Below are 55,027 nucleotides of genomic sequence, written 5' to 3'. Positions count from 1 at the left end.
TTAGCCAACCAGACCAGATGTCGGCGGCGATCACCTGGATCCTGTATCGGTCCAGATCTTTGGACCGCGACCCGAGTCCATTGCGCGTTTCAGGCTCAGAGCATGGATTCGATACAACCAATTTTAGATGATCATTCACGCCGCTTCCTCCTGCGGCGGGTTCGCCTCGATGTAGGCCTTCAACCGATCCACGCGGATCATGGTTGGGCTGGACTCACCCGCCCGCCACGACTCCCATTCCTTCCAGCCCGCGCCGATGGCCTCACGCAAAACCCACTGGGGCTTCCGGTTCACAGAAGCCGCGTAGGCTTCGACGTATGCGATCAAATCTTCCATGCGCAAAGTTATGGGGGATTTTTACCCCATAATACAAGGGTAAACTTACGCCATGCCACAACCCTATCGCACTAGGTATATTTTACCCATGTTCCGAACCTTCAAAGAGGCGCTGGCATCTGCCCTAAGCGTGACTGGCCGCTCCCTCCGCGAGGTTACGGCCAGCGCTGACGTGTCCTACGAGCAATTCAAGGGATTCCTTCAAGGTAAAAGCCGTAGCACGAATGTTGATGACGCTATTAAAGTCGCGCACGCGTTTGGCGTGAGCATGGAAGCCTTCATGGCCGGACAGATCAGCAAGCCAAACACCATTGCAATAGCAGGAAAAGTTGGCGCAGGCGCTCAGGTTCCCGTGTTCGACGCCTACGCCAAAGGCGACGGCCCCCAGGTCGAATGCCCGCCCGGCCTGCCCCCGCACGGCATCGTCGCAGTCGAGGTCGAGGGCGACAGTATGGAGCCAACGTACAGCGCAGGCGATCTCCTGTTCTACACCCGCGAAACCGATAACGGCATCCCCAGCGACGTAATCGGCCACCGCTGCGTCGTCGAGGATGAGGACGGCATGGGCTGGGTGAAGCAGGTCAAGGCAGGCGACGAGCCGGGCCTGTTCCACCTGATTTCACTGAACCCCGGCGCACAGACAATGTGGAACAAGCGGTTAAAATGGGCGGCGCGCGTGCGACTGGCATGGCCCTCTGACCTGGCAAGGAAGGTGTAACCTTATGCCGGGACAGGAAAATGACTGACAAACCCCGAAAGCCAACATCGATGACTGATGGCGCATCGCCCAAGCCGATCACCCAAAGCGCAAGCCCAAGAGGCACAACCCCGCCTGGCGCCAGCGCCTCCCCGAACAGGATGACCAGCACCTTAAAGCCGCCACCGAAGAAGTAACCTATTTCATTCGGATGTTGACCCGCGCAACGTGGCTTGCTGGGATGTATGTCATTCTCGCCCCCATGAGCTCGTCATTGATGCCGGTGCGCTCCTCCTCTCTTCCGTCGCTCAACTCTTCTTCCTCTACGACCATAACGACCGATCCATCTCCGCCGAGATACAGCCCACCCCATGGCGCGTCGTGGTACTTCGAGCGATCGTTCATGTAGAGCACCCGCCCACCGACGGTATGGACCGACACTTGGCCCACGCGTCGGTCAGTCTGGACAATACCAGACCATGCGCCATGCGCACCGTCATCGCGATGTACGCCAACGCTTCCCACGCACCAAAGCCAACCCTTCCGCCCCCACTTTCGCCATAGCCCCGCACTTAGCAGGCTCGTCACGAAAGCAGCGATGAAGCTGGCGACCGGACCGAACCGCTCAAGAAGTACGAACGCGAGCATCGCGAGCGAAGCGAACGCAAGAGAGATGAATACAACATCTGTCGCCGCATGATCACGCCGGAACCCCGCGTACGCAGTGACATAGCCCAAGTACCCTGCAGCGAGAGCTGCCTGCAAAGACAGCGAAAGATCGAAAAACTCTGTGGCCAGCATCTGACACCTCCTGAATTGGATCTAGCACGGAATTCGAGGAATTTCTCGGTGCTCACCCCGCCCACCCCGAGCCAGGCTTTTTGCTGTGCGCCATACCATGCAGCGCACCCCACTCTAGCCATGCCAAACGCGACCAGCAACTTTTATGGGGGAATTTTACCCCTTTTTATTGACAGGGGTAAAATTCCCCTGCATCTTGCATAACCATCAACCCCGATGGAGGCAGCGATGCTCATTCCCAAGAAATTCACAGTACTTGCCAAGACGCTCTGCACCCCGGAACTTTCCCATGGCGGCCCGGCGGCGCTGCAATCCGCCTGGCTTGACGCCAAGGCCGCCCGCGGGCAGCCGCTCAGCGCCCGGCAGATCGCACGGCTGGATGCAATGCCCAGCCACCTTCCCGGCCACGCCGCCATCCCCGACGCCCCCTTCGTCGAGGTGATCGTCGAAGGCGACCCCGATCCGCTGCCCCCTGCCCCCAGTGCGAACCCAATTGATGCCGCACGGATCCGGGCCCTGCCCCGCACCCGCGCCGTCATCTCGCGCATGTTCGGCGGCGATGCAGCATGAACACCCCCGCGCAGCAGATCCCGGCCGGCGCGCTGATATCCGCGGAACAGCGCGCCACGTTTCGCAAATTTGCCGATCACATCGCCGCCGCCGAAGCGCAGATCGGCATACCCCTGCCCCAGAAGATTGCCTCCGACATCGCCGACATGGCACCGCGCCACGGTATCAGCATCACGATCACCGCCACCCACGTGCGCCTGCGCGCCGCAAACATCGGCGTCGGCGCGGGAACATTGCCCGACCTGCTGAGTGCGTGGCGCGCCAGATACCAGGAAACCCAGCCATGACCCACGGCCCCAGACACGGACCAATCGAGCACGAAGATCTCGCGCGCTGGTATGCCTGCGAGGTCATGGCAGACGCGGCACTGTACGACATCACCACCGTCACGTCGGCCTGCCGATTGGTCCTCGATCATCCGCAGGCAACCTTTTCCGACCACCAGACCGCGCGGCGACTGCTGGCCTCGATCAGAGACCGCGCCGCCTGACCCATCGGTCAGCGCCCCCACGCTGGGGGCGCCTTCCAATGAGCCAGACAGGAGAACCCGGCGATGACCAACCCCGACATCCGCACACCAGAGGCACTGACCTCCTACCAGAGCGGCGACAAGCTCGACGCATGGAGTGTCGAGCCCGCAAGCATCCTTTGCCCGCCGCACCGTTCACCCGATCCGGAGGACAACACCGTCGCGGCCGCCGCGTGGTACATCATCATCGCCCTTCTGACGATCATCGGGCTGGCGACGTGGCTGGCGTTTCGCATGTGGCCGGTGCTGGCATGAACCCGGTCATGTGGATCCTGCCCGGCGCCGGCATCACCGCGCTGCTGGCATACGGCGTGGCCGAAGGCATCAGCGCGCTTGCGGGGTGGCTCGGATGATCCGCCCTTTCAAAGTGCTAATCGGCTGCGCGACATCCTGCGTTGCCCTCGATGCGTTTCTTGCCCTCGGACACGATGCTTGGCAGCGTGAGATCCTGCCAGCCGACAAGCCGAGAGGTTAAGATCATGGCAAAAGCAGCAGCCCCTTCCATGCCGACCCCGCGGCAGATTGAGGACGCGTGGAAGGCAGTCAGAGCCCTCGAACCTCGCGCCCGCATCGTGTCGGTCGGCCCGGACGGCGTGAAATTCGGCTATGACGCTGACGAGAATCGCGGCAAGCAGGTAACATCGCTCAAGCGATACGGTGAAAAATGACGCCCCCGAACCCATTCCCCGGCTGGTACTCCGAGCAACTGCCTTCGGGCAACACTCGGCATATCGTCCGAATGAAAGGGCAAAAGGGTAAAAGAACCACCGTGCCAGTTGGCCCGGAACACCCGGATTTCCTTGAACACTACCGCGCCGCGCGCGTCGGCGAGAAATGGCAGGGAGAGCCAGCAGCGCCAGAGGTCCCGCGCGAAAGCCTTGACGGGCTGCGCCTGAGATACCTGGCGCATCTTGAGAAGATGGTAGAGGGCGGCAACGCCAGCCCGTCCACACTCAAGCAACGCCGCAGCTTGCTCAGTCGCCTCTGTGACCACCTCGACGATGATGGTGACCGCTACGGCGACCTGCATCTGAATCTTCCCCAGCACGCCCTCATCCGTGTCCGCAATGCGCGCGCCGCAACGCCGGCTGAAGCCGACAACATGATGAAGGCGGCGAAGGCGATGTATACCTTCGCAATCGAGACCGGCGCCATGGAGAACAACCCGGCGCAGGGCATCGCGAAGATCCACAAGAGCAAGGGCGGTACAACGCCGTGGACTGCCGCCGACATGCGACAATTCGCAAAGTCGCATCCTCCCGGCAGCATGGCGTTTCTGTGGCTCACGCTCGCGATGTTCACCGGCGCGCGCATCGGCGACCTATGCCACCTCGGGCGGCATCATGAGGTGACACGCAATGGCGCGGTATGGTTGGAGTGGCAGCCAGGAAAGAAGGGCAGCGCACCCGTCTCGATGCCAATCCTGCCACCACTGCTTCGGACGATCCGGGCGATGCCGGTCGTTGGCCCCGCCTACCTGCTTTCGGAGCGCGGAAAGCCGTTCAAGAATGTCGAGACACTGAGGACCCGCGTGCGCCGCTGGTGCGATGACGCCGGGCTTCAGAATCGCTCCTCGCACGGGGTGAGGAAAGGCATGGCGACCATGCTCGCGGAGGCCGGGGCCAACGAGCAACAGATTGGTGCGGTGCTGTCTCACACCCAGCCATCCACAACGAGAATTTACACACAGACAGCCCAGCGGAGCGTGCTTTCGCAGCAGGCCTTGTCGGGCATTTCAAACATCGTTTGGGGTTGAGGTGCCCCACGCCCAATTTTCCGTGTGGCACTTATCGTCAAAAACGAAGCAAAATCAGGGGTGTTTTTGTGATATGGTGCCCCCACACGGACTCGAACCGCGGACCTACTGATTACAAATCAGTTGCTCTACCAGCTGAGCTATAGGGGCACCTTTGGCGCGGTGCACCCCGATGGGGCGACCAAGGCGCTGACGAGCGTTTAGCAGAGCAAATTCCGGCGGGCAAGACCGGCTGGAGCGTCTGCGCGCAGAATTTCGCGCCCGGTGCGAGGCACCTGCGGGCAGCGCGCCTGTCCTGCGCAGGAGGCTCTGCGCAAGGGCCGATTGCATCACGGCCCGTCTCATGAAATGTAGGACAAAACAGAATTGTGTGGACGTCATGATCCTTTACCCAGCCATCGACCTCAAGGACGGCAAGGCCGTTCGCCTGCTTCGCGGCGACATGGACAAGGCCACGGTCTTCAATGACAACCCCGCCGCGCAGGCGCTGGAATTCGTCGCCGCCGGGTGCGAATGGCTGCATCTGGTCGATCTCAACGGAGCCTTCGCTGGCGAGCCGGTGAACGGGGCCGCGGTCGAAGAGATCCTGCGGCTGACCAACACCCCTGCCCAGCTTGGCGGCGGCATCCGCGATATGGCCACCATCGAGATGTGGCTCGAGCGGGGGCTGGCACGGGTGATCCTTGGCACCGTCGCGGTCGAGAACCCGGCGCTGGTGCGCGAGGCCGCCGCCGCCTTTCCCGGCAAGATCGCGGTGGGCATCGACGCAAAGGATGGCATGGTCGCCACCAAAGGCTGGGCCGAGATCACCGATGTCGACGCGGTCGAGCTGGCGAAAAGCTTTCAGGATGATGGGGTTGCGGCGATCATCTATACCGACATCAACCGCGATGGCGCGATGCAGGGGCCCAATGTCACCTACACCGCCGCCATGGCGCAGGCGGTGACCATTCCGGTCATTGCCTCGGGCGGGGTGTCCTCGATCAGGGATCTGAAGGCGTTGCGCGATTGCGGCGCGGCGCTGAACGGTGCGATTTCGGGTCGGGCGCTTTATGATGGCGCAATTGATCTCAAGGAGGCGCTCGAGGCGCTGCGCTGAGGAACGCGGCGGGGCACCCTGCCCCGCCATGCCCATGCTTCAGCCGATGTCGAAGGTCACGCCCTGCGCCAGCGGCAGCTCGCGGCTGTAGTTGATGGTGTTGGTCGCCCGCCGCATGTAGGCGCGCCATGCATCCGAGCCGGATTCGCGCCCACCGCCGGTTTCCTTTTCACCGCCAAACGCGCCGCCAATCTCGGCCCCCGAAGTGCCGATATTGACGTTGGCGATGCCGCAGTCAGAACCGCGCGCCGACAGGAAGGTTTCCATCTCGCGCAGGTCGGTGGTGAAGATCGACGACGACAACCCGCCCCCGACAGCGTTATGCGCCTCGAGCGCGGCATCGAAATCGCTGTATTTCATCACATACAGGATCGGCGCAAAGGTCTCGCGCAGGACCGGGCCGTCATGAACCGGCATCTCGACGATGGCGGGCTTGACGTAATAGGCCGCCTCGCCCTCGACCGCCTCGCGGCTGCCACCATGCACGGTGCCGCCCAGCTCGGCGGCCTCTTTCAGCGCGGCGGTCATGCTGTCGAACGCCGCGCGATCGATCAGCGGACCAACCAGCGCGCCAGAGGTCAGCGGATTGCCGACCGACACGCTGGCATAGGCCTTTTTCAGCGCCGGCACGATCTGGTCATAGACGCTTTCGTGTACGAACAGGCGGCGCATGGTGGTGCAGCGCTGCCCGGCGGTGCCCATAGCGCCAAAGGCGATGGCGCGCAGGGCCATATCCATGTCGGCGCTGGGGCAGACGATGCCCGCGTTATTGCCGCCGAGCTCTAGAATGCAGCGGCCAAAGCGCGCCGCGACCTTGGGGCCGACGATGCGGCCCATACGGGTCGATCCGGTGGCCGACACCAGCGCCACCTTGGAGCTGTCGGTCAGCGCTTCGCCCAGTTCCGGCCCGCCGACCAGCACCTGCGACAGCCCCTCGGGCGCATCGCCAAAGCGTTCGACCGCGCGCTCGAATACCGCCTGCACCGCCAGCGCCGTCAGCGGGGTCTTTTCCGAGGGCTTCCACAGCACCGGGTCACCGCAGACCAGCGCCAGCGCCGCGTTCCAGCACCACGGCGCGCAGGGGAAGTTGAACGCGGTGATGATGCCAACCACCCCCAGCGGGTGCCATGTTTCCATCATCCGGTGGCCGGGACGCTCGGTGGCGATGGTCAGACCGTAAAGCTGGCGCGACAGGCCGACGGCGAAATCGCAGATGTCGATCATCTCCTGCACTTCGCCCAGCCCTTCGGAGGGCGATTTTCCCGCCTCGATCGACACCATGCGGCCAAGGTCTTCCTTGGCGCGGCGCAGCTCTTCGCCGAACAGGCGCACCAGCTCGCCGCGGCGCGGCGCCGGCACCATGCGCCAGCTCTTGAAGGCGGCGCTTGCAAGATCCACCGCGGCCTGCGCATCGGCGGCAGAGTGCACCGCCAGCGTCGCCACGGTCTCGCCGGTAACGGGAGAAACCACGGCCATGCCGCCCGCCACGTCCAGCGCGGCAGGGCTGCCGCAGGCGTCCATGGTGCGGGCGGTCAGGGCGTTGAGAGGTTCGGTCAGCATCGAAAAGCTCCTTCGAATGGCATTTGGAGCAAAGCCTATCACCGAAGCGCCGCAGGGCGCCAGCAACTGCCCCACGCCCAGCGCGCATGGTTGCCCGCAAGCGCACAACACGCTACCTGCTGCTCACTTCGCGAGGAACAGGGCGCATGGTCAGAATTCTCATCGTCGACGACGACGCAGACATGCGCGATCTGCTGCGCTTCGAGTTGACCGCACAGGGCTGGCAAATCGGCGAGGCCGAGTGCGCCGCGCAGATCGGCCCGGCGATCAAGGCCGCGACGCCCGACCTGATTCTGCTCGATCTGCGGCTGCCCGATGGCGACGGGCTGGCCATCGCCCAGCGCCTGCGGGCCGGATCGCAGATTCCGATCATCATGCTGACCGGCCTTGGCGGCGATGTCGATCGCATTCTCGGGCTTGAGATGGGGGCCGACGATTATGTCGTCAAACCGTTCAATCCGCGCGAATTGGTGGCCCGGATCAAGGCAGTATTGCGCCGCTCGGGCGCTGCGCAGCCTCCGGCACTGGATCACGACCGGCGCGGCTTTGCCGGCTGGGTGATCGACTTTGATTCGCGGCAGCTGAAAAGCCCCGGCGGTGCGCAGACCGCGCTGACAAACGCCGAATTCCTGCTGCTCGAGGCCTTCGTGAAATCGCCGCGACAGGTGCTGTCGCGCGACCAGCTGCTTGAGCGCACCCGCAGCGATGGCGGCGAGGTGTTCGACCGCACCATCGACGTGCTGATCCTGCGCCTGCGCCGCAAGATCGAACCCAACCCAAAGGCGCCGACCCTGATCCGCACCGAACGCGGCGCGGGCTATGTGTTCGATACCGAGGTGACGCGGCTCTGATCCTCAAGCACGCGGCGGACCGAGCTGGCAAGCAGCTCTTCGGACACCGGCTTGCGCAACAGGGGCGAGAGCCCTGCGGCAGCCCCCCCCGAGGTATAGAGCACCGCAAGATCGGGCCGCATCCGCCGCGCCGCCTGCGCCAGTTCGCCGCCGCTCATGCCGCCGGGCATCGAGACATCGGAATACAGCAGGTCAATCTCGGGGATCTCTTCCAGCAACTCCAGCGCCTCGGGGCCGCCCCGCGCCGTCACCACCGCATAGCCCAGCCGGCGCAGCTGTTCGGCGGTCACCTCAAGCAGGTCGGCATCGTCGTCGACCGCAAGAATGCAGGCGTCATGCGGCAAGTCGGCAAACACGGGCGTCGGGGTGTCGCCCAGCTTCGACACCGGCAGATGCAGGGTGATGCATGCGCCCGCAGCCGATTCAATCTGCACGCTGCCGCCCGACTGGCGGGCAAAGCCATAGACCATCGACAGGCCCAGCCCGCTGCCCTTGCCCACCGGCTTGGTGGTGAAGAACGGCTCGAACACCTGCGCGGCCAGCGCCTCGGGGATGCCCGGCCCGGTGTCGGAGACGCTGAGCGCCACCATCTCGCCCGCCGGGCGGGTTGCAATGGTGATCTCGCCCTGCCCGCCCATCGCATCGCGCGCATTCACCGCAAGGTTCATCAACGCCGCCTCGAGCTGGCCCGGATCGACGCGCAGCTTTGCCAGCCCCTCGGCCAGATCCATGCGCAGGCGCACCCCGCTGCCAAGGCTGGTCTCGAGCAAATCGGCCATGCCGAGCGCCAGCGCGTTGACATCGACGTTTTCCGGCGCAAGGCGCTGGCGGCGGGCAAAGGTCAGCAGGCGGCTCACCAGCCCCGCCGCCCGTTCCGCCGCGCCCTGCGCCCGGCGCACCCGGCCCTTGAGCGGCTCAGGCACCGTCTCTTCGCGGGCGAGGATGTTGAGATTGCCAAGAATCACCGCAAGGATGTTGTTGAAATCATGCGCAATTTCTCCGGTCAGCAGGCCAACGCTTTCCATCTTCTGCGCCTGTAGCAGCTGGCTTTCGGTGTTCCGCTGTTCGCTCACATCCATATGGATGGTGGCAAAGCCGCCGCGCGGATTCGGGGTCGAGCGCAGTTCGATCACCCGCCCGCCGGGAAAGCGCAATTCGTGCCGGTATGCCTGTGTCATCCGCCGCTGCGACACCCGGTCAAGGGGCAGCTCCTCGCCGCCCGGCAAAAAGGCACGCACCCCTTGCACGCGCAGCTGCCGGTTGATCCTCTCCAGCGACGGGCGGTTGACCAGATCCGCCGCATCAAAGCCGTAAAGCGCGGCATATTGCGGGTTGAAGGCCCGCAGACGGCGGTGTTCGTCAAACACCGAAAAGCCATCCTTCATGGTCTCGAAGGTGGTCAGCAGCAGGTTTGAGCGTTCGGCCAGTTGCCGGTCGAGTTGCTCCATATGGACCGAGTTGTCCTTGAAAACGGTGAAGGCGCGGGCAAGGTCGCCGATCTCGTCGCGCCGCTCGGCGCCGGGCACCTGCGCGTCGCGCTCACCGGCGGCAAGGCGGGTCATGGCGGTGGTCACCCCGGCAAGGTTGCGCCCGAGCGGGCGGATCACCAACAGGTACGAGGCCAGCGCCGCAAGCAGGATCACCGTCAGCCCGACGGCGGCGAATTGCGAACTGCGCGCAAGGATGGTCTGGCGCAGGCCCTGCGTGACGCTCGCCATGCGCTGCCCCGCCTCGATGGCACCGGCATCGACCATCCGCTTGAGCGTCGCGGCCCGGTTGCCGACCCCGGTCAAGGCGGTCTGGGCACCGGCCTGCGCCGCCAGCTCGCGCGCGCGCAGATCGAACAGCCCGCCCGGTGAAAGCTGCTCTGCAAAGCTGCGCGCCGCCGCCTCGGCCCCGGCGCGCAGCCCTTGCGGCAGCGCCGCCACCTGCGTCTCCAGTTGCGCCACGCTGCGGGCATAACCGGCACGGATCTGTGCCAGCCCATAGGCATCGGCCCCGCCCGCCCGCAGGATCGCCGCCGTTGCAAGGTTGGTCAGCCGTTCGACCGCCAGCAGCGGCGCCTGCGAGCGCACCGCGGTGCGCCATGTCCCCGGCTCGGCCAGCGCGTTGCCCGAGGTGATCGCCTCGATCGCAAGGATCGACGGGCCGATGAGCTGGCGCAGCTGGTTGATGTCTTCGAACATCCTGCGCCGGGCGAGTTCTTGCCCAGCGCCAAGCGCCCGGCGGTTGTCAAGCTGCGCGCGAAGCCGGGCCAGTTCTGCCGCGAGATCCTGCGCCTCGGCGGGGATACGCTGAACATCGGGCCGTACCGCATGCAGGGCTTCGGCCTGCGCGGTAAAGGCCGCAAGATCGGCATCGATGGCCGCCTGCGCCGCCAGCGTCGCCCATTGCGATCCCGCCACCATCAGCGACGCCCCCCGGCTTTGCAGCCGCTCACCGATCCGCGCCAGTTCCAGCGCCGCCGTGACTTCGGGCAGGTCACGCTCTGTGACTTCTTCGGCGGCGCGACCGATGCGATTCAACGCGCCAAGCGCCGCAACGCTTGCCACCACCATCGCAAGGCTCGACAGCGCCACGATCAGCAGCATCCGCCCTTCGATGCCGCGCCATCTCATGGGGCGGTCTCCTTCAGGCCCATGGCTTCGCGGTAATTGCGCCCCTGCGCCGCGCGCCCCAGACGGTCGGTGATCTGATCCCATGCGGCAGCGGCCGTAGACAGCGCCTCTGACGGAGGCTTGCGCCCGTCCAGCACGGCGTCAAGCTCGGCATCGAGCACCGCCAGATAGGCCGGATATCCCGGAATACGCAGGTCGGGCACGGCATGGGGCGAGGCAAGGCTGTCGCCCAGTACATCCAGATAGCCCTGCGCCGCGCTGCCCATGACGCGGGTCCAGCCCGCAAGGTCTTCGAGTTGGGCCTTGCGGTAAGGGTTCAATCCCGACGCGCCGTCGCGTACATCCGCATCGGCGCGGGCCGGGTCCATCATCCAGCGGATGAAATCCCACGCGCCCTCCTGATCGACGGCATCGGCAGGGACAGCGGCGATCCAGCCACCAAAGGCAAGGAATGGCACCGGCTGCGGCTCTTGCCGCTGCCACGAAGCCCCGGTCCAGACCCGATCGCTGCCCGGCAGCACAAAGAACCCGGTGCGCCCCGCCACAGCCGACAGCCCCGGATCGGACGCATAGAGCCCGATGTCCGACCAGTCGACGGCCATCGCGGCCTCGCCAGCGGCAAAGCGTGTGCGCACCTCGTGGCTGCCAAGATCCCCCGGCCCCGTGGCAATGGCCACAAGATACTGAGTCAGCGCCTCGACCCAGGGCGGGCTGTCGATGGCCGGGCGCATGGTCTGCGGATCAAAGAACAACGCCCCGGGCGAGCGTACCAGCGCGGCGACATGACTGAACAGGTACCACAGCCGCTGCCCGCCCTGCGCCGATGCCTCGAGCGTGCCGTAGCGCACCTCGGGGCGGGCGGCGAAAAACTCGGCCAGCCGGGTGTATTCGACCCAGGTTCGCGGCGGAGCCAGCGCGCTGCCGGTCTGCGCGCGCCATGCGGCGGCGATGGCGGGGTCTTCGAATAAATCGCGCCGATAGGCCCCCATGTGCAGATCGCCGTCCAGCGTCACCGCCTTCCACGCCCCCTGCCAGCGCATCAGCGTGTCGCGAAAGGCCGGGGCGATGCCCTGCACCAGCGGGCCGCTCACCAGCGCCTCGGGCACCGGCGCCAGATAGGGTGCGAAATCCGGCAACCACGCGGCGGGAAAGATCAGCACATCCGCCCTGCTGCGCCCGGTGACAAAGCCCAGCATGATCTCGGCGTAAAGCCCATCGAAGGGGCGCCGCACCACCTGCACCGGCGTGCCCGTGGCGGCGGTAAAGCTTGCGCCATGCGTCTGCGCCGGCCCCGCGATCGGCTTGCCATCGCGCGTCAGTACGGTGATCGCCTGCGCAGACCCGCCAAGGCAGGCAAACGTGGCCCATATGACAAATATTACAATCCTGTCCATGCTGCGCGACATACTCTGTTCATCTGGCGGGTGCCTCTGACCGCGCGACCATACTGACACGCGCAGGCCGAGGAGAACACCGTGCTTACCCTGACAAACGATCTCGTCGCGATTGGCAAGAGTGCCACCGACAAGGCGGATGCCATTGCACAAGCCGTGGATCTCCTCACTGCCGCTGGCAAGATCGATCCGCGCTATGGCGCGTCGATGATGGGGCGCGAAAAGGTGGCGAACACCTTTCTTGGCAATGGCATCGCCATTCCGCATGGCCTGCCCAAGGATCGCGACCTGATCCATGACACCGCCATCGCGGTGGTGCAGCTGCCCGCCGGGGTCGACTGGGGCTCGGGCGAGCGCGCCCGGCTGGTGGTTGCCATCGCTGCGCGCTCTGATGAACACCTTGCCGTGCTGACCAACCTGACCGACGTGCTGGGCGATGAGGCCGAGGCTGAAAAGCTCGCCACCACGCTCGATCCTGCCGATATCGTGGCGCGCCTGACCGGGCAGGCCGCCTCGCCCGCCAACGATACCGTACCGGCGAGCGATCTGGACCAGTCCTTTACCGCGACCATCCGCGGGGCGCACGGGCTGCACGCCCGCCCCGCCACGGCGCTGGTCGATATCGCCAAACGCTTTGATGCCGAGATCCAGCTGCGCCATGGCGAGCGGTCCGGCAACGCCAAATCGCTGATCTCGCTGCTGCGCCTCGGGGCGGAAAAAGGCACCGAGATCACCGTGTCCGCCGAGGGACCTCAGGCCGCGGAGGCACTGGATGCCCTGCGCGCCGCCTTCGCTGCGGGGCTGGAAGACGAAGATGACAGCGTCGGGGATGCGGCGGCGGGCTCGGCCCCGTCCGCCGTGGCGCTCGAATGGGAGGGCCATGTGCTGCCGGGGATTTCTTCCTCGCCCGGCTATGCGCTGGCCCCCGTCTTCCAGTTCCTGCGCGAAGATGTCACGTTTGACGAAACCGCCGCCGATGCCGTGGCCGAGCGTGAAAAGCTCGACGCCGCGATCCAGACCGCCTGGCGCCAGCTTGAAGACCTCTACGAAGAGGTCTGGAAGAAAAGCGGCCCCGCCAAGGCGCAGATCTTTCGCGCCCATCAGGAATTCCTTGGCGACCCCGAAATGATCGAGGCCGCCGCCGCGCTGATCGCGCAAGGCCGCAGCGCCGCATCCGGCTGGAATGCCGCCTTTACCGAACGCGCCGATTTGCTGGCGGGCATGCATGACGCCACGCTGGCCGCCCGCGCCACCGATCTGCGCGATGTCGGGCTGCGGGTGCTCAAGCTGCTGGGCCGGGTGACGGGGGGCGCGCGCCTGCCCGACACGCCCTGCGTGCTGGTGGCCGACGATCTGACGCCTTCGGATACGGCGCAGCTGGACAAGGCGCTGGTCAAGGGGCTGTGCACCGCGTCTGGCGGGCCGACCTCGCACACCTCGATCATTGCACGTTCTCTGGATATTCCCGCCGTGGTGGGCGCCGGTCAGGCGGTGCTGGACGTGGCCAACGGCACCCCGGCGCTGCTCGATGGCATGGGCGGCGCGCTGGTGCTGCGCCCGACCGACACCGATCGCAACTGGGCCGAGGCCGCGATGAGCGATCTTGCCCGGCAGCGCGAGATTGAGGCGCGCGATCGCTACAAGCCCGCCATCACCACCGATGGCGCGCGCATCGAGGTTGTCGCCAACATCTCGGACGTGCCCGAGGCGACGGCGGCGATCGAGGCAGGCGGCGAAGGCGTCGGCCTGCTGCGCACCGAATTCCTGTTCGTGAACCGCGACCATGCGCCCAGCGAAGACGAGCAGGTGGCGATCTATTCGGCCATGCTCGACGCGATGAACGGCTTGCCGATCATCATCCGCACGCTCGATGTGGGCGGCGACAAGGAGATCCCGTATCTTCAGATGCCGGTCGAGGAAAACCCGTTTCTGGGCGAGCGCGGCATCCGCTTCTGCCTGACCCACGAGCCGATCTTCCGCACCCAGTTGCGGGCAATCTTCCGCGCCTCGGCGCGCGGCCCGGTGCGCATCATGTTCCCGATGGTCGCAATGACCGACGAGCTCGATGCCGCGCTGCGCATCGCCGAAGAGATCCGCGCCGAGGTCGGGGCCGAGCGCGCCGAGATGGGCATCATGATCGAGGTGCCCTCGGCCGTGCTGATGGCCCCCGAACTGGCGCAGCGCGTCGATTTCTTTTCCATCGGCACCAACGATCTGACCCAATACGCGCTGGCGATGGACCGGATGCACCCGACGTTGGCGCGCAAGGCCGACGGGCTGCACCCGGCCGTGCTGCGGCTGATCGACCAGACGGTGCAGGCCGCCAACGCGGCGGGCATCTGGGTCGGTGCCTGCGGCGGCGTCGCGGGCGATCCGCTGGGTGCGCGCATCCTCAGCGGGCTGGGGCTGGTGGAACTGTCGGTGTCGATCCCGTCGATCCCCTCGGTCAAGGCCGAGCTGCGCAGCCTGTCGATGGAGCAATGCCGAGACCTGGCGCAGCGGGCGCTGGCCTGCCCCGATGCGGCGTCGGTCCGGGCGCTGGGAGCATCGCGATGAGCCGTCCCCGCATTGCCGCCGTCTCGCTCAATTCGGCCATCGACCAGACCGTCACCTGCCCCGGCTTTGCGCTCGACAGCGTCAACCGGGCCGCATCGACCCGCACCGACGCTGGCGGCAAGGGCGTCAACGTGGCATCCTTTCTGGCCAGCTTCGGACATGACGTTGCTGTCACCGGCCTGCTTGGTCGCGACAATGCCGCGCTGTTCGAGGCGCATTTCAAGGCCTCTGGCCTGCATGACGATTGCCTGCGCATCGATGGCGCCACCCGCACCAACATCAAGATCGTCGATCCCGACGCGAACACCGTCACCGACCTGAACTTTCCCGGCGCGCCCGCCAGCGCCGCCGATCTGCGCGTCGTGGCCGAGCTGCTGACGGATCTGCTGCAAGGCGGGCTGTCATGGGTCGCGCTCTGCGGCTCGCTGCCGGGCGGGCTGAAGCTCGATGCCTATGCCGGGCTGGTCGCGCTGGCCAGACGCAGCGGCGCGAAGGTTGCGCTCGATACCTCGGGCGCGCCGCTGGAACAGGCGCTGCGCGCGGCGCCCGACCTGATCAAGCCCAACATCGACGAGCTTGGCGCGCTGCTTGGGCGCAGGCTGACCGGCCCCGATCAGGTGGTGGCCGCCGCGCGCGAGATCACCCGCAAGGGCGTCGCGCTTGTCGCCGTGTCGATGGGCGCCGATGGCGCCGTGCTGGTGACCCCGCACGAAGCGGTTCTGGCCGTGCCACCAAAAATGCAGGTGGTCAGCACCGTCGGTTGCGGCGATGCCATGGTCGCAGGGCTGATCCATGCCGACACGCTTGGCCTGTCACTGGCCGACAGCGCCCGGCTGGCCACCGCCTTTTCGCTCGGCGCTCTGGGCGAGATCGGTCCGCATCTGCCCGCCCCCGCACGCATCGAAGACCACGCCCGCGCGGTCACCGTGACCGTGCTCGAAGATCATACGAAAGGGAGGATCCACGCATGACCAGGATCGTTGCCGTGGCGGCTTGCTCGACCGGCATTGCTCATACCCACATGGCCGCCGAGGCGCTGGCGGAAACCGCCCACCGTATGGGCCACCAGATCCGCATCGAACGCCAAGGCGCAAACGGCACCGAAAACCCGCTGAGCGCGGCCGAGATCGCCGAGGCCGACGTGGTGCTTCTGGCCACCGATATCGGCATCGACGGCGCACGCTTCGCTGACAAGCCGCTGCACCGGGCCTCCACGTCGGACACCGTGCGGCACACCGGCGCGGTCCTGCGCGCCGCGCTTGCGCTGACGGGCGATCGCGTGCAGGCGCCAGTCGAAGTGCCTGCGCCTGCGGCTGCCCCCGCAGCTGTGACACGGCTTGTCGCCATCACCTCCTGCCCGACCGGCATCGCGCATACCTTCATGGCGGCCGACGCGCTGAAAAAGGCCGGGGCCGTGCGCGGCTGGGACGTCGCGGTGGAAACCCAAGGCTCGGTCGGCTCGCAAAACACTCTGAGCGATGAGCAGATCGCGCAGGCCGACCTCGTGGTGATCGCCGCCGACACCCATGTCGACGACAGCCGCTTTGCCGGCAAAAAGGTCTACAAGACCTCGGTCGGCGCCGCCGTCAAAGGCGCGCCCAAGCTGCTGGACGAGGCCGTCGCCAATGGCGCGGTGCTGGGCGGCAAAGCCGGGTCCGCGTCGCTGGCCGGGCAGGTCGCCGATGCCAAGGCCAAACGCTCTGCGGGCCGGTCCGGCCCCTACATGCACCTGCTCACCGGCGTGTCCTACATGCTGCCACTGGTGGTTGCGGGCGGCCTGCTGATCGCGCTGAGCTTTGTGTTCGGCATCAAGGCCTTTGAACAGGAAGGCACGCTGGCCGCCGCGCTCATGGCCATCGGTGGTGGCGGCGCCTTTGGGCTGATGGTGCCGGTTCTTGCGGGGTTCATCGCTTTTTCCATCGCCGACCGACCGGGCCTGACGCCGGGCCTGATCGGCGGGATGCTAGCGGTCAACCTGCAGGCGGGTTTCCTTGGCGGCATCGTCGCCGGTTTCCTTGCCGGTTACGTGGCGCGCTGGCTGCGCGACAATATCAAGCTGCCGCAGACGCTTGAAGGGCTCAAGCCGGTGCTGATCCTGCCGCTGCTATCGACCCTCGTGACCGGGCTTGTGATGGTCTATATCGTCGGCGAGCCGGTGGCCGCGATCCTTGCGGCGATGACCAGCTTCCTGCAAGGGCTTGGCACCACCAATGCCGTGCTTCTGGGCCTTGTGCTGGGCGGCATGATGGCGATCGACATGGGCGGGCCGATCAACAAGGCGGCCTATACCTTCTCGGTCGGGCTGCTGACGTCTGACACCTACGCGCCGATGGCCGCCACCATGGCCGCGGGCATGACCCCGCCGCTGGGCCTTGCCATCGCCGCATGGATCGCCAAGAACCGCTTTACCCGCGAAGAACGCGAAGCGTCGGGCGCCTCCGCCGTGCTGGGGCTGAGCTTCATCACCGAAGGCGCGATCCCCTTTGCCGCCAAGGACCCGGCCCGCGTCATCCCCGCGATCGTCGCCGGTTCTGCCGTCACCGGCGCGCTGTCGATGCTTTTGGGCTGCAAGCTGGTGGCCCCGCATGGCGGCATCTTCGTGCTGGCGATTCCCAACGCGGTGACCAACCTTGCCGGCTACGCCATGGCCATCGCCATCGGCACGGTGATCACCACCGCCCTGCTGATCGTGCTGAAAAAGCCGCTGAGCGCCGCTGAAGCCGGGCTTGACGGCGACAAGGCCGCCGTGCCCGCCCAATGAGACCCCAGCGCGCCCCTTCGGGGGCGCGTTTTGGTTAGGCCGTCGGATCGACCGTGACCAGATCCACCGTGACGGGAAAATGGTCAGAGGCATCCAGCAGCGCCGCGCACAGATCCGCATCGCGCCAGCAGACCGCATCGTCGAACGGGTGCCAGATGCGCCATTGCGCGCCCTCGGCCAGCCCCGACGACACCATCACGTAATCCAGCATGAACTGCATGTAGCGCCCGGTATCTTCCATGTAGAACCGCGCCGAGGTCGGCTGCGGCGCAAGCCCGGGGCGCAGCGCCTCGACCGCATTCGGATCGCGCAGCGCCCCCGCGCCCTGCCCCAGTACGATCTCGACCGAACTGCGGCCGAACAGATGCTCGTATTCGTCCAGCCCCGGCCCATCGTTGAGATCGCCCATCACCACGACCTCTTCGCCCGCAGCCAAAAGCGCATCGACGCGCCGCCGCAGCCAGATCGCCTGCGCCAGCTGCTTGCGCCGGTTCGAGATGGAAAGACGCATCACCTGATCATGCCCCTTGGCCCCATGCGGCGCCTTCGATTTCAGATGCGCCCCGATCAGCCGAAAGCGTTGCCCAGAGGCGGTGACCACCTCGACCTCAAGCGGCGGCTTGGAAAAGGTCACGTCTTCGGCCTTGGCGTCGATATCAAGGTCGATGCGCAGCACCCCGTCAAAGCGGGGGGCATCGGGGCTGTCCATCGGCGCGTGCCGCACGCTGAGCACCGCAGGATCATACAGCAGCGCGATTTCCTGCTGGGTGCTGTTGATGAAGCCGGTCAGAACGCCCGTAGTGCGCAGGTTGAATGCCTCGACAAAACTGCTGAGCGCGCGGGCGGTGTCCCGGCGCGTGTTAGTGTCGGGGGCTTCGATCACCATGATGGCATCGGCGTCCATCGCGGTAAAGACGATGCCCAGCGCTTCGGCCTGTCGGATGCGCGTCACACCGTAGCGGGCCGACCAGCCGTCTTCCAGCAGCGCCCCGGAATCGTCGAACAGCGCGTCGAACCATTCAACGTTATAGGACGCCAGCCGCATCAGGCGGCATGCCGTCTGGAGATCTCTTCCCAAGCGCGGTTGATGTCGATCAGACGTTTTTCGGACAGCTTCACCGCTTCCTGAGGCAGGCCGCGCGCCTGCATCACGTCAGGATGGCAGGCGCGCACCTGCGCGCGCCAACGCTGGCGCACCTCGTCGAGCGGCGCATCGGGCGAAACGCCCAGCACCGCATAGGGATCGGGCACCGCATCGGGCACGAAACGGGCGCGCAGGGTGCGAAAATCGGATTCGCGGATCTCAAAGATCGCGGCCACGCGTTCCAGAAACGCATCCTCGCCCGGATGGTAATGATCGTCCGCAATGGCGATATAGAACAGCCCTTCGAGCAGATCGCGCAGCGGCTCGGTGCGCGCGCCGAACATGCGGCGGATGCGGGTGGCGTATTCTTCAAAGCCTGCAACGTCTTGCCGGGCAAGGTTGAACACGCGGGCCGCCGCCGCCTCGTCTTCGGGCGCAATGGCGAACACCTCGCGAAAGGCGCTGACCTCGTTGCGGGTGACCTGCCCGTCGGCCTTGGCCATCTTGGCCGACAGCGCGATCACCGCGATGGTGAAGGCGACGGATTGCTCGGGCGGTGTGCGCAGACGCTCGAACACGGCGCCAAGGCTTTCACCGGCGCGCAGGGCAGCAATGGCTTCGGAGATGCGGGACCAGATCGACATGGCGGGATTCTATCCCAGACAGCGGGGGCTGTCAGGCGCAACCCGACGCGATCACAGAAATTTCTGCATGAGCACAAGATCCATCCAGCGCCCGAACTTATGCCCGACGCGCGGCAGGCGGGCCGCCTCGGTGAACCCAAGCGCGGCGTGAAAGGCCACGCCTTCGGGGTTTTCCCCCGACACCCCTGCAAACAGCGACTGAACGCCCTCGGCCCGCGCGGCGGTTTCCAGCGCCGCCATCAGCGCCCGGCCAGCGCCCTTGCCGCGCGCCTCGGGGGCAAGGATCACGCTGTGTTCCTTGGTAAAGCGATATCCCGGCCCGCTGCGGAACGGGAAATAGGTGGCAAGGCCAACCAGCTGCCCCGCGTCTTCGGCCACCTGAAACGCCGCGCCGCGGGCGGCGATGTCGGCACCAACGCCCTCAGCTGTCTTCAAATCGGTGCTGAAGGTGATGGCCGTGGTCTCAATCCATGGGTTCCACAAGGCAACAAGCGCTGCGGCATCTTCAGGCCGGGCCTGCCGGATGATCATTGCAGGATGCGCCTTTGCCCACCCGCGCCGACCAGTTCCGCCCGCAGTCCCGGCGCATCGCCGCTGCGAAACGCCACCTTCGGCGCATCGAGATGCGGTGCCAGCAGCGCTTGCAGCGCCTCGGCGTCCGGGTGGGTGACCTCAAGCCGCTCGAGCCGTGTTCCCGATGCCGACAGGATCGCCCCGGCGGGCACCGGGCTGAGCCACTGGATCAGCGCCGGGAACATGCCGCCATAGGGCAGCTCGCCGTTTTCGGGCACCGACATGATCCAGCGCAGCCGCCCGCGCGACAGCGCCACAGGCTGGCCCGCCATCGGCAGCGCCTCGATTGCCGCCGAGATGTCGGGCACGCGGCAGACCCAGTTGCCCAGCCGCGCCGGACCCTTCAGCCGGTCCAGCCCGAACCAGCGCGCACCAATGGGCGGCAGCGCGCCGGGATCGATTGCCAGCGCCTCAAGGTAAACGCCGCCCAGACCCAGCAACTGGTTGTGCGTGCCGTAGCGTTCATGCCTGCCGCCAGGCAGCAACGGCTGGCCAGTTGCCGCCTCGGCATGGGCCGCCGCCTCTTCCAGCGTTTCCCCAAGGACGACAATGTGATCGAGTTGCAGGGTCATGCGGCCAGTCATATCGGTTGCGGTCGAACCACGATAGGAAAAGCCCGACGCCGCGCAAGCCGCAAAACGCCAACGGAGGCCGGGTGTGGCCCGGCCCCAGCGATTTCACCCCCAAAAGGGGAAACTCAGCCGCGCGCTTCGCGGATAAGTTTCAGGATATCCTGCGCCGCCTTGGGAATATTGGTGCCCGGACCAAAGATCGCCTTCACACCTGCATTGTACAGGAACTCGTAATCCTGCTGCGGAATGACGCCACCGCAGATCACGATGATGTCGCCTGCGCCCTGATCCTTGAGCGCCCGCACCAGCTGCGGCGCCAGCGTCTTGTGCCCGGCGGCCTGACTCGAGATGCCGACGATATGCACATCGTTGTCGATGGCATCCTGCGCCGCCTCTTCGGGGGTCTGGAACAGCGGACCGACATCGACGTCAAAGCCGATATCGGCAAAGGCGGTGGCGATGACCTTGGCCCCCCGGTCGTGCCCGTCCTGACCCATCTTGACCACCAGCATCCGAGGGCGGCGCCCCTCGTCCTCGGCGAAATCCTCGACCGATTTCTGGATGGCGGCAAAGCCTTCGTCGCCCTCATAGGCGGCGCCGTAAACGCCCGCCAGAGTCTTGACCTCGGCCCGGTGGCGGCCGAACACCTTTTCCATTGCCATGCTGATCTCTCCGACAGAGGCCCGTGCGCGGGCTGCCTCGACCGCGGCTTCCAACAGGTTGCCGCCCTCTTTTGCGCGCCGCTCGACCTCGGCCAAAGCCGCATCGCAGGCGGCCTGATCGCGGTTTGCGCGCAGCCGTTCCAGCCCCGCGACCTGCCCAAGCCGTACCTTGGCGTTGTCGATATCAAGAATATCGATCGGGTCTTCCTTGGCGAGCCGGTACTTGTTGACCCCGACGATCACATCATCGCCGCGGTCGATGGCGGCCTGCCGCCGGGCCGCGGTTTCCTCGATCCGCAGCTTGGGCATCCCCGAGGCAACGGCCTTGGTCATGCCGCCCATCTCATCGACCTCTTCGATGATCTTCCACGCCTCTTCGGCCAGCTGCGCGGTCAGCGATTCCACGTAATAGCTGCCCGCCAGCGGATCGACGACCTTGGTGACGCCGGTTTCCTCCTGCAGGATCAGCTGGGTGTTGCGCGCGATGCGGGCGCTGAATTCGGTTGGCAGGGCGATCGCCTCGTCCAGCGCGTTGGTGTGCAGCGACTGCGTGCCGCCAAGCGCCGCCGACATCGCCTCGTAGGCGGTGCGGATGACGTTGTTGTAAGGGTCCTGTTCGGACAGGCTGACGCCAGAGGTCTGACAATGGGTGCGCAACATCTTGGAGCGGGTGTTCTGCGCGCCAAGATCGGTCATGATCCGCGCCCAGAGCATCCGTGCCGCGCGCAGCTTGGCGATTTCCATAAAGAAATTCTTGCCGATGGCAAAGAAGAACGACAGCCGCCCGGCGAACTTGTCGATATCCATGCCGGCATCCATCGCCGTCTTCACGTATTCCTTGCCGTCTGCCAGCGTAAAGGCCAGCTCTTGCACAAGGTTCGCGCCCGCTTCCTGCATGTGGTAGCCGGAAATCGAGATACTGTTGAACTTGGGCATCTCGTTGCTGGTGTATTCGATGATGTCCGAAATGATGCGGATCGAAGGTTCGGGCGGATAGATATAGGTGTTCCGCACCATGAATTCCTTGAGGATGTCGTTCTGAATGGTGCCGGACAGGATGGCGCGGCTGTGGCCTTGTTCCTCACCCGTGACGATGAAATTGGCGAGGATCGGGATCACCGCGCCGTTCATGGTCATCGACACCGATATCTTGTCGAGCGGGATGCCATCGAACAGCACCTTCATATCCTCGACGGAATCGATGGCGACACCGGCCTTGCCGACATCGCCCACCACGCGGGGGTGATCGCTGTCATAGCCGCGGTGGGTGGCCAGATCGAAGGCAACCGACACGCCCTGCTGCCCCGCCGCCAGTGCCTTGCGGTAAAAGGCGTTGGATTCCTCGGCGGTAGAGAAGCCTGCGTATTGGCGGATCGTCCAGGGCCGCCCGGCATACATCGTTGCCTTGACGCCGCGGGTAAACGGCTCGATCCCCGGCATCTCGCCCAGCTGCGCCAGCCCTTCGATATCCTCGGGGGTGTATAGCGGCTTGACCTCGATCCCCTCGAGCGTCTGCCAGTTCAGATCGCTCAACGGCTTGCCCCGCAGTTCCTTTTCAGCGAGCGCCTGCCAATCGTCCCTTTTCGCTGTCATGGGTGTCTCCTCTCTCTTGTGGAGCGGGCGGCCGGTCTGGCCTGCGTTGGTCCGCTTCCGGGTCCTCTGTCAGTCGTGCAACCCCGTCCGCCCCGGCGCGCAGCCAGAACAGATCGTCCGCATATTGTTCGCGCAGCTGCGCGCTTTGCGCTTGGGTAAAGGGCATCCAGCGCCCCTCGCCCTGCGGCAGCGCCGATGGGTCCTCGCCGCGCAGGGCAAGCGCCTCGCGCAAATCGGCCAGCGAGGGCGCGCGATGCGCCCAGATCCCGGTTGGCGGCATCGGCGGCGTGTATAGCAGCCCGCTCGCCTGTCGCAGCAGCCGGTCGGGTCGCATCACGTAGCGTTCGAACGGGGTGACCAGCAGCTCGGTGCGAGGCAGCGCCCCGGCCACATCGGTGATCACCTGCCGCCAGCCGCGCTGTGCCGCCACCAGCCGCCCCAGCTGCGCCGGCGTCGGCAAGGGCAGCCCGCGCGCCACCAGAAACGCCAGCGCCGAGGCCCACCACATTTCCGGCGAGCGGATCTGGATCACGGCGCGCGACAGCTGCGGAAAGCCCGCAGCGACGCGGCGCAGCCGGTTGCCCGCCTCTGGGTAAAGGCATTCTGCCCGCAGACAGGCGCGCGGCGAGCCAAGCATGTTCTCGTCCGAGACCAGCAGCTGCGACAGTCCACGCCGGGCGCTGCCTTTTAGCGCGAGGCGCACACGCCCCTGCGCGCGCTGCGCCTCGGCCGGGTGTTGCGACGGGTCCATCAGGCCGTGCAACAGGCCCTTGCGGGTCTGCCACGGCCCCCAGACGCCGATGCCCTGCCCGGCAAGCTGCGCATCGGCGCCGCGAAGATAGGTCTGAAAAGTGGTGGAGCCCGTGCGATGGGCCCCAAGATGCAGGATAACATCCATGACAATCGTCCTTTGAAAAGATCCGCGGCATCATGCGGTCCCTTCCCTGACGATGTGGTTAATCCTGAGAAAAATCGCCCCGCGCACAGGGTAGCCATATGCAGCGGACGCGATCGCACCTATATTGCAAGGCATGATCCGAAGGACCGCAATTGCGCTGATCGGCGCCACGCTCGCCTGCCCTGTTGCTGCCGCCGAGCAGCCCGGGGCAGAGATCATCCGTTCCGCCGAGGGCGCAACGCTGGAAGAGTTCCGCTGGACAGCGCGCCCGCTGGTGGTCTTTGCCGACAACCCCGCCGATCCGCTATACATCCAGCAGATGGCATTCATCGCCGAACGGCTGGACGCGCTGGCAACCCGCGATGTGATCGTGCTGACCGACACCGATCCGGCGGCACGCTCGCCGATCAGGCTGGCGCTGCGCCCGCGCGGCTTCATGCTGGCACAGATCGCCAAGGATGGCACCATCCTGTTCCGCAAACCGGCGCCATGGGACGTGCGCGAGATCACCCGGTCGATCGACAAGCTGCCCCTGCGCCAGCAGGAAGTGCGCGACCAGCACAGAACCCTGACGCAGCCGTAAGGGCGGCGGCCACCGCCCCCGGCGGTCAGTAATCCATCGCCCGCAAAGCCCAGGCGCGCTTGTTCTTCCAGTCGACCAGCGTCAGGATCTTGGTATTGGGATCGTAGATCGTCAGCGTGGCGGGGCTGAGCATGGCATCGAACAGCAGATCCTGAATGTCCTCGTCCATGCACATCGCGACACCCGCCGCCCCCGCCTGAATGATGCCAAGGCCCGAGCGTTGCTCGTGCTCGCGCACGGCAAGGGAAATCTCGTGCGGACTGAGCCCCATGGTGAAGGCGACCGGCCTGCCCTTTTCGAGCAGGTAAAGCGCGCCGGACAGGTCGCCGACCTGCGTCACTCCCGCCTTGGGATAGCGCGCGTACAGCGAATACATCGCCGCGGTGCAGCCCAGCCGGTCGCGGAAATACAGCGGCTCGCGCACATACACCGTCTGTTCGAGATGCTTGCGCAACGACGTCTCCGTATCGAAGAAGCAGCCGCTCAGAGACAGCGTGACGACAAACCCCGCAAACATGCGACGGACCATGAGACTCCCCTTTGGCCAGACCTGAGACAAGTCTGGCCAACAAAGGTGACCTGCATGGCCGGAGAATGGGGCGGCAACGGCGCGTTTGCGTCAAATGCAACGGGTCCGCCCCGGCCTTGACCGGAACGCCCTTGCAAGGGGATATGTCGCGCCGCGCCATCCCTATGCGCCCTTATTCGAACTCCATGATCACGTCGTCCACAGCAAGGCTGTCGCCGGGGTCAGCGTTGATCTTTTTCACCACTGCCTTGCGTTCGGCGCGCAGGATGTTTTCCATCTTCATCGCCTCGACGGTGCACAGCGCCTGACCTTCCTGCACCTCGTCGCCCACCGCGACGTTCATCTTGACGATGAGGCCCGGCATCGGACACAGCAGCATCTTCGACGTATCGGGCGGCAGCTTTTCGATCATCAGCCGGGCGAGTTCCGCCTGACGCGGCGTGCGCACATGCACCTTGAGATCGGCACCGCGCGAACGGATGCGGAAGCCCCCCGAGATCTTGCCGACCTTGAGCACCAGCGGCTTGCCATCCACAACCATATGCGCGAGCGCGTCGCCCGGCGTCCAGTCGCCCTCGACCCGCAGGTCGGCGCCATCGGCGAAGCTGACGGTCGAGCCGGACTTGTCCGCCGCGATGGTCACGTCGAAATCCACGCCCTGAAGCGCGATGTTCCACACATCGCCCACCTTGCGCTCGTGGTTGTCGAGCGTGCCCGAAATGCGCGCCCGGCGAATCTCGGCCACCCGGTTCATCGCTGCACTTGCCGCCGCGATGCTGCGCAGGGTGTCTTCGGCAAGGGTGACGCCGTGGAAACCCTCGGGGTATTCCTCTTCGATGAAGGCCGTGGTGATATCGCCCGAGATGAAACGCGGGTGATCCATCACCGCCGCCACGAAGGGCAGGTTGTGGCCGATGCCCTCGACTTCGAAACTGTCGAGCGCATTGCGCATCGTCTCGATGGCGTCCTCGCGGGTCGGGCCCCATGTGCACAGCTTGGCGATCATCGGATCATAGTACATGCTGATCTCGCCGCCTTCGAACACGCCGGTATCGTTGCGCACGATGCCGCTGCCATGCGGGCCCTCGGCGGGCGGGCGATAGCGGATCAGGCGGCCGATCGACGGCAGGAAGCCACGATAGGGATCTTCGGCGTAAAGCCGGTTTTCGATGGCCCAGCCGTTGATTTTCACATCGTCCTGAGTGATCGTCAGCGCCTCGCCATCGGCGACACGGATCATCTGTTCGACAAGGTCGATGCCGGTGATCAGCTCGGTCACCGGGTGTTCGACCTGAAGCCGGGTGTTCATTTCAAGGAAGTAGAAGTTCTTGTCGCCATCGACGATGAATTCGACCGTGCCGGCGCTGGTGTAATCCACCGCCTTGGCCAGCGCCACGGCCTGCTCGCCCATTGCCTTGCGGGTCTGTGCATCAAGGAAGGGGCTGGGCGCTTCTTCGACGACCTTCTGGTTGCGGCGCTGGATCGAGCATTCGCGCTCGTTCAGCCACAGCCCGTTGCCATGCGCGTCGCACAGCACCTGAATTTCGATGTGCCGCGGCTGCGTGACGAATTTCTCGATAAAGATCCGGTCATCGCCAAAGCTGCTGGCCGCTTCGTTCTTCGAGCTCTGAAAGCCCTCGCGCGCCTCGTCGTCGTTCCAGGCGATGCGCATCCCCTTGCCGCCGCCCCCGGCGCTGGCCTTGATCATCACCGGATAGCCGATCTGATTGGAGATCTTCACCGCCTCTTCGGCATCCTCGATCAGGCCCATATAGCCCGGCACGGTGTTGACCCCGGCCTCTTGTGCCAGCTTCTTCGAGGTGATCTTGTCGCCCATCGCCATGATCGCGCCCTTGGGCGGGCCGATGAAGGCGACGCCGGCGGCCTCGAGCGCCTCGGCGAATTTCGGGTTCTCGGACAGGAAGCCATAGCCCGGATGCACCGCCTGCGCGCCGGTCTGCTTGATGGCATCCATGATCTTGTCGATGATGATGTACGACTGGTTCGCCGGCGGCGGGCCGATGTGCACCGCCTCGTCGGCCATCGCCACGTGCAGTGCGTGCTTGTCGGCGTCGGAATAGACCGCCACCGTCTTGATGCCCATCTTCTGCGCCGATTTGATCACGCGGCAGGCGATCTCGCCTCGGTTGGCGATCAGGATCTTGTCGAACATCTCCGTCCCTTTCCTTCTTATCCTCTGGCACCCGCAGCGCACTGGCCGCGAGGCACGAAAAAAGCCACCGGGGCACGGGGCCCCGATGGCTTGCAAAACTGAACCGGCCGGGCGCGCTGCCCGGCGGTCAGGAAGCTCTTATCTGCACACGCCCGGCGTGACGTCGTCACATACGACACCCGCGGTCGCACCAACGGCCGCGCCGACCATGCCGTCGCCGCCAAGGGCGCGGTCTGCCAAGTAGCCGGCGCCTGCGCCGATCCCTGCGCGCGGCAGGTCGGACGATTCGCAGGCCGCGAGGCCGAAAAGTCCAAGGATGGCGACTGATTTGAGGATGGTCTTGCCCATGTGGAAAACTCCCTGTGTTCCGAAACTGCAATCAACGCATCAACGCCACAGCCCGCAAGGATGTTCCACAGGATTCGCATCGTTGTGGGCGCGTGGGCGGAACCTTGCCCGCCTGCCCCGGCGTCATTGCACGCTTTCCCGGTCCCCGGGAAAGCGGCAGACAGAACCCGCGCATGTTCAAACGCGATCAGGCCCATTCCGACCCTTCTTCGAAGGCTTCGGGGAAAGACACCCGCGCCACCGATTCGTTGATCACCAGCAGCGATTCGTAGCTTGCGGGATCGAAGGGATCGTCAAAGGGCAGCACCTCGCGGCCGAACAGCCATGACAGGCGGCCGGCATCAAGGTTGCCCCGTTCAAACGGCTCGCTTCCGAAATGCGCCCAGAGCGCCGCCATAAAGGCAAGATCTGCGCGCTTGTCCGCCGACTTGCGATCGCGGTATCGCTCGCGCTTGGTCAGCGGCGTCGCACCTTTCGGGTTTCCCCGACGAATAATGAATTGGTAATCGCTTCCGGGCAGTCGCCCGGGAAAGCCGCGGTGTTTCAGCATCGCGCGCCCTCCTTGGTTGGGGGCGCCGCGGGGGCGATGCGCCCGAGGCCGTGCCCCGGGTGGTGGGGGACGGGCCCGGAGGCCCGTCCCGTCAGATCACTTGTACTTGCCGGTGTACACGGGCTCGACGCTGATCGGCTCCGGTTCTGCGACGACGTACTCTTCTTCCTGCTGGCCACAGGCTGCGAGGCCGAAAAGGCCGAGCATTGCCAGAACTTTGATGCTCTTGGACATCTTTGTCTCCTGTCATGTTCAACGGAACCGGCAAGACCATGTGGTCCGACCCGTCCTCGTTCCGAGGTAAAGATTGCTTGGGCGCAATCCGACCTCAACATAGCCCAAATATTTGGGGGGCAACATGTAATCGCAACGAGATAGGCATTTTGTGGCGGGAAAGACGCAGTGCCTGCCCCATTGACAAAATACCTTTCAAGACTAGGGACTTGCATCAGAATGCCTCCCAGATGCAGCGGCCCTTCTCAAGGCTGTAGGCCTCGAAAACCTGCGTCACCTGCGGCGCCAATTCGCCGAAGGTCACCGGCGATTCCATCAGCGAGATCACGATGCGCGTCGGTTGCGATTCACTGTCGTCAGTTGCCGAAACGGCAAGCTGCGCACAAAGCGAATCCATGTCGGTGGCCAGATGGTCGAAATCGGGCGACTCGCCCGCCAGCGCCGGCGCAACAAAGCGCAGCCGAAAGACCGGCCCCTGCCCGGTGTCGTCCCGGATCATGTCATGAAAGCTGACCGCCATGCCCGAAGGCACCGTCACCGGCGCGCCCTGCGCCAGTGGGGTCGTGGCAGCCGCCAAGATGATGGGAAACAGCGACGTCATTTCAGGACCACCTTGTCCAGCGTGCCCGGCGGTCCGGGTCTTCCAGCAGTGCCTCGATGCGGGCGAGCGCCGCGTTGCGCGCCCCTCCCGCATCGAGCTGACCCCCGGCGATCAGCCGGGTCGCGTCCGCGCTCTCCTCAACGCGGATGCATGGCGTAAAGCCGCGAAGCCCCTGCAGGGCGCGCCACAGGTCCTGTCGCACATGATGCGCAAGGCGCGCCTTGTGCCGAACCTTCGGCAGCAGCGTTTCGACCGCCAGATCGAAACGCGCTGGCCAGCGGCGGGCAAGGATCAACGCCCCGTCCTCATTGGCCAGATGCCAGCCCTTGCGGGTGTAGCGGCTCATGATTGCCCCTCCCTGACCGCTTACAGCGGGATATTGTCGTGTTTCTTCCAGGGGTTGCTAAGCTTCTTGTTGCGCAGCATGGCAAAGGCGCGGCTGATCCGGCGACGGGTCGAGCGCGGCTGGATCACCTCGTCGATGAAGCCGCGTTCGGCGGCGACAAAGGGGTTGGCGAAGCGGTCTTCGTATTCCGCCGTATGGGCGGCGATCTTGTCGGCATCGCCCAGATCGGCGCGATGGATGATCTCGGTCGCGCCCTTGGCGCCCATCACCGCGATTTCGGCGGTGGGCCATGCGTAGTTCACATCGCCGCGCAGGTGCTTGGAGGACATCACGTCATAGGCGCCACCATAGGCCTTGCGGGTGATCACCGTGACCTTGGGCACCGTCGCCTCCCCATAGGCGAACAGCAGCTTGGCACCGTGCTTGATGACGCCGCCATATTCCTGCCCGGTGCCCGGCAAAAAGCCCGGCACATCGACAAAGGTCAGAATCGGGATTTCGAAACAATCGCAAAAGCGCACGAAGCGCGCCGCCTTTTTCGAACTGTCGATATCAAGGCACCCCGCCAGCACCATCGGCTGGTTCGCGACAATGCCCACCGTGCGCCCCTCGAGCCGCATGAAGCCGGTGATGATGTTCTTGGCGTGATCTTCCTGAATCTCGTAGAAATCGCCCTCGTCGGCGACCTTCAGGATCAGCTCCTTCATGTCGTAGGGCTGGTTGGCGTTTTCCGGGATGATGGTGTCGAGCGAAGTCTCGATGCGGTCGACATCGTCGAAGAACGGCCGCACCGGCGGCTTTTCGCGGTTGTTGAGCGGCAGGAAGTCGACAAGGCGGCGCACTTCGGCCAGCGCTTCGACATCGTTGTCAAAAGCCCCATCGGCGACCGAGGATTTTTTCGTGTGCGTGGACGCACCGCCCAGTTCCTCGGCGGTGACCACCTCGTTGGTGACGGTTTTGACCACGTCGGGGCCGGTCACGAACATGTAAGAGGTGTCGCGTACCATGAAGATGAAGTCGGTCATCGCCGGGCTGTAGACCGCCCCGCCAGCGCAGGGCCCCATGATGACGGAAATCTGCGGCACCACGCCCGAGGCTTCGACATTGCGCTGAAAGATCTCGGCGTAGCCCGCGAGCGAATCCACGCCCTCTTGAATGCGCGCGCCGCCACTGTCGTTAAGCCCGATCACCGGCGCGCCGTTCTGCACCGCCATATCCATGATCTTACAGATCTTCTGCGCATGGGTGGCCGACACCGACCCGCCCAGCACGGTGAAATCCTGACTGAACACATAGACCATGCGGCCATTGATCGTGCCCCAGCCGGTGATCACGCCATCGCCGTAGGGGCGGTTCTTTTCCATGCCGAAATCGGTGCAGCGATGTGCGACGAACATGTCGTATTCTTCAAAGCTGCCCTCATCGAGCAGCAGCTCGATGCGCTCGCGCGCGGTCAACTTGCCCTTGGCGTGCTGGGTGTCGATGCGCTTTTGCCCGCCACCAAGGCGAGCACCGGAGCGACGTTCTTCGAGTTCGTGCAGAATGTCTTTCATGTCCGTCCCTTTCCGTTTGGGCGAACCATACCCCTGAAACACCATTGCTCAAGAGAATTTCGGCAAATTTGCAAATCCTGAAAAGGCAGATGTTTGCAAATTGCAAATCGCCAAATTGTACCTGTGACGCATTCCGGATAGACAAGACACAAGCCGCAGCTTACCCCATGACCCATGTCCAAGCCGCCCTTGGTCCGCTTTCTGGATCGTAGCACCCCGCCTCATATTGTCACACTCATTCTGCTGGCCGGTCTTTCCGCGCTGGCCATGAACGTGTTCCTGCCATCGCTGCCCAAGATGGTGACCCATTTCGACACCGACTACCGGGTGATGCAGCTGTCGGTGGCGATCTATCTGGGGGTCAACGCGGCGCTTCAGATCGTCATCGGGCCACTGTCGGACAAGCTGGGGCGACGCCCGGTGATCCTGTGGGGGGTCGGGCTGTTCTGCATCGCCACATTGGGCTGTATTTTTGCGCCCAACACCGCAGTATTCCTGATCTTTCGCATGTGTCAGGCGGTGGTGGTCACCGCCATGGTGCTTAGCCGCGCCGTGGTGCGCGACATCGTTCCGCAGGATCAGGCAGCGTCGATGATCGGCTATGTCACCATGGGCGTGGCCGTGGTGCCGATGATCGGCCCGGTGATCGGCGGCATGCTCGACGAGATCTTTGGATGGCAAAGCACCTTCTGGATGCTACTGATCATGGGGCTTGGTATCTTCTGGCTGAGCTGGCGCGATCTGGGCGAAACGCTGGTGTCGCGCGGGCTTTCGCTGGGCCAGCAGTTCCGCGAATATCCCGAATTGCTGCGCAGCCCGCGCTTTTGGGGCTACGCGCTGACCTGCGCGCTGTCGTCGGGGGCGTTCTTTGCCTATCTCGGCGGCGCCCCTTTTGTCGGCTCGCAAGTGTTTGGCATGACACCCTCGGTGCTGGGGTTCTTTTTCGGCGCGCCCGCCATCGGCTATTTCGTCGGCAACGGGCTGTCGGGGCGGTTGTCGTCGCGGGTCGGGGTCAATCGGATGATCCTCTGGGGCTGCATGATCAACACCGCAGGCCTTGCGCTGGCGCTGGTGCTGTTTGCCGCCGGGTTCGATTCGCGCTGGACGTTCTTTGGCTGCATGACCTTTGTCGGGCTTGGCAACGGCATGACCATTCCCAACGCCACGGCGGGGGCGCTGTCGGTGCGCCCGCATCTTGCGGGCACAGCATCGGGCCTGTCGGGGGCGATCATGATCGGCGGCGGCGCTGGCCTGTCGGCGCTTGCCGGCAGCCTGCTGCAACCGGGCAGCGGCGCAAACCCTCTGCTCTGGCTGATGTTCGCCACCGGTGCGGGATCGATGGTGTCGATCGCCATCGTCTTTGCCCGCGAGCGCAAGCTGCGCGGCTACTGACGGGCTGGACCCGGTCGCAAAGATTTGCAAACAGTCCTCTACCCGGCGCTAATCTGCAAACGGGAGGAGGACGACCATGGCGATACGCAAGCTTTACGCTGGCGCAAAACTGCGAGACCTGCGCGGGCGCCTCGCCCTGACGCAAAAGGATTTCGCTGCAAAGCTGGGGATTTCGCTGCCCTACCTCAACCAGATGGAAAACAACAACCGGCCGGTGTCGACCACCGTGGTGCTGGCGCTGGCGCAGGAATTCGGCTTTGACGTGACCGAGCTGGGACAGGGCGATAGTGAACGGCTGGTCTCGGACATGCGCGAGGCGCTGGCCGATCCGCTGTTTGCCGAGACGCCGCCGCTGGCGGATCTGCGGCTGACGGCATCGAACGCACCCACCTTTGCGCGGGCCTTTCTGGAGCTGCACCGCGCCTATCGCCAAACCCATGAGCGGCTTGCCAGCCTCGACGAGGCGCTGGGGCGCGAGGGATCGCAGCTGCAACCCTCACCTTGGGAAGAGGTGCGCGACTTCTTTCATTACTGCGACAATTACCTTGATGCGGTCGATCGCGCTGCCGAACATTTTGCCAGCAAGCTGAGCGGTGAGACCCGCACGGCGGTAATCTCGCACCTGCAGAACCGGGGGATCTCGGTCGAGATCACCCAAGCCGAGCCGCTGCGCAACTATGACAGCGCAGCGCACAAGCTGACGATTTCCGGGCTGGTCCCGACAGAGACGCAGAGTTTCCAGCTGCTGGTGCAGGTGGCGCTGCTGCGCCAGAACGATCTGCTTGAGGCAACGCTGGATCTGGCGCGGTTTCACACCGACGCCGCGCGCGCCATCGCCAAGCTGGGACTTGCGAATTATTTCGCCGGGGCGGCGCTGATGCCGTACCGCGCCTTTCTTGCCGCGGCGCAGGACACCCGCCACGATCTGGAGCTGCTGGCCGCGCGCTTCGGGGCCAGCATCGAGCAGGTGGCGCATCGCCTGTCGACACTGCAACGGCCCGGGGCCAAGGGTATTCCGTTCTTTTTCGCGCGGGTCGATCAGGCCGGAACGATCACCAAGCGGCATTCGGCGACGCGGCTGCAATTCGCCCGGTTCGGCGGGGCCTGCCCGCTGTGGAACGTTCACCGCGCCTTTGAAACGCCGGGTCATTTTCTGCGCCAGCTGGCGGAAACCCCTGATGGCGCACGCTATGTACTGCTGGCGCGCGATGTGACCAAGCGCGGTGGGCATTTTGGCGCGCCGGTGCGCCGCTATGCCATGGCGCTTGGCTGCGAGGTCAAGCACGCCGGGGCGCTGGTCTATGCCGACGGGATGGACCTGAACCGCGACGGCGCCTTCGAGCCGATCGGCATTTCCTGCCGCATCTGCGAGCGCACGACGTGCCACCAGCGCTCGGTTCCGCCGCTTGAGCGCCAGCTGTCGATCCATCCCGAACGGCGCGGCCTGCTGCCCTATGAGCTGGAGTGAGACTGCGCCTGACACCATAGCGCAGGCGTGGATTGCGCGGGCGGAGGGGGAGCTGCCCCCGCCCTTCGGGCCCCCCGGGATATTTCAGGCCAGAAGAAACCGGGGCGCAACGCCCGTCTTTCGTTGTTGTGAAACGTGGAAAGCGCTGCGGTGGCGCCCCGGTGCTTGCGGCCCGCGCCCTGCGGCGGTAAAGCGGGCAAAACCTCACGGGACAAGGGAACCGCCCATGTCGATCGACACCGGCACCGCCGCCAAGGTGGCCAAGCTCGCACGCATCCGCGTCGAGGAAGACCGTCTGCCAGAGCTTGCGCAGGAATTTTCGGACATTCTCGATTTCATCGAGCAGCTGAACGAGGTCGACGTGAGTGGCGTCGAACCGATGGTATCGGTTACGCCGATGCGTCTGGCGCGCCGGGTTGACGGCGTCACCGATGGCGGGATGCAGGACAAGATCCTTGCGAACGCGCCCGACGCCCGAGAGGGATTCTTTGCCGTGCCGAAGGTGGTGGAATGAGCGATCTGACCAAACTCAAGGTGGCCGAGGCGCGCGATGCGCTGCGGGCCGGGGACGTGACCAGCGCCGAGTTGACCGAGGCCTGTCTTGCCGCCATCGATGGCGCCGATGCGCTTGGTGCCTTCGTGCACAAAACCCCCGACATTGCCCGTCAGCAGGCGGCGGCGGCGGATGCGCGCATTCAGGCCGGGGATGCGCCCGCGCTTTGCGGCATTCCGATGGGGATCAAGGACCTGTTCTGCACCAAGGGCGTGCCAAGCCAGGCAGCCTCGCGCATTCTTGAAGGCTTCAAGCCCGAATACGAATCCACCGTGACCTCGAAGCTGTTCGAGGCAGGGACGGTGATGCTGGGCAAGCTGAACATGGACGAGTTCGCCATGGGCTCGTCGAACGAGACATCCTGTTACGGCAACGCGGTGAACCCGTGGCGGCGCAGCGATGACGCGGCGGCGCTGACGCCGGGCGGCTCCTCAGGCGGCTCGGCATCGGCCGTGGCGGCGGATCTGTGCCTTGCGGCGACCGGCACCGACACCGGTGGATCGATCCGCCAGCCAGCGGCCTTTACCGGCATCACCGGCATCAAGCCAACCTACGGGCGTTGCTCGCGCTGGGGCATCGTGGCCTTTGCCTCTTCGCTCGATCAGGCCGGGCCGATGACCAAGGACGTGCGCGACAGTGCCATCCTGCTGAACGCCATGTGTGGGCACGATCCGAAGGACAGCACCTCGGCCAATCTGCCGGTGCCCGATTTCGAGGCGATGCTGACCGGCGATATCCGCGGCAAGACCATCGGTATTCCGCGCGAATACCGCATCGACGGCATCTCTGACGAGATCGACGCCCTGTGGGATCGTGGCCGCGACATGCTGCGCGATGCGGGGGCCAAGATCGTCGATATCTCGTTGCCGCATACCAAATACGCGCTGCCGACCTATTACGTCATTGCGCCTGCCGAGGCGTCTTCGAACCTCGCCCGCTATGACGGGGTGCGCTACGGTCACCGCGCCAAGCTCGCCAGCGGCGAGGGCATCAATGACATGTATGAAAAGACCCGCGCCGAGGGGTTCGGGCCCGAAGTACAGCGCCGCGTCATGGTCGGCACCTATGTGCTGTCGGCGGGCTTTTACGACGCCTATTACAACAAGGCCCGCAAGGTGCGCAGCCTGATCAAGCGCGATTTCGAGCTGGCCTTTGCCGATGGCGTCGATGCGATCCTGACGCCTGCGACGCCCTCGCCGGCCTTTGGGCTGGGCGAGATGCAGGACGCGGACCCGGTGCAGATGTACCTTAATGACGTCTTCACCGTGACGGTGAACCTTGCCGGTCTGCCCGGCATCAGCGTGCCCGCCGGGCTTGGCCACGAAGGCCTGCCACTGGGGCTTCAGCTGATCGGCCGCCCTTGGGAAGAAGGCGATCTTCTCAACACCGCCTATGCGCTGGAACGCGCGGTCGGCTTCGTGGATAAGCCGGCGAAATGGTGGTAAGCAGTCCGAAACAAGGGGTGACGGGCAGGATGAAAACTGTACTTATGATGACCGCAGCGGCGCTAGCGCTGGCGTCTTGCGCGCCAAGCGTGCCGGACAGCGGTGTGGGTTTCGAGGATTACCAGACCTACGCGCAGCGCCAGCAGGCGGCTGAGCAGGCCGGCGCGGCCCCCCTGCCCGGCATCCGTCCGGGACAGAGCGTGGTGCAGGCGCCCACCGGCGCTACCCCCGACAGCGATGCCGACGCCACGGCGCGGGTGCGTGCGGCGGCGGCCAACAGTGGCATCACTCCGCTCGAGGCCTCGCCCGGCAACACGCCGCCGCCGCTGGTCAGCGAGCCGCAGGTGGTGACCAACGCCGCCGGTATTTCGAACGAAAACAGCTTTGAAGCGGTGAGCGCCGAGCGCGACATCGGCGCCGACGCCGCGCTGATCGCCCAGAACCGATCGCAATATCACGTGGTTGCGCCGACCGACCTGCCGCCGCGCCCCGATGGCACCGGGCCGAACGTGGTGGAATACGCGCTGCGCACGTCGAACCCTGTCGGCTCGCCGATGTATGATCGCAAGGGGCGCTACGACGGCAACCGCATCAGCGCCGCCTGCAACGCCTATGCTTCGCCGGATCTGGCGCAGGCGGCCTTCCTGTCCGAAGGTGGCCCGCAGAAAGACCGCAAAGGTCTTGACCCCGATGGCGACGGCTTTGCCTGTTCGTGGGATCCCGCGCCGTTCCGCGCGGCGCGCGGCGGCTGACCCCGGTCTGGCATCCGTCTGACAATTTCGGCCAGCGCCGCCTCGGCGCTCGGCCCGATATCGTCGTGATCCACTATACCGCCATGGCCTCGGCAACGGCCGCGCGGGATTGGCTGTGCAACCCCGCCTCGGAGGTCTCGGCGCATTACGTCATCGCCCGCACCGGCCAGTGCTGGCAGCTGGTGCACGAAGACATGCGGGCATGGCACGCCGGGCGCGGCGCATGGGGCGGCATAAGCGACGTGAACTCGCACTCGATCGGCATCGAGCTGGCGAACACCGGGGCCGAGCCCTTTGCCGAGGCGCAGATGCGCTCGCTCGAAACCCTGCTGCCGGGGATTCTGGCGCGCTGGGATATTCCTGCGCATCGGGTGATCGGCCATTCCGACATGGCGCCGGGGCGCAAGATCGACCCCGGCCCGATGTTTGACTGGTCGCGACTGGCGGACAAAGCTCTGGCGGTGTGCCCCGAGCCGGGCCACGCCCCCGGCGATTTCCACGCCGACCTGCGCCGCTTTGGCTATGTCTTCACCGAAGCGCAGCACGCGCCGCTGCTGGCCGCGTTCCGCGCCCGCTTTCGCCCCGGCGTGCAGGGGCCAATCGACGACACCGATGCGCGGCTTGCGCGGGCGCTGGCCGAACGCTGGCCCGCTCTCTGAGCGTCAGGTGCTGTAAGCGGCCAGAAACATCCGCACGGCGGCGCGGGCGGTGTGTTCGATCTCGGCCTCGGGCGGCACGTCCTGCCGGCGCCCGAACAGCCGGGCCCGCCATGTGCCAGCGGTCGACAGTTCGACCAGCTGCACCGCTGCAAGCTCGGGATCCTCGATGCGCAGATTTCCCGCCTTGGCCTCGCAGCTCAGGAAATCGGTCAGGCAGCCAAGGAAATGCCGCGCCCCGGCGTCGTAAAAGCGCACGCCCAGTTCGGGCATCCGGTCCACCACGCTGACCACGATGCGCTGCGCCCGGATCACGTCATCGGAATTGAGCTGCGTCGACAGGCCGATGGCATAGGCCAGCAGCCGCTCTTCGGTGCTGCCCGCCTCTGCCAGCCGCTCGGAGATTCCGGCGAAGAAGGCGCTGCGCCGGCCTTCGATCAAGGCGACAAACAGGTCTTCCTTGCTGTCGAAATAGACATACAGCGTGCCCTTCGACACCCCCGCCGCCTTGCAGATGCTGTTCATCGAGGCGGCATCGAACCCCTGTTCGACAAAGATCCGCCACGCGCCATCCAGAATCTGGCGACGTTTGTCGGGGTCTTGCCCGGCGGCATGACGGCGCTTTTGCGCGCAGCTTTCATCGATCTTTGTGCTCATGCCACGCTGTATAATCGAACCCGCTGGTTCGATGAAGTCTTGATTTTGAGTCCGGGATGTCCTAGTTGCCATCGAACCGGGTGGTTCGATCCGCCCTCTCCCCATATCCCCTCTTCGAAAGACCGCCCCATGACCGCCGCCGAGACGCCCGAAAAGAAAAGCCGCAAAAAACCCATTCTGGCCAGCATCGCGCTGTTGGCCCTGCTTGGGGGCGGCCATGAGGGCTACCAGTACTGGACGAATGGGCGGTTTCTAGTGGAGACCGATGATGCCTATGTCCAAGCCGACATGTCGCTGGTATCGTCCAAGCTGCAAGGCTACGTCGCCGACATTCCGGTGCAGGCCAACCAGCACGTGAGCAAGGGCGCGGTGCTGGTGCGGATCGAAGATGGCGATTACCGCATCGCGCTGGAACAGGCGCAAGCCAAGCTGCTGACGCTGTCACGCACGCTGGCGCGGGTCGACGCGCAGATCCTCGCCGCGCAGGCCAGCGTCACGCAGGCCGAAGCCCAGCTTGCAGCATCCGATGCGGCGTTGCATGCCGCCGAGACCTCGCAGGCCCGGATCGAAGGGTTGCGGGCGCGCGGTGTTTCGTCTCAGGCCGATCTGGACGATGCCAATGAGGCGCTGGAAACCAGCCGCGCCAACCGGCAGGCGGCGCTCGCCACCATCGCCGGGGCGAAGGCGGATGTCGATGTGCTCAAGGCGCAGCGAGAGGAAAGCGAATCCTCGCGCCGCGCGCTTCAGCTCGACATCGACCAAGCCCAGCGCAATCTGGATCACACGGTGCTGCGCGCGCCATTTGATGGCACCGTCGCCAACATCGCCATCGAAGAGGGCGAACTGGTCAGCATCGGTGCACAGCTTGCCGTGGTGGTCCCCGATCGCGGGCTCTATGTCGAAGCGAACTTCAAGGAAACCCAGCTGGCCGGCATCACGCCGGGCGAAACCGCCAAGATCCGCATCGACGCGCTGGAGGACCACGAGATCGAAGGCCGCGTGGTGTCGCTCGCCCCGGCCACCGGCTCGGAATTCTCGCTTTTGCCCACCGAGAACGCGACAGGCAACTTCACCAAGATCGTGCAGCGCGTGCCGGTGCGCATCGAGCTGCCCGAAGGCACGCCGGGCCTGCGCGCCGGCCTGTCCGTCGTGGTCGAGATCGACCGGCGCACCGCCCCCGAAGGCACCGCCGTGGCGCAGGCACTGCAATGAGCGCCCCCGCTGCCCAGCCAGAACCCGAACTGACGCCGCGTCGCATCGCGGCGTTCTTCGTCATGGTGTTCGGCATGTTCATGGCGATCCTCGACATCCAGATCGTCTCGGCCTCGCTTCCCGAGATTCAGGCCGGGCTTGGCGCCTCGTCGGATGAAATCAGCTGGGTGCAGACCTCGTATCTGATCGCCGAGGTGGTGATGATCCCGCTGTCGGGCCTGCTGGGACGGATGATGTCGACGCGCTACCTGTTCGCCGTGTCGGCGGCGGGCTTTACCGCGGCGTCGTTCATGTGCGCCACCTCCAGCAGCATCACCGAGATGATCCTGTGGCGCGCGGTGCAGGGTTTTCTGGGCGGCGGCATGATCCCGTCGGTGTTCGCCGCGGCCTTTACCATCTTTCCGCCGTCCAAACGCGCCATCGTATCGCCGATGATTGGCCTTGTGGCGACGCTGGCCCCCACGGTCGGCCCCACGGTCGGCGGCTTTCTCAGCCACGCGATGTCTTGGCACTGGCTGTTTCTGGTCAACGTGCCGGCGGGCATACTGGTGACCATTGGCGCGCTGTCCCTGATCGATTTTGACAAGCCCGAATGGTCGCTGTTCTCCACTTTCGACTGGATCGGCCTTGGCGCGCTGGCCTGTTTCCTTGGCGGCATGGAATTCGTGCTCGAGGAAGGCCCCGGCAACGACTGGTTCGAAGACGAGATGGTGCTGATCCTGTTCGTCGTGATGGTGCTGGGGGGGATCGTCACCTTCTGGCGGGCTTTCACGCTGAAAAATCCCATCGTCGACTTTTCGGCCTTTGCGAACACCAATTTTGCCGTCGGCTCGGTGTTCAGCTTCGTCATGGGCATCGGGCTGTACGGGATGACCTACCTGTATCCGCTCTACCTGTCGGAAATCCGCAGCTATGACAGCCTGATGACCGGCCAAACGGTATTCGTGTCGGGCATGGCGATGTTCCTGACCGCGCCCATCGCTGGGATGCTGTCGGCGAGGATGGATTTGCGGCTGATGCTGCTGCTCGGCTTTCTGGGCTTTGGCACGTCGTCATGGATGTTGACCGGCATGACCGCCGACTGGGATTTCAACGAATTGCTGCTGCCGCAGATCCTGCGCGGCATATCGCTGATGATCTGCATGGTACCGATCAACAACCTCGCGCTTGGCACGCTGGAGCGCTCGAAGATGAAAAACGCCTCGGGGCTCTACAACCTGATGCGCAACCTCGGCGGCGCGGTGGGGTTGGCGGTCATCAATACGCTGCTGACGGATCGCAACGCGCTGCACAGCGCGCGCCTGTCCGAAACCCTCAGCTGGTCCAACCCCGAGGCGCTGCGCCAGCTGGACCTGATAGCGTCATATCTGACGGCCGAGGGCATTGATGGACCTCGCGCAGCGCTGTCGTATATGGCCTCGCGGGTGGCGCAGCAAGCCTCGGTCATGAGCTTCATCGACGTGTTCACCCTGATCACCACGCTGTTCGTCGGGCTGGCGGTGCTGGCGCTGGCGATGAAACCGCCGCGCGCAGCTGCAGGGGGCGGCGGCGGGCACTGACGGCTCGACGGCAGGCGGGCGATGGCGCATAAGCAGGCTATGTTCCGCCTGCCCATCGACGACGCCCTGCCCGCCCTTATCGACGCGCTGAAAACGCGCGGCCGCGCCGTGCTGCAAGCCCCCCCCGGCGCGGGCAAGACCACCCGTGTGCCGCTGGCCATGCTCGACGCAGGGCTGACGGACGGCAAGATCCTGATGCTCGAGCCGCGCCGCCTTGCCGCCCGCGCCGCCGCGCAACGGCTGGCAGAAACCCTTGGAGAAGTTCCGGGCGAGCGTGTCGGCTACCGCATCCGGGGCGAGGCGAAATCGTCCAGATCCACCCGCATCGAGGTGGTGACCGAAGGCATCCTGACCCGGATGATCCAATCCGATCCCGACCTGCCCGGCATTGGCGCGGTACTGTTCGATGAATTTCACGAACGCTCGCTCAACGCCGATCTGGGGCTGGCGCTGTGCCTTGAAATTGCCGGCGCCCTGCGCGACGATCTGATTCTGCTGGCGATGTCGGCGACGCTGGATGCCGCCCCGGTGGCGGCGCTGATGGATGCGCCCATCGTGACCTCGCAAGGGCGCGCCTTTCCGGTCGAAACCCGCTGGCTGGACAAGCCCGTGCCGAAAGCTCGCCGGTTCGAAGAATCGCTCTCTGATCTGATCGTGCAGGCCGCCGCTGAGACAAAAGGCGGCATGCTTGCCTTTCTGCCCGGCGAAGGCGAAATCCGCCGCACCGAGGCGCTGCTGCGATCCCGCCTGCCCGCCGATGTCACCATCCGCCCGCTGTTCGGCGCGATGGAATTTTCGGCGCAGCGCGCGGCGATCCAGCCCGAAGCTCAGGGGCGTAAGCTGGTGCTTGCCACCTCGATCGCGGAAACCTCGCTGACCATTGAGGACATCCGCGTGGTGATCGACGGCGGGCGGGCGCGGCGGGCGCGCTTCGATCCCGGCTCGGGCATGTCGCGCCTTGTGACCGAGCGCGTCACCCGCGCCGAGGCCACGCAGCGCGCCGGGCGCGCAGGCCGGGTGGCGCAAGGCGTGTCTTACCGGCTTTGGACCAAAGGCGAAGAGGGCGCGCAGCTGGCCTTTCCCCCGGCAGAAATCGAAAGCGCCGACCTTGCCGGGCTGGCGCTGGAACTGGCGCTCTGGGGCGCTGTGCCGGGCGATCTGCCGTTCCTCACCGCGCCGAACCCCGGCGCCTATGCCGAGGCGCAAGCGCTGCTGCATATGCTGGGGGCGCTGGATGCGAAGGGGCGCATCACCGCGCATGGGCGCAGGCTCGCCGCGCTGCCGCTGCACCCGCGCCTTGCGCATATGCTGGAACTGGGCGGGCCGGAGGCTGCGCCGCTGGCGGCGCTGCTGGCCGACCGCGATCCGATCAAGGGCGCGCCCAGCGATCTGCTGCTGCGGCTCGAGGCGCTGCGCGATGCCCGCCGGTTTGCGCAGACGCGGCCCTATGGCCTGAACCGCCCATCGCTCGAGCGTATCCGGGCCGAGGCACGGCGGCTGAAAGCGCGCAGCACCAAGGGTCCCGCGCAGGGCGCTGCCGCGCTGGCGGCGCTGGCCTATCCCGACCGCATCGGCCTGCGCCGCAAGGGCGATGCCGCCCGCTATCAGCTTTCTGGCGGCAAGGGCGCGGTGATGGACGACGCCGACCCGCTGGCAAGCGCCCGGCTGATCGTCGTCACCGACACCGACGGCAACCCGCGCGAAGCCCGTATCCGGCAGGCGATCCAGATCACCGAAAGCGAACTGCGGGCGCTGTTTGCCGACCAGATCGTCTGGGAAAACAGCTGTGCCTGGTCGAAACGCGAGCGCCGGGTGGTGGCGCGGCGGCAGGAAAAGCTCGGGGCCATCGCGCTGGATGACCGGCTGTGGAAAGACGCACCCGCCGAGGCGGTGGCCCGCGCCATGCTGGACGGAGTGCGCGATCTGGGCCTGTCGCTGAGCGATGCCGCACGGCGTTTTGCCGCCCGCGTGGCGCTGGGGCGCGACGGCGGGCTTGATCTGCCCGACATGTCCGATGCTGCGCTGCTGGACACGCTTGAGGAGTGGTTGTTGCCGTTTCTGAGCGGCGTGAAGACCGCCGAGGACTGGAAGCGCTTCGACCCGCTGCCAGCGCTGCGGGCCCGGCTGGACTGGGGGCAGATGCAGGCGCTGGATACGGCAGTGCCGGGGCGCTTTGTCACGCCGCTTGGCCGCGAGATTCCCATCGACTATTCCGGCGAACATCCGCAGATCGAGCTGCGCATTCAGGAGATGTTCGGCCAACGCAGCCATCCGCTGGTCGGGCGCACGCCCTTGCGGGTGACGCTGCTGTCTCCGGCGCGCAGGCCGGTGCAGACCACGATGGACATTCCCGGTTTCTGGGAGGGCTCCTACGCCGATGTGCGCAAGGACATGAAGGCGCAATATCCGCGCCACCCTTGGCCCGAAGACCCGCGCGAGGCGGATCCAACCCTGCGTGCCAAGCCGCGCGGACAGTAGGGGGCGTTGCCCCCCGCGCGTTGCGCTCCCCCCAGGATATTTCTGGCCAGAAGAAGATGCGGGCGTCGGCCTTCGTATCGGCCGTGGGGGGCATCCTTGCCATCGCGGCGTGCGACCCCGTGGCGGGCGAAGGAATGAACTTGGGCCTGCGGTGCCCCTCGGACGCCGAGGGCTGTACAGAGCAGCGGGATCGAAACGCCTGTCGTGATCGCGCTGGTAACGGGGGGGGCAGGTCGTCGGCAGCTTTTCGAGCTGCGCGAGGATCAGCTGGCCGCGGAAGGCCTTGGAGATGTCATCATGCGATCAGGCGCGGATGATGCAGCCCGCGCCGTTTGTGCGATGCGTCCCATCGTTGGATTGGCCGAGGCTTATCGCCGCGATCAGCGTCCACTTACCCTCTTGCCTCGCCCGCAGCGTCGCGGATTGCATCGAATGTCGCATCATGCGCGAGCCAACCATCCTGGCACACCAACAAGACAAGCCCGAGACGGAGAGGTCGCGTTGGACATGCCGCGCCTACGTTGTTCACCCTGCTGCCCTTTCTCGAGCAGCGGGCTTTGTATTCGGACGGTGGGCGTGCCTGTGCCTCGCGATCATGCAGAAGGGATGGGGCGGGACATGCGAAGAGAACCCATGCCCTGCCCCCTGATCGTGCCGCGCTGGTGCGGGATCAGCCGCCGACGCACCAGCGCATGATGGCCTTTTGCGCATGGAGGCGGTTTTCGGCCTCGTCCCAGATCACCGATTGCGCACCGTCCATCACTTCGGAGGTGACTTCCTCGCCGCGGTGCGCGGGTAGGCAATGCATGAAGAGTGCGTCCTTGCCGGCCGCTTCCATCAGCGCTTCGTTGACCTGATAGGGGCGCAGCATGTTGTGGCGCCGCTCTCGGGCCGATTGCGCGTCATGCATCGAAACCCAGGTATCGGCGACGATCAAATCGGCGCCCTCGACCGCCTTGAAGGCGTCGCGCTCGATGGTGATGGTGGAGCCAGCGCTGCGGGCAAGGCCGACGAACTCCATTTCCGGATCGAGCTGCACCGGGCCGGTGAAGGTCAGATCGAAGCCGAATTGCCCGGCGGCGTGCAGGAAGGACGCGCACACATTGTTGCCATCGCCGCACCAGACCACCTTCTTGCCCGCAATGGGGCCGCGATGTTCCTCGAAGGTCAGGATGTCGGCCATGATCTGGCAGGGGTGGGTGCGGTCTGTCAGCCCGTTGATCACCGGCACCGAGGCATATTCTGCCATCTCTTCGAGAACCGATTCATCGAAGGTGCGGATCATGATCATGTCGACGAAGCGCGACAGCACGCGGGCGGTATCGGCGATGGTCTCACCATGGCCGAGCTGCATGTCGGAGCCCGAGAGCACCATCGTCTGCCCGCCCATCTGGCGCACGCCCACATCGAAGCTGACCCGTGTGCGGGTCGAGGGTTTTTCGAAGATCAGCGCGACCATGCGGTCCTTGAGGGGCAGATCGTCATCGAGCGCGGCCTGAGGGCGACCCTTGCGGGTGTTCTTGATCTGTTTTGCGGTATCGATGATGGCCCGCAGATCGGTTTTGTCGGTCTTGTGAATGTCGAGAAAATGTTTCATTTTTCTTGCTTTTTTCAAGGAAGGATGGGGGCGCTGCCCCCCCTGTCGCCTGACGGCGCCAGTCCCCCCGGGATATTTATGGCCAGAAGAAGCTCAGGCCGTTTCGAGGGCGGTGGCGGCGGCGTCAAGGCGGGCGGTGGCCTCGGCGATTTCGTCATCGGTGATGTTCAAGGGCGGCAGCAGGCGCACGATGTTGTCGGCGGCCGGAACGGTGATCACCAACGCGTCGTAGCCCTTTTTGACAAAATCGGCCGGAGCCTGTCTGGTTTTCAGACCCAGCATCAGGCCCATGCCGCGCACCTCTTCGAAGGTGTCCGGATGGGCGGCGATGAGGCCTTCGAGCTTTTGGCGCAACAGGCCGGCCTTGCGGTTGACCTCTGCCAGAAAGGCGGGATCGGCGACATGGTCCATCACGGCGTTGCCCACCGCGCAGCCCAGCGGGTTGCCGCCGTAAGTCGAGCCATGGGTGCCGGTGGTCATGCCGCTGGCGGCGCCTTCGGTGGCCAGCACCGCGCCCAGCGGGAAGCCGCCGCCGATGCCCTTGGCGACCATCATGATGTCGGGTTTAATCCCGGCCCATTCATGGGCGAAGAGCTTGCCGGTCCGGCCCATGCCGCATTGCACCTCGTCGAGGATCAGCAGGATGCCGCGTTCGTCGCACAGATCACGCATCCATCTCAGGGTGGAGTCGGGCAGCGGGCGGATGCCGCCTTCGCCCTGCACCGGCTCGATGAGGATCGCGCCCACGGTGTCGGTGATGGCCGCGAGCAGCGCGTCGTTGTCGCCGAACGGCAGGTGCACGAAGCCCGGCAGCAGCGGGCCAAAGCCCTTGACCATCTTTTCCGACCCGGCGGCGGCGATGCCTGCCGAGCTGCGCCCGTGGAAGCTGCCCGAGAAGGTGAGGATGTCGGACTTGTCGGGCTGGCCCTTGTCGTACCAGTACTTGCGAGCCATCTTGACCGCCAGCTCGCAGGCCTCGGTTCCCGAGTTGGTGAAGAACACCGTATCGGCGAAGGTCGCCTCCACCAGCTTGTCGGCCAGCGCCTGCTGTTGCGGGATCTCGTAGAGGTTGGAGACATGCCACAGCTTGCCCGCCTGTTCGGTCAGCGCGGCGACCAGCGCGGGGTTGGCGTGGCCAAGCGCGTTGACGGCGATGCCGCTGCCCAGATCGAGGAATCGGCGCCCGTCTTCCTCCACCAGCCAGGTGCCTTCCCCCTTCACGAAGTGAAGCGGGGCGCGGGAATAGGTGGGCAGGACGGACGGGATCATGCGTGATCTCCCATAGGTAAGGATCAGGCCCGATTGGTGCCAAGCGCCGGGGGCCAAGTCAAGTTGATGCGGAGGTAACAGACGTGCGAAGCGTAGCCTCCCCTGTCGGGGATGCGAGGAAGAGCGTCAGGCTCGTCGGATGCGGATCGCGTGCGTCATGTGCGATCACATGACAGGTTCGCGGGGCGCGTGCAAGAGGGCTGCGTTTGCGAAGGCCGAACGGGTGGGCGCGCGTTATGCGAACGGGTCATCCGGATAGCCCACGCCCATCAGGTACAGCCCGTCCGGCGGGCAGACCGGCCCGCAGGCCGCACGATCGCAAGCGTCGAGCGCGCGCTTCAGGTCCATCGGCGTCCATGCTCCGGTGCCGACCCGTTCCAGCGTGCCGACGATCGAGCGGACCTGATTGTGCAGAAAGCTGCGGGCGCGCAGATGAAAGCGCAGCTCTGTGCCAGCAGGCGACTCCAGCTGTTCGACGCGGATCTCGTCCATCGTTTTGACCGGCGATTTGGCCTGACACATGGTCGAGCGGAAGGTGGTGAAATCATGCAGGCCGATCAGGTGGTTGGCCGCCTGCTGCATGGCATCGGCGTCCAGCGCATTCTTCACCTGCCAGACCTGGCCGGCCTCCAGCGTCGCGGGGGCACGGCGCACCAGCACGCGGTAGAGATAGCGCCGCTCGATCGCCGAGAAGCGGGCGTGCCAGTCTTGCCCGACCTGCGCGCATGCGCGGATCGCCACCGGAGCCGGGCGCAGATGGTGGTTGAGCGCCTCGGACAGGCGGAACGGGGCCCAGTCCTTTTGCAGATCGCAATGGGCCACCTGCCCGCGCCCATGCACGCCGGCATCGGTGCGCCCGGCGGCAGCGATGGTGTGCGGGCCGGGTTCGAGCCGGGCCAGCGCCGCCTCGATCGCCCCCTGCACCGAGGGTTGATCGGCCTGCCTTTGCCATCCGGCAAAGGGCGCGCCATGGTATTCGATCAAAAGGGCATAGCGGGGCATGAGCGGCTCAGTACAATGGCTTTCGGGCAACGACAATGCTGCTTTTGGTCCAGCCCGCTTGAGATATCGGCGCAGTTTCTCTAGGGAACGTCGATCCAACCCCGTTTAACAGGCAAAGACCCCCACCCATGCTTTCCAGCGTCTGGCGCAGCTACATCCAACCGATGCTAAAACGGCCCGCGAACCTTCAGGTTGCGGCGCTGTGCTATCGGGCTGCGCCGACTGGCCTTGAAGTGCTGATGATCACCTCGCGCGAGACGCGGCGCTGGATCCTGCCCAAGGGCTGGCCGATGGCCGGGCGCAGATCCGGTGGCGCCGCCGCGCAGGAAGCCTGGGAAGAGGCTGGCGTCATCGCCGCGCCGCGCCCGCCCCGGCTGATCGGGCGCTATCGCTATGACAAAATCGCCGATGGCGGTCTGCCGATGCCGACGGATGTCGATGTCTTCGCCATCGAGGTGGCGCGGCTTGCTGATGACTTCCCCGAAGCGCATCAGCGCGAGCGCCGTTGGATGGCCCCCGCAGCGGCGGCGCAACTGGTCGCCGAGCCGGATCTGGCGCAGTTGCTGCGCTCCCTGCCCGCGCTGCCCTGCGCTGCGCCGGGCGCGGCCTGACCCGGCTCGGACCCGCAGCCTAGTGTCGCACGATCTTCCCCCCACCGGCTGGAGCAGCCTCGATCGCGACCTCGACCGGATGTCGCGGCTCGAGGCGGCGAGCCTTTACGCCGCGCGCCCGCTGGTAGGCTTTGGCGTCGGCATGGTGTTCATTGCCGTCGCGGCGCTGGCGGCGGTGCTGGTGACCGGCCTTGGCGCGCAATCTCTGGCACTGGCGCTGGCGGCGGGATTTGCCGCCTTCATGGCGTTGAGCATCGGCGCCAATGATGTCGCCAACAACATGGGCCCGGCGGTGGGCGCGCGCGCGCTCAGCATGGGCGGCGCCATCGCCATCGCCGCCATCTGCGAAAGCGCGGGGGCGTTGCTGGCGGGCGGCGAGGTCGTCACCACCGTGTCGACCGGGATCTTCGATCCCGCCGGCTTTGCTGACCCCGCGGCCTTTGTGCGCGCCATGCTGGCGGCCTTGCTGGCGTCGGCGATCTGGGTGAACGTCGCCACCTTCGCCGGGGCGCCAGTGTCCACCACCCATGCGTTGATCGGCGGCGTCGTCGGCGCCGGGCTGGTGGCCGGAGGCCCCGGCGCGATGGACTGGCCGACCATGGCGGCGATCGCGCTCAGCTGGGTGGTTTCGCCGCTGATGGGCGGTGCCTTTGCTGCCGCGATTCTCGCCTTTGTCGAGGCGCGCATCGTTTACGTCGAGGACAAGATCGCCGCAGCCAAGGTCTGGGTGCCGGTGCTGATCGGGGTCATGGCGGCGGCGTTTGCCGCCTATCTGGCGCTCAAAGGGCTCAGCCGGGTGATCTGGGTGCCGCTGGAACTGGCGCTTGCCATCGGGGCTGGCATCGGGCTTGCGGTCTGGGCGATCTCGGTGCCGCTGGTGCGGCGCGAGGCCAAGGGGCTGGAAAACCGCAACCGCTCGGTCAAGCGGCTGTTCCGGTTGCCGCTGGTGATCTCGGGCGCGCTGCTGTCCTTTGCGCATGGGGCCAATGATGTGGCCAACGCCGTCGGGCCGCTGGCCGCCGTGGTGCAGGTTCAGCACGGGGCCAGTGCGCTGGGGCGCTTTGCCATCCCCGACTGGGTGATGCTGATCGGCGCCTTGGGGATTTCGGTCGGGCTGGTGCTGTTCGGGCCACGGCTGATCGGGCTGGTCGGCAACCGGATCACCAAGCTTAACCCGATCCGCGCCTATTGCGTGGCGTTGTCTGCCGCCGTGACGGTGATCGCCGCCGCCGCGCTGGGGCTGCCTGTCAGCTCGACCCATATCGCCATCGGCGGCATCTTTGGCGTCGGGTTTTACCGCGAATTTTCCGCCTCGCGCCGGCCGCGCAGCCCGTCTCTGCCGATGCCAAGGCAGGAACGCGCCCGCCGCCGCCTTGTGCGCCGCTCGCATTTCCTGACCATTATCGCGGCATGGGTGATCACCGTGCCCGCCGCCGGCGCCGTGTCGGCGGCGCTGTTCTGGGCGCTGTCGCGACTGGGCTTCATGGTCTGAGCCTCTGGCAACCTTGGCGAAGGGCCTCTATCTACAAAGGCAACCGCAGGAGGCAGCCCTTGGTTTTCGGACCCATCGGACAGATCGCAGACAGCATCACCCGCAGCGCGCAGGGGGTGGCCGATACCGTCGCCACGCCCTTTGTCGACCCGGTGATCCGGCTTGGTGTCACCGGGCTCAGCCGCGCCGGAAAGACGGTATTCATCACCTCGCTGGTGGCCAACCTGCTGGACCGCGCCCGGATGCCGCAACTGGTGGCCGAGGCCGAGGGCCGCATCCTTGCCGCCTACCTGCAACCCCAGCCCGACGACACCATGCCGCGCTTCGATTACGAGGCGAACCTCGGGATGCTGAGCGCCGCCACCCCGCGCTGGCCTGATAACACCCGCGCTGTATCGCAGCTGCGCCTGTCGCTGAAGCTGCGCCCCAAGGGGCTGCTGGCCGGGATCGGCGGCGATCGCAAGGTGCATATCGACATCGTGGACTACCCCGGAGAATGGCTGCTGGATCTGGGCCTGATGGGCAAAAGCTATGAGGACTGGTCGCTGGAAAGCCTTGGCCGCCTCGCGCAGCGGCCCGGCGGGGCGCAATACCTCGATATGGCGCGCGCCACGAACGCCAGCGAGCGTTTTGCCGAACCGGGCGCCAAGGCGCTGGCGGCCAGCTTTACCCAAGCGCTGCACGCGGCGCGCGATGCGGGGTTTTCAGACTGCACGCCGGGGCGCTTCCTGCTGCCCGGCGAAAAAGAAGGCAGCCCCGCGCTGACCTTTGCCCCGCTGCCGCCGCTGGGCGACGCGCCGCGCCAGTCGCTCTGGCGCGAGATGCAGCGCCGCTACGAGGCGTATAAGCGCCAGATCGTCGGCCCGTTCTTTCGTGACCATTTCAGCCGCATCGACCGGCAGGTGGTGCTGGTCGATGCGCTTGGCGCGATCCATGCCGGGCCCGCCGCGGTCGAGGATCTGCGCCGCACCATGGCCGAAATCCTGTCGGCCTTCCGCCCCGGCGGCAATGCGTTCCTGCGCCAGCTGCTGCTGGGCAAGCGGGTGGAAAAGATCCTGTTCGCCGCGACCAAGGCCGACCACCTGCACCATACCCAGCACCCCCGGCTGACCGCCATCATGGAGGCGCTGACCCGCGAGGCGCGCGACCGCGCCCGCTTTGCCGGAGCGCAGACCGGCGCCATGTCGATCGCCGCGCTGCGCGCCACGGTGGAACAGACCCTGCCGCATCAGGGCCGCGATCTGGACTGCGTGCGCGGCACCCTGATGAACGAGGACGGCACGCGCGGGCGCGCGGCGGCGTTCCATCCCGGCATGTTGCCCGAAGACCCTACCCGCCTGCTTGGCCCCGCCCGCGACGGCGCGCCGGCATGGCTCGATGGCGATTACGCGATCATGAAATTCGCCCCCGCGCCGCTGACGCTGAAACCCGGCGAAGGGCCGCCGCACATCCGGCTCGATCGGGCGGCGCAATTCCTGCTGGGGGACCGGCTGTGAGGTTGTTGCGCCCTGCCCGCAGCCTTGATGCCGGACGCCTTGGCGCGATGATGACCGAGGCCGCGCCGCACTGGAAGCCGATGCTGCACAGCGGCGCCGAAGACATTGCCCATGTCGGCGAGATGATCGCGCGCGGCTGGGTGACGGTGGCCGAACAGGGCGCGCCTGTCGGCTTCATCGCGCGCGAGGGCCGCTATATCCACGCGCTGTTCGTCAGCGCTGCGGCGCAACGCGCTGGCATCGGGCGCGCGCTTTTGGATGCGGCGCAGCAGGCCGAAGACCAGCTCGATCTGTGGACCTTCGAGGCCAACGCCCCCGCCCGCCGCTTCTATGAGGCGGCCGGCTTTACCGTTGTCGGGCGCGGCACTGGTATCAACAACGCCGAAGGTCTGCCCGACGTGCAGTACCGCTGGCAAAGCACCACCCCGCAGCGACAGGAGCGCAAGGCATGAGTGACGAGCGTAACACCGGCCCGGTGCTGATCGACCTCGAGGGCGACGCCCCCGCCTCGCCGTCCGACGCCCCGCCGGTGCCCGAACCCGACAGCGCCCCCACCCTGCCCGAAGGGCGCGCCATGGCCACCGCTGCAGCGCTGGCCGCCCGCCGCCCGTCGCGCCTTGCACGCTGGTTCTGGGGGCTGTTCGCGGCGCTGCTGACGACGCTGGCGTCAATCGCGGCGTGGCAATTCGCGATGAACCTCATCGCCAGCGTGCCGTTGCTGGGCTATGCGGTCAGCGCGCTGCTGATCGCCTTTCTGGCGGTGGTGCTTGCCATCGTGGTCAAGGAAATCGCCGCCCTCGCACGGCTTGGCGCGGTCGATGCGCTGCACCGCGCCGCCGACCTTGCGCTCGCCGATGACGATCTCAAGGGCGCGCATGCGGTGGTGGCAAAGCTGACGGCGCTTTACGCCGGGCGCGACGACACCCGCTGGGGCCGCGAGCGGCTCAAAGACCGCGCCCCCGAGATTTTCGATGCGCAAGGCGTGCTGCGTCTGGCGGAAACCGAATTGCTCGGCCCGCTCGATATCGCCGCGCGGCGCGAGGTCGAGGCTGCGGCGCGGCAGGTCGCGACCGTCACCGCCTTCATCCCGCTGGCGCTGGCGGATGTGGCGGCGGCGCTGGGGGCCAACATCCGGATGATCCGCCGCATTGCCGAGATTTACGGCGGGCGATCTGGCACGCTGGGCAGCTGGCGGCTGGTGCGTGCGGTGATGTCGCATCTTGTCGCCACTGGCGCGGTGGCGGTGGGCGATGACATGCTGGAGCCGATCCTTGGCGGCGGGCTGCTGGGCAAGCTGTCGCGCCGCTTTGGCGAGGGGCTGGTGAACGGCGCGCTGACCGCCCGCGTCGGCGTTGCCGCCATCGAGGTCTGCCGCCCGCTGCCCTTCAAGGCGAGCAAACGCCCCACCGCCCGCAGCATCGTGCGCACGGCGCTGGCCGGGTTGGTGCGCAGAGAGGCATGAAAAAGGCCGCTCTGTCGCCAGAGCGGCCTTTTCGTACGCCGAGGTGTATCAGGTTTTGCGCACAAGCCGCATCACCAGCATGACGACGAACAGCACCACGAAGATGAAGAACAGCACCTGCGCGATGCCAGCGGACGCCGAGGCGATGCCGCCAAAGCCAAAGACGGCCGCCACGATGGCGACGATGAAAAACAGGATTGCCCAGTAAAGCATATGCGTTTTCTCCGCTCTGTCAGGGGGTGGCGATCAGGCGATGTTGCGCGACGAGCGCGGCCCGGCGATCAGCCAGATGATGAAACCAAGGACCGGCAGCACGATCACCAGCAGCGTCCACAGCACCTTGGAGCCGGTGCTTGCGGAGGAGCCGAGGATCGAAACGATGGCCCAGATATCCAGTACGAGGACGATGAATCCTCCGATGCCTGCAAATTCCATGACATGTCTCCTTTGACGGTCCGCAATGTCGCAAGGCACGAGGCATCCGGAGGCTGGTCAGCCCCGCCGGGGCGCCTTGCCCCGGGTCAATCCTGTGTTGCGATCTGTGCGCGACCGGGGCTCCGTCCCCAGTCGTTCTGATTTTATAACGCGGCGTTTGCCGGAAAGGTTCCCGGGCCCGGCATGACAGGCCGCAGGCGCGACGGTCTTAGAAATTAAGATTGTACTTGAAGGGGAATGACACCGAAGCTGGAAATAGACGGGCCGCCTCTTTCCCTTCCGGTCCGTGAAATGATGGCGCCGCCCTGTCCTTCGGGCGGCGCCGTTTTCCTGCCTGCCGCGTCAGGCCAGCGCTGACAGCCAGAGCACGATACACGGCCAGGCGGCCATTAGCCCGACAGTCACCGCATCGGCGATGAAGAACGGCGGTGCGCCCCGGAACACATCCTGCACTGACAGGCCCGGGCGCACCCCGGCCACGACAAATCAGTTGAGCCCGAACCGCGGGGTGATCAGGCAGAATTCGGCCATCCTGACCACGGGGATGCTGAACCACACCGCGCACATAGATCGGCACGCCCCCGATGAAGGTGAAGATCATGATCGACAGCTTGGCGGTCTGTTGCGCCGCCATCGACTCGATGCACCCGCTCTGGATCGCCATGCCGTCCACCTCGCGGAACTGCGCCAGATCTTCGTCGGAGATGATCACCTTTTCGACGGTCTTCTCGGCCAGCACGCTGCCCCACTTGTCGACAAGGCCGCCGTAGGTCGTCAGGTCATGATTCAGCGCGGCGCGCTCGTCATCGGACAGCGTCTCGCAGGCATCCTTGTTCACCACCACCGGGAAGTTCACCGCCCCGGGGTTAAGGGTCGCCGTCTACCAGTCGGCCTCGTTGATGGTGCCAAAGGACAGAGGCGCATGCCGGGCAAAGGCGGCGGCACCGATCCCCCTGCTTGCATCGCCTGATAGACCTCGCAGGTGGTCATCGTGCTCGGCCCCCACTGCTGCAAAGGCATTGCCGATGCCGCGCACGCGCATCCCGACAAAGCTATCAAGCGTGGCGCGCGGCGTCGGTACCAACAAGGTCGTATTGCGGCATCGGCGTGGGCATCAGCAACATCGCGCCCCATTGCTTCGGCTCTAACCTGACCGCCGGAGGGTCAGACACCTCTTGGCCGACGGCGATCTCTTCCCCGAGCGGGTTGGCGCAATGAGCCGCAGTTCTAGCGCGGTCAGCCTGCGGGTCTTGTCGGGGTGAGAACCGGCGCAGATCTGGGCCATCTCGACGGCAAAGATCGTGATGCCCTCAAAGTTCTCGGAGGTCTTGCACAGTCCGCCGTACCAGATGTTCATGATGACCTCGCCATAAGTTTTTTTGGCGATCAGATCTGCTAGCTTCTGGTAAGGGTGCAGGGCTTGCCCAGACCGAGACGTTCCATTCCGTGGCCGTGGCTTCGATTGCGATTGCGATTGCGATTGCAACGCTCAGAGCGTCGTCGTCAACTTCTTCATGGCGATCCCTGCCATGGGTTCGCTGGCTTGGTGACGGCCTTATCGCCTGAGCCTCGCCAGATGACCGCACGGCGCAACCTGCGACCGACTCGGATGACCGACAGGCGGCCAGTTTTGCATGCAACGGTATGCCGTTTTCCAAAGATGCACGTGAGACCTGTTTTTAGTACCTTCCTGGCCCGTGTGGCGCACCTTTACACTACGTCAGGTCAAGCACTTTGAATCCATGGAAAAAACCTGCTCGCAAGCGAAGATATTTACACTCATACGCAGGCTAACGAAAATAATTTACAAAGATATTCTTGTTTTTCGGATACTTGTTCCATTCTTTTCGAAACGGCGTATGCTCCAACCTGGGATGGGAAATGCCGCACCGCGGCGTTTGAGAACTGAAAGGCGCCGATCGCGACCCCGCGCTGGCGCTGAAAGATCGAGGGAGGATCTCCATGAAAGACGACGCACAGAACAATTCCGCCACCTACGCCCCGACGCCCGAGTTTGCGGCCAAGGCGCATGTCGGCGCGGCGCAGTATGATGAGATGTATGCGCGTTCGCTCAGCGATCCGGACGGGTTCTGGGGCGAGCAGGCGCAGCGGCTCGACTGGATGGCGCGCCCGACCCGGATCAAGGACACCTGCTTTGATTTCGGCAAGGTCAGCATCAAGTGGTTCGAGGATGGCGTGCTCAACGTCGCCTATAACTGCGTCGACCGCCACCTGCCGGCCCGCGCCAACCAGACCGCCATCATCTTCGAGCCCGACAACCCCGAAGACCCGGCCCAGCACATCACCTATGCCCAGCTTTACGACAAGGTGAACCGCATGGCCAACGTCCTGCTGAGCCAGGGCGTCATGCGCGGCGATCGCGTTGTCATCTACCTGCCTATGATCCCCGAGGCGGCCTATGCCATGCTCGCCTGCGCCCGGATCGGCGCCATCCATTCCATTGTCTTCGCGGGCTTTTCCCCCGACGCGCTGGCCAACCGCATCAATGATTGCGGCGCCAAGATCGTCATCACCGCCGACACCGCCCCGCGCGGCGGACGCAAGACGGCGCTGAAATCCAACACCGATGCTGCGCTGCTGCACTGCAGCGACAAGGTGCGCTGCCTTGTGGTCAAGCACACCGGCGATCAGACCAGCTGGATTCAGGGCCGCGATGTCGATCTCAACTACCTGATGGAGCACGCCGCCCCCGATTGCCCGCCGCGCCCGATGAACGCCGAGGATCCGCTGTTCATCCTTTATACCTCGGGCTCGACCGGCAAGCCCAAGGGCGTGGTGCACAGCTCTGCTGGCTACCTGCTTTACGCCGCGATGACGCAAGAGATGGTGTTCGACTACCATGAGGGCGACATCTACTGGTGTACCGCCGATGTCGGCTGGGTCACCGGCCACAGCTATATCGTCTATGGCCCGCTGGCCAACGGCGCCACCACGCTGATGTTCGAAGGCGTGCCGACCTGGCCCGATGCGTCCCGCTTTTGGCAGGTTTGTGAAAAGCA

The 55,027-nt window shown here is 65.5% G+C and carries 55 protein-coding genes, 1 tRNA gene and 1 pseudogene (1 of these 57 cut by a window edge); 28 read left to right on the top strand and 29 right to left on the bottom strand.

What is annotated here, in order from left to right:
- Together KO516_RS18245 and KO516_RS18240 are read right to left on the bottom strand one after the other, a co-directional pair.
- Window positions 1–34, bottom strand: partial view of a hypothetical protein gene (locus KO516_RS18245; protein WP_216005227.1) — the 5' portion only. The gene continues 188 nt to the left of window position 1, outside the view; the window shows 34 of its 222 coding nt (coding positions 1–34); it begins with the start codon at window positions 32–34; the stop codon falls past the left edge of the window.
- A 101-nt stretch (window positions 35–135) separates the two neighbouring features.
- A complete protein-coding gene (locus tag KO516_RS18240; protein WP_216005226.1) occupies window positions 136–336 on the bottom strand; it encodes a hypothetical protein in 201 nt (66 codons plus the stop codon).
- An 88-nt stretch (window positions 337–424) separates the two neighbouring features.
- Between KO516_RS18240 and KO516_RS18235 the strand changes: the two genes are divergently transcribed.
- Complete coding sequence (locus KO516_RS18235) at window positions 425–1,054, top strand: S24 family peptidase (protein WP_216005225.1); 630 nt, start codon at window positions 425–427, stop codon at window positions 1,052–1,054.
- A 177-nt stretch (window positions 1,055–1,231) separates the two neighbouring features.
- Here KO516_RS18235 and KO516_RS18230 read toward each other — a convergent pair whose 3' ends face one another.
- A complete protein-coding gene (locus KO516_RS18230; RefSeq protein WP_216005224.1) occupies window positions 1,232–1,834 on the bottom strand; it encodes a hypothetical protein in 603 nt (200 codons plus the stop codon).
- Between the two features lie 228 nt (window positions 1,835–2,062).
- On the opposite strand from KO516_RS18230, the gene KO516_RS18225 reads away from it, so the two are divergent.
- The 6 genes from KO516_RS18225 (at window position 2,063) to KO516_RS18200 (ending at window position 4,689) form a co-directional block, all read left to right on the top strand.
- Window positions 2,063–2,404 carry a hypothetical protein gene (locus KO516_RS18225; protein WP_216005223.1) on the top strand — a complete coding sequence of 114 codons (342 nt, stop codon included), beginning with the start codon at window positions 2,063–2,065 and terminating at the stop codon, window positions 2,402–2,404.
- Entirely contained in the window at window positions 2,401–2,691 is a 291-nt protein-coding gene (locus KO516_RS18220) for a hypothetical protein (protein WP_216005222.1), read from the top strand. The genes KO516_RS18225 and KO516_RS18220 overlap by 4 nt, the downstream gene beginning before the upstream one ends.
- Window positions 2,688–2,894: a hypothetical protein gene (locus KO516_RS18215; protein ID WP_216005221.1), complete on the top strand. Its 207-nt coding sequence runs from the start codon at window positions 2,688–2,690 to the stop codon at window positions 2,892–2,894. Before KO516_RS18220 ends, KO516_RS18215 begins: the two co-directional genes overlap by 4 nt.
- A 63-nt stretch (window positions 2,895–2,957) precedes the next feature.
- Window positions 2,958–3,188 carry a hypothetical protein gene (locus KO516_RS18210; protein WP_216005220.1) on the top strand — a complete coding sequence of 77 codons (231 nt, stop codon included), beginning with the start codon at window positions 2,958–2,960 and terminating at the stop codon, window positions 3,186–3,188.
- Between the two features lie 224 nt (window positions 3,189–3,412).
- A complete protein-coding gene (locus KO516_RS18205) occupies window positions 3,413–3,601 on the top strand; it encodes a hypothetical protein (RefSeq protein WP_216005219.1) in 189 nt (62 codons plus the stop codon).
- Window positions 3,598–4,689 carry a tyrosine-type recombinase/integrase gene (locus KO516_RS18200; RefSeq protein ID WP_216005218.1) on the top strand — a complete coding sequence of 364 codons (1,092 nt, stop codon included), beginning with the start codon at window positions 3,598–3,600 and terminating at the stop codon, window positions 4,687–4,689. Before KO516_RS18205 ends, KO516_RS18200 begins: the two co-directional genes overlap by 4 nt.
- Window positions 4,690–4,763: 74 nt before the next feature.
- Here KO516_RS18200 and KO516_RS18195 read toward each other — a convergent pair.
- A tRNA-Thr gene (locus KO516_RS18195) sits at window positions 4,764–4,839 on the bottom strand.
- A 229-nt stretch (window positions 4,840–5,068) separates the two neighbouring features.
- Between KO516_RS18195 and hisA the strand changes: the two genes are divergently transcribed.
- On the top strand, window positions 5,069–5,788 hold the full coding sequence (gene hisA, locus KO516_RS18190; protein WP_216005217.1) for a 1-(5-phosphoribosyl)-5-[(5-phosphoribosylamino)methylideneamino]imidazole-4-carboxamide isomerase: 720 nt from the start codon (window positions 5,069–5,071) through the stop codon (window positions 5,786–5,788).
- 39 nt (window positions 5,789–5,827) lie between these two features.
- Here hisA and KO516_RS18185 read toward each other — a convergent pair whose 3' ends face one another.
- Window positions 5,828–7,348: an aldehyde dehydrogenase family protein gene (locus KO516_RS18185; RefSeq protein WP_216005216.1), complete on the bottom strand. Its 1,521-nt coding sequence runs from the start codon at window positions 7,346–7,348 to the stop codon at window positions 5,828–5,830.
- Window positions 7,349–7,494: 146 nt separating this feature from the next.
- Here KO516_RS18185 and KO516_RS18180 point away from each other — a divergent pair, with 146 nt between their 5' ends.
- Window positions 7,495–8,199, top strand: a complete 705-nt coding sequence (locus KO516_RS18180) for a response regulator (protein ID WP_216005215.1) — start codon at window positions 7,495–7,497, stop codon at window positions 8,197–8,199.
- On the opposite strand, the gene KO516_RS18175 is transcribed toward KO516_RS18180, so the two are convergent.
- Window positions 8,166–10,817 (bottom strand): ATP-binding protein, encoded by a 2,652-nt coding sequence (locus tag KO516_RS18175; RefSeq protein ID WP_216005214.1) that lies wholly within the window; start codon window positions 10,815–10,817, stop codon window positions 8,166–8,168. The two genes, KO516_RS18180 and KO516_RS18175, sit on opposite strands and share 34 nt — an antisense overlap.
- Entirely contained in the window at window positions 10,814–12,223 is a 1,410-nt protein-coding gene (locus tag KO516_RS18170; protein ID WP_216005213.1) for an extracellular solute-binding protein, read from the bottom strand. The genes KO516_RS18175 and KO516_RS18170 overlap by 4 nt, the downstream gene beginning before the upstream one ends.
- A gap of 69 nt (window positions 12,224–12,292) precedes the next feature.
- Between KO516_RS18170 and ptsP the strand changes: the two genes are divergently transcribed.
- Genes ptsP through KO516_RS18155 form a run of 3 tightly spaced genes read left to right on the top strand, consistent with a single transcriptional unit; the run spans window position 12,293 to window position 17,528 of the window.
- Window positions 12,293–14,767 (top strand): phosphoenolpyruvate--protein phosphotransferase, encoded by a 2,475-nt coding sequence (ptsP, locus tag KO516_RS18165; RefSeq protein ID WP_216005212.1) that lies wholly within the window; start codon window positions 12,293–12,295, stop codon window positions 14,765–14,767.
- Window positions 14,764–15,738 (top strand): 1-phosphofructokinase, encoded by a 975-nt coding sequence (pfkB, locus tag KO516_RS18160; RefSeq protein WP_216005211.1) that lies wholly within the window; start codon window positions 14,764–14,766, stop codon window positions 15,736–15,738. Before ptsP ends, pfkB begins: the two co-directional genes overlap by 4 nt.
- Entirely contained in the window at window positions 15,735–17,528 is a 1,794-nt protein-coding gene (locus KO516_RS18155) for a PTS fructose-like transporter subunit IIB (RefSeq protein ID WP_216005210.1), read from the top strand. Before pfkB ends, KO516_RS18155 begins: the two co-directional genes overlap by 4 nt.
- 34 nt (window positions 17,529–17,562) lie before the next feature.
- On the opposite strand, the gene KO516_RS18150 is transcribed toward KO516_RS18155, so the two are convergent.
- The 6 genes from KO516_RS18150 to KO516_RS18125 all read right to left on the bottom strand — a co-directional run bounded on the left by KO516_RS18150 (window position 17,563) and on the right by KO516_RS18125 (window position 23,554).
- A complete protein-coding gene (locus KO516_RS18150; protein ID WP_216005209.1) occupies window positions 17,563–18,573 on the bottom strand; it encodes an endonuclease/exonuclease/phosphatase family protein in 1,011 nt (336 codons plus the stop codon).
- Window positions 18,573–19,256, bottom strand: a complete 684-nt coding sequence (locus KO516_RS18145) for a TerB family tellurite resistance protein (RefSeq protein ID WP_216005208.1) — start codon at window positions 19,254–19,256, stop codon at window positions 18,573–18,575. Before KO516_RS18145 ends, KO516_RS18150 begins: the two co-directional genes overlap by 1 nt.
- A gap of 51 nt (window positions 19,257–19,307) precedes the next feature.
- Complete coding sequence (locus KO516_RS18140; RefSeq protein WP_216005207.1) at window positions 19,308–19,787, bottom strand: GNAT family N-acetyltransferase; 480 nt, start codon at window positions 19,785–19,787, stop codon at window positions 19,308–19,310.
- Window positions 19,784–20,401 carry a VOC family protein gene (locus KO516_RS18135; RefSeq protein ID WP_216005206.1) on the bottom strand — a complete coding sequence of 206 codons (618 nt, stop codon included), beginning with the start codon at window positions 20,399–20,401 and terminating at the stop codon, window positions 19,784–19,786. The genes KO516_RS18140 and KO516_RS18135 overlap by 4 nt, the downstream gene beginning before the upstream one ends.
- A 125-nt stretch (window positions 20,402–20,526) precedes the next feature.
- Window positions 20,527–22,656 carry a methylmalonyl-CoA mutase gene (gene scpA / locus KO516_RS18130; RefSeq protein ID WP_216005205.1) on the bottom strand — a complete coding sequence of 710 codons (2,130 nt, stop codon included), beginning with the start codon at window positions 22,654–22,656 and terminating at the stop codon, window positions 20,527–20,529.
- Window positions 22,619–23,554 (bottom strand): hypothetical protein, encoded by a 936-nt coding sequence (locus KO516_RS18125; protein ID WP_216005204.1) that lies wholly within the window; start codon window positions 23,552–23,554, stop codon window positions 22,619–22,621. The genes scpA and KO516_RS18125 overlap by 38 nt, the downstream gene beginning before the upstream one ends.
- A gap of 133 nt (window positions 23,555–23,687) precedes the next feature.
- On the opposite strand from KO516_RS18125, the gene KO516_RS18120 reads away from it, so the two are divergent.
- Complete coding sequence (locus KO516_RS18120; RefSeq protein WP_216005203.1) at window positions 23,688–24,137, top strand: DUF4174 domain-containing protein; 450 nt, start codon at window positions 23,688–23,690, stop codon at window positions 24,135–24,137.
- 25 nt (window positions 24,138–24,162) lie between these two features.
- Here KO516_RS18120 and KO516_RS18115 read toward each other — a convergent pair whose 3' ends face one another.
- From KO516_RS18115 to KO516_RS18080, 8 genes are all read right to left on the bottom strand, one after another.
- Complete coding sequence (locus tag KO516_RS18115; protein ID WP_216005202.1) at window positions 24,163–24,666, bottom strand: hypothetical protein; 504 nt, start codon at window positions 24,664–24,666, stop codon at window positions 24,163–24,165.
- A 172-nt stretch (window positions 24,667–24,838) separates the two neighbouring features.
- Window positions 24,839–26,839: an acetyl/propionyl/methylcrotonyl-CoA carboxylase subunit alpha gene (locus KO516_RS18110; RefSeq protein ID WP_216005201.1), complete on the bottom strand. Its 2,001-nt coding sequence runs from the start codon at window positions 26,837–26,839 to the stop codon at window positions 24,839–24,841.
- Between the two features lie 138 nt (window positions 26,840–26,977).
- Entirely contained in the window at window positions 26,978–27,187 is a 210-nt protein-coding gene (locus KO516_RS18105) for a complement resistance protein TraT (protein WP_216005200.1), read from the bottom strand.
- 187 nt (window positions 27,188–27,374) lie between these two features.
- Window positions 27,375–27,737 carry a hypothetical protein gene (locus KO516_RS18100; RefSeq protein ID WP_216005199.1) on the bottom strand — a complete coding sequence of 121 codons (363 nt, stop codon included), beginning with the start codon at window positions 27,735–27,737 and terminating at the stop codon, window positions 27,375–27,377.
- A 96-nt stretch (window positions 27,738–27,833) separates the two neighbouring features.
- Window positions 27,834–27,971 (bottom strand): hypothetical protein, encoded by a 138-nt coding sequence (locus tag KO516_RS18095; RefSeq protein ID WP_216005198.1) that lies wholly within the window; start codon window positions 27,969–27,971, stop codon window positions 27,834–27,836.
- 214 nt (window positions 27,972–28,185) lie between these two features.
- Window positions 28,186–28,572, bottom strand: a complete 387-nt coding sequence (locus KO516_RS18090) for a DUF6497 family protein (RefSeq protein ID WP_216005197.1) — start codon at window positions 28,570–28,572, stop codon at window positions 28,186–28,188.
- Between the two features lies 1 nt (window position 28,573).
- Window positions 28,574–28,918: a hypothetical protein gene (locus KO516_RS18085; RefSeq protein WP_216005196.1), complete on the bottom strand. Its 345-nt coding sequence runs from the start codon at window positions 28,916–28,918 to the stop codon at window positions 28,574–28,576.
- 20 nt (window positions 28,919–28,938) lie between these two features.
- Window positions 28,939–30,471 (bottom strand): acyl-CoA carboxylase subunit beta, encoded by a 1,533-nt coding sequence (locus KO516_RS18080; RefSeq protein WP_216005195.1) that lies wholly within the window; start codon window positions 30,469–30,471, stop codon window positions 28,939–28,941.
- 174 nt (window positions 30,472–30,645) lie between these two features.
- On the opposite strand from KO516_RS18080, the gene KO516_RS18075 reads away from it, so the two are divergent.
- From KO516_RS18075 to KO516_RS18050, 6 genes are all read left to right on the top strand, one after another.
- On the top strand, window positions 30,646–31,863 hold the full coding sequence (locus KO516_RS18075; protein WP_216005194.1) for a multidrug effflux MFS transporter: 1,218 nt from the start codon (window positions 30,646–30,648) through the stop codon (window positions 31,861–31,863).
- A gap of 76 nt (window positions 31,864–31,939) precedes the next feature.
- Window positions 31,940–33,331, top strand: coding sequence for a short-chain fatty acyl-CoA regulator family protein (locus KO516_RS18070; RefSeq protein ID WP_216005193.1), 1,392 nt, complete (start codon window positions 31,940–31,942; stop codon window positions 33,329–33,331).
- A gap of 226 nt (window positions 33,332–33,557) precedes the next feature.
- Window positions 33,558–33,845 (top strand): Asp-tRNA(Asn)/Glu-tRNA(Gln) amidotransferase subunit GatC, encoded by a 288-nt coding sequence (gatC, locus tag KO516_RS18065; RefSeq protein ID WP_216005192.1) that lies wholly within the window; start codon window positions 33,558–33,560, stop codon window positions 33,843–33,845.
- Entirely contained in the window at window positions 33,842–35,329 is a 1,488-nt protein-coding gene (gatA, locus tag KO516_RS18060; RefSeq protein ID WP_216005191.1) for an Asp-tRNA(Asn)/Glu-tRNA(Gln) amidotransferase subunit GatA, read from the top strand. The genes gatC and gatA overlap by 4 nt, the downstream gene beginning before the upstream one ends.
- Window positions 35,330–35,358: 29 nt before the next feature.
- The gene (locus KO516_RS18055) at window positions 35,359–36,081 is read left to right on the top strand and encodes a hypothetical protein (RefSeq protein ID WP_216005190.1); all 723 of its coding nucleotides are present in this window, start codon (window positions 35,359–35,361) and stop codon (window positions 36,079–36,081) included.
- Window positions 36,042–36,740 carry an N-acetylmuramoyl-L-alanine amidase gene (locus KO516_RS18050; protein ID WP_216005189.1) on the top strand — a complete coding sequence of 233 codons (699 nt, stop codon included), beginning with the start codon at window positions 36,042–36,044 and terminating at the stop codon, window positions 36,738–36,740. The genes KO516_RS18055 and KO516_RS18050 overlap by 40 nt, the downstream gene beginning before the upstream one ends.
- A gap of 3 nt (window positions 36,741–36,743) precedes the next feature.
- Here the strand turns inward: KO516_RS18050 and KO516_RS18045 are convergent, their stop codons facing one another.
- On the bottom strand, window positions 36,744–37,394 hold the full coding sequence (locus KO516_RS18045) for a TetR/AcrR family transcriptional regulator (protein ID WP_216005188.1): 651 nt from the start codon (window positions 37,392–37,394) through the stop codon (window positions 36,744–36,746).
- Between the two features lie 129 nt (window positions 37,395–37,523).
- On the opposite strand from KO516_RS18045, the gene KO516_RS18040 reads away from it, so the two are divergent.
- The 3 genes from KO516_RS18040 to hrpB are packed head-to-tail and all read left to right on the top strand — an operon-like array spanning window position 37,524 to window position 42,643.
- Window positions 37,524–38,606: an HlyD family secretion protein gene (locus KO516_RS18040; protein WP_216005187.1), complete on the top strand. Its 1,083-nt coding sequence runs from the start codon at window positions 37,524–37,526 to the stop codon at window positions 38,604–38,606.
- A complete protein-coding gene (locus KO516_RS18035; RefSeq protein WP_216005186.1) occupies window positions 38,603–40,165 on the top strand; it encodes a DHA2 family efflux MFS transporter permease subunit in 1,563 nt (520 codons plus the stop codon). The genes KO516_RS18040 and KO516_RS18035 overlap by 4 nt, the downstream gene beginning before the upstream one ends.
- Window positions 40,166–40,204: 39 nt before the next feature.
- On the top strand, window positions 40,205–42,643 hold the full coding sequence (gene hrpB / locus KO516_RS18030) for an ATP-dependent helicase HrpB (protein WP_216005185.1): 2,439 nt from the start codon (window positions 40,205–40,207) through the stop codon (window positions 42,641–42,643).
- 670 nt (window positions 42,644–43,313) lie between these two features.
- On the opposite strand, the gene argF is transcribed toward hrpB, so the two are convergent.
- The 3 genes from argF to truA form a co-directional block, all read right to left on the bottom strand.
- The gene (gene argF, locus KO516_RS18025) at window positions 43,314–44,240 is read right to left on the bottom strand and encodes an ornithine carbamoyltransferase (protein ID WP_216005184.1); all 927 of its coding nucleotides are present in this window, start codon (window positions 44,238–44,240) and stop codon (window positions 43,314–43,316) included.
- Between the two features lie 93 nt (window positions 44,241–44,333).
- Window positions 44,334–45,509, bottom strand: a complete 1,176-nt coding sequence (locus KO516_RS18020; protein ID WP_216005183.1) for an aspartate aminotransferase family protein — start codon at window positions 45,507–45,509, stop codon at window positions 44,334–44,336.
- A gap of 234 nt (window positions 45,510–45,743) precedes the next feature.
- The gene (gene truA, locus KO516_RS18015) at window positions 45,744–46,511 is read right to left on the bottom strand and encodes a tRNA pseudouridine(38-40) synthase TruA (RefSeq protein ID WP_216005182.1); all 768 of its coding nucleotides are present in this window, start codon (window positions 46,509–46,511) and stop codon (window positions 45,744–45,746) included.
- Between the two features lie 128 nt (window positions 46,512–46,639).
- Between truA and KO516_RS18010 the strand changes: the two genes are divergently transcribed.
- Genes KO516_RS18010 through KO516_RS17990 form a run of 5 tightly spaced genes read left to right on the top strand, consistent with a single transcriptional unit; the run spans window position 46,640 to window position 51,572 of the window.
- Window positions 46,640–47,122 (top strand): NUDIX hydrolase, encoded by a 483-nt coding sequence (locus KO516_RS18010; protein ID WP_216005181.1) that lies wholly within the window; start codon window positions 46,640–46,642, stop codon window positions 47,120–47,122.
- A 22-nt stretch (window positions 47,123–47,144) separates the two neighbouring features.
- Window positions 47,145–48,614, top strand: a complete 1,470-nt coding sequence (locus KO516_RS18005; protein WP_371742102.1) for an inorganic phosphate transporter — start codon at window positions 47,145–47,147, stop codon at window positions 48,612–48,614.
- 59 nt (window positions 48,615–48,673) lie between these two features.
- The gene (locus KO516_RS18000) at window positions 48,674–50,110 is read left to right on the top strand and encodes a YcjX family protein (RefSeq protein WP_252737692.1); all 1,437 of its coding nucleotides are present in this window, start codon (window positions 48,674–48,676) and stop codon (window positions 50,108–50,110) included.
- Window positions 50,107–50,562 (top strand): GNAT family N-acetyltransferase, encoded by a 456-nt coding sequence (locus KO516_RS17995; RefSeq protein ID WP_371742101.1) that lies wholly within the window; start codon window positions 50,107–50,109, stop codon window positions 50,560–50,562. Before KO516_RS18000 ends, KO516_RS17995 begins: the two co-directional genes overlap by 4 nt.
- The gene (locus KO516_RS17990) at window positions 50,559–51,572 is read left to right on the top strand and encodes a YcjF family protein (RefSeq protein WP_216005179.1); all 1,014 of its coding nucleotides are present in this window, start codon (window positions 50,559–50,561) and stop codon (window positions 51,570–51,572) included. Before KO516_RS17995 ends, KO516_RS17990 begins: the two co-directional genes overlap by 4 nt.
- Before the next feature lie 48 nt (window positions 51,573–51,620).
- On the opposite strand, the gene KO516_RS17985 is transcribed toward KO516_RS17990, so the two are convergent.
- From KO516_RS17985 to KO516_RS17970, 4 genes and pseudogenes are all read right to left on the bottom strand, one after another.
- Complete coding sequence (locus KO516_RS17985) at window positions 51,621–51,785, bottom strand: DUF1328 domain-containing protein (protein ID WP_216005178.1); 165 nt, start codon at window positions 51,783–51,785, stop codon at window positions 51,621–51,623.
- Window positions 51,786–51,818: 33 nt separating this feature from the next.
- Window positions 51,819–52,007 (bottom strand): PLD nuclease N-terminal domain-containing protein, encoded by a 189-nt coding sequence (locus tag KO516_RS17980; RefSeq protein ID WP_216005177.1) that lies wholly within the window; start codon window positions 52,005–52,007, stop codon window positions 51,819–51,821.
- Window positions 52,008–52,349: 342 nt separating this feature from the next.
- A pseudogene (locus KO516_RS24370) lies at window positions 52,350–52,589 on the bottom strand (TRAP transporter large permease); the annotation flags it as partial.
- A gap of 298 nt (window positions 52,590–52,887) precedes the next feature.
- The gene (locus KO516_RS17970; RefSeq protein ID WP_216005175.1) at window positions 52,888–53,094 is read right to left on the bottom strand and encodes a hypothetical protein; all 207 of its coding nucleotides are present in this window, start codon (window positions 53,092–53,094) and stop codon (window positions 52,888–52,890) included.
- Between the two features lie 875 nt (window positions 53,095–53,969).
- Between KO516_RS17970 and KO516_RS17965 the strand changes: the two genes are divergently transcribed.
- On the top strand, window positions 53,970–55,027 hold a 1,058-nt coding region (locus tag KO516_RS17965), incomplete at its 3' end, for an AMP-binding protein (protein WP_216005174.1).

Origin of the sequence: Citreicella sp. C3M06, from assembly GCF_018860705.1 — a bacterium.
In the GTDB taxonomy this organism is placed as follows: Bacteria; Pseudomonadota; Alphaproteobacteria; order Rhodobacterales; family Rhodobacteraceae; genus Salipiger.
Note: the sequence above shows the minus strand (reverse complement) of the source record. Positions and strands in the feature narration are given on the sequence as shown.

What these genes read in the sequence shown, in the direction of transcription:
- KO516_RS18240 (WP_216005226.1), bottom strand. Translation starts at nt 336, where the DNA reads ATGGAAGATTTGATCGCATACGTCGAAGCCTACGCGGCTTCTGTGAAC.
- KO516_RS18235 (WP_216005225.1), top strand. Translation starts at nt 425, where the DNA reads ATGTTCCGAACCTTCAAAGAGGCGCTGGCATCTGCCCTAAGCGTGACT.
- KO516_RS18230 (WP_216005224.1), bottom strand. Translation starts at nt 1,834, where the DNA reads ATGCTGGCCACAGAGTTTTTCGATCTTTCGCTGTCTTTGCAGGCAGCT.
- KO516_RS18225 (WP_216005223.1), top strand. Translation starts at nt 2,063, where the DNA reads ATGCTCATTCCCAAGAAATTCACAGTACTTGCCAAGACGCTCTGCACC.
- KO516_RS18220 (WP_216005222.1), top strand. Translation starts at nt 2,401, where the DNA reads ATGAACACCCCCGCGCAGCAGATCCCGGCCGGCGCGCTGATATCCGCG.
- KO516_RS18215 (WP_216005221.1), top strand. Translation starts at nt 2,688, where the DNA reads ATGACCCACGGCCCCAGACACGGACCAATCGAGCACGAAGATCTCGCG.
- KO516_RS18210 (WP_216005220.1), top strand. Translation starts at nt 2,958, where the DNA reads ATGACCAACCCCGACATCCGCACACCAGAGGCACTGACCTCCTACCAG.
- KO516_RS18205 (WP_216005219.1), top strand. Translation starts at nt 3,413, where the DNA reads ATGGCAAAAGCAGCAGCCCCTTCCATGCCGACCCCGCGGCAGATTGAG.
- KO516_RS18200 (WP_216005218.1), top strand. Translation starts at nt 3,598, where the DNA reads ATGACGCCCCCGAACCCATTCCCCGGCTGGTACTCCGAGCAACTGCCT.
- hisA (WP_216005217.1), top strand. Translation starts at nt 5,069, where the DNA reads ATGATCCTTTACCCAGCCATCGACCTCAAGGACGGCAAGGCCGTTCGC.
- KO516_RS18185 (WP_216005216.1), bottom strand. Translation starts at nt 7,348, where the DNA reads ATGCTGACCGAACCTCTCAACGCCCTGACCGCCCGCACCATGGACGCC.
- KO516_RS18180 (WP_216005215.1), top strand. Translation starts at nt 7,495, where the DNA reads ATGGTCAGAATTCTCATCGTCGACGACGACGCAGACATGCGCGATCTG.
- KO516_RS18175 (WP_216005214.1), bottom strand. Translation starts at nt 10,817, where the DNA reads ATGAGATGGCGCGGCATCGAAGGGCGGATGCTGCTGATCGTGGCGCTG.
- KO516_RS18170 (WP_216005213.1), bottom strand. Translation starts at nt 12,223, where the DNA reads ATGTCGCGCAGCATGGACAGGATTGTAATATTTGTCATATGGGCCACG.
- pfkB (WP_216005211.1), top strand. Translation starts at nt 14,764, where the DNA reads ATGAGCCGTCCCCGCATTGCCGCCGTCTCGCTCAATTCGGCCATCGAC.
- KO516_RS18155 (WP_216005210.1), top strand. Translation starts at nt 15,735, where the DNA reads ATGACCAGGATCGTTGCCGTGGCGGCTTGCTCGACCGGCATTGCTCAT.
- KO516_RS18150 (WP_216005209.1), bottom strand. Translation starts at nt 18,573, where the DNA reads ATGCGGCTGGCGTCCTATAACGTTGAATGGTTCGACGCGCTGTTCGAC.
- KO516_RS18145 (WP_216005208.1), bottom strand. Translation starts at nt 19,256, where the DNA reads ATGTCGATCTGGTCCCGCATCTCCGAAGCCATTGCTGCCCTGCGCGCC.
- KO516_RS18140 (WP_216005207.1), bottom strand. Translation starts at nt 19,787, where the DNA reads ATGATCATCCGGCAGGCCCGGCCTGAAGATGCCGCAGCGCTTGTTGCC.
- KO516_RS18135 (WP_216005206.1), bottom strand. Translation starts at nt 20,401, where the DNA reads ATGACCCTGCAACTCGATCACATTGTCGTCCTTGGGGAAACGCTGGAA.
- scpA (WP_216005205.1), bottom strand. Translation starts at nt 22,656, where the DNA reads ATGACAGCGAAAAGGGACGATTGGCAGGCGCTCGCTGAAAAGGAACTG.
- KO516_RS18125 (WP_216005204.1), bottom strand. Translation starts at nt 23,554, where the DNA reads ATGGATGTTATCCTGCATCTTGGGGCCCATCGCACGGGCTCCACCACT.
- KO516_RS18120 (WP_216005203.1), top strand. Translation starts at nt 23,688, where the DNA reads ATGATCCGAAGGACCGCAATTGCGCTGATCGGCGCCACGCTCGCCTGC.
- KO516_RS18115 (WP_216005202.1), bottom strand. Translation starts at nt 24,666, where the DNA reads ATGGTCCGTCGCATGTTTGCGGGGTTTGTCGTCACGCTGTCTCTGAGC.
- KO516_RS18110 (WP_216005201.1), bottom strand. Translation starts at nt 26,839, where the DNA reads ATGTTCGACAAGATCCTGATCGCCAACCGAGGCGAGATCGCCTGCCGC.
- KO516_RS18105 (WP_216005200.1), bottom strand. Translation starts at nt 27,187, where the DNA reads ATGGGCAAGACCATCCTCAAATCAGTCGCCATCCTTGGACTTTTCGGC.
- KO516_RS18100 (WP_216005199.1), bottom strand. Translation starts at nt 27,737, where the DNA reads ATGCTGAAACACCGCGGCTTTCCCGGGCGACTGCCCGGAAGCGATTAC.
- KO516_RS18095 (WP_216005198.1), bottom strand. Translation starts at nt 27,971, where the DNA reads ATGTCCAAGAGCATCAAAGTTCTGGCAATGCTCGGCCTTTTCGGCCTC.
- KO516_RS18090 (WP_216005197.1), bottom strand. Translation starts at nt 28,572, where the DNA reads ATGACGTCGCTGTTTCCCATCATCTTGGCGGCTGCCACGACCCCACTG.
- KO516_RS18085 (WP_216005196.1), bottom strand. Translation starts at nt 28,918, where the DNA reads ATGAGCCGCTACACCCGCAAGGGCTGGCATCTGGCCAATGAGGACGGG.
- KO516_RS18080 (WP_216005195.1), bottom strand. Translation starts at nt 30,471, where the DNA reads ATGAAAGACATTCTGCACGAACTCGAAGAACGTCGCTCCGGTGCTCGC.
- KO516_RS18075 (WP_216005194.1), top strand. Translation starts at nt 30,646, where the DNA reads ATGTCCAAGCCGCCCTTGGTCCGCTTTCTGGATCGTAGCACCCCGCCT.
- KO516_RS18070 (WP_216005193.1), top strand. Translation starts at nt 31,940, where the DNA reads ATGGCGATACGCAAGCTTTACGCTGGCGCAAAACTGCGAGACCTGCGC.
- gatC (WP_216005192.1), top strand. Translation starts at nt 33,558, where the DNA reads ATGTCGATCGACACCGGCACCGCCGCCAAGGTGGCCAAGCTCGCACGC.
- gatA (WP_216005191.1), top strand. Translation starts at nt 33,842, where the DNA reads ATGAGCGATCTGACCAAACTCAAGGTGGCCGAGGCGCGCGATGCGCTG.
- KO516_RS18055 (WP_216005190.1), top strand. Translation starts at nt 35,359, where the DNA reads ATGAAAACTGTACTTATGATGACCGCAGCGGCGCTAGCGCTGGCGTCT.
- KO516_RS18045 (WP_216005188.1), bottom strand. Translation starts at nt 37,394, where the DNA reads ATGAGCACAAAGATCGATGAAAGCTGCGCGCAAAAGCGCCGTCATGCC.
- KO516_RS18040 (WP_216005187.1), top strand. Translation starts at nt 37,524, where the DNA reads ATGACCGCCGCCGAGACGCCCGAAAAGAAAAGCCGCAAAAAACCCATT.
- KO516_RS18035 (WP_216005186.1), top strand. Translation starts at nt 38,603, where the DNA reads ATGAGCGCCCCCGCTGCCCAGCCAGAACCCGAACTGACGCCGCGTCGC.
- hrpB (WP_216005185.1), top strand. Translation starts at nt 40,205, where the DNA reads ATGTTCCGCCTGCCCATCGACGACGCCCTGCCCGCCCTTATCGACGCG.
- argF (WP_216005184.1), bottom strand. Translation starts at nt 44,240, where the DNA reads ATGAAACATTTTCTCGACATTCACAAGACCGACAAAACCGATCTGCGG.
- KO516_RS18020 (WP_216005183.1), bottom strand. Translation starts at nt 45,509, where the DNA reads ATGATCCCGTCCGTCCTGCCCACCTATTCCCGCGCCCCGCTTCACTTC.
- truA (WP_216005182.1), bottom strand. Translation starts at nt 46,511, where the DNA reads ATGCCCCGCTATGCCCTTTTGATCGAATACCATGGCGCGCCCTTTGCC.
- KO516_RS18010 (WP_216005181.1), top strand. Translation starts at nt 46,640, where the DNA reads ATGCTTTCCAGCGTCTGGCGCAGCTACATCCAACCGATGCTAAAACGG.
- KO516_RS17990 (WP_216005179.1), top strand. Translation starts at nt 50,559, where the DNA reads ATGAGTGACGAGCGTAACACCGGCCCGGTGCTGATCGACCTCGAGGGC.
- KO516_RS17985 (WP_216005178.1), bottom strand. Translation starts at nt 51,785, where the DNA reads ATGCTTTACTGGGCAATCCTGTTTTTCATCGTCGCCATCGTGGCGGCC.
- KO516_RS17980 (WP_216005177.1), bottom strand. Translation starts at nt 52,007, where the DNA reads ATGGAATTTGCAGGCATCGGAGGATTCATCGTCCTCGTACTGGATATC.